This is a genomic window from Mediterraneibacter sp. HA8405 (assembly GCF_056148955.1).
In genome coordinates this window covers 691,072-748,742 of sequence record NZ_CM148758.1, presented here as the reverse complement: position 1 = coordinate 748,742, position 57,671 = coordinate 691,072, and the positions used below count along the sequence as shown (strand labels likewise).

Sequence of the window (57,671 nt, the reverse complement as noted above, 5' to 3'; positions counted from 1 at the left end):
CTGCTCTCCCGTTATCGTCTCATTCGGATTGATCCAGAACGACAATGTGAGATTTTCCGGCTGAAGTCTCTCATCCTTGCCCAGATTCACATAAGTACTTCCTGTCAGGCTCAGAGCCTGTCCGCCGTTTACGCCATCCACGTACTCATAGCCGTCGCCGCTGATCGAAATATCGGCTATGGTGTCCGTTCCATCTGTCAGTTCTCCCTCAAATTCCAGATCCAGCACCTGATTTTCCAGCGCGTCCCCGGCCCTGCCGGCGTCATCCGCCGCCGGAGCTGCCATTGCCGGCAAAACAGATGTCACCGTCATGGAAAAGACAGACAGGACAGCGATGAAGCTTAATTTGTTTTTCTTCATCCTTTTTCCTTCCTCCTCTACTACAATAATATACCATGTTATTTTATTATAGTAGGAAATATCCTGATCAGCCAGAAGGGAATTCCTGATTTGTAAAATTTTATCAATAATAAACAATACAAATTTTCATATTATATCCGAAATTTTAATATATTTTATTTTTTCAATTCCAAAACCGCGCATTTTGTTTGTATTTTTCTGATTTTATTTGTTTTTGATCAAAAAAAATCAACTTTTTCCATTCCGGTTTACCGAAAATATATCAAAATCCGGAATGGAAAAGTTGATTTTATTATATCATTTCTCACATTTTAAGCCGCACGCCCGTCAGGCGGCATGACAGAGACAGTTTTTTTACTTCAGGTATATAATATTACAGATATTTTTTCAATGTTTCCACTTTGTCCAGCTTCTCCCAGGGGAGATCAAGATCATTTCTTCCAAAATGTCCGTAAGCCGCTGTCTGTTTGTAAATCGGTCTTCTCAGATCAAGCATCTTTATAATTCCGGCCGGACGCAGGTCAAAGTTCTCCCTTATAATCTCAACCAGTCTGCTGTCCGATACTTTTCCTGTGCCGAATGTATCCACGGAAACAGAAGTAGGCTGAGCTACGCCGATGGCATAGGAAAGCTGAATCTCGCAGCGTTTTGCCAGTCCTGCCGCCACAATATTTTTCGCGGCATAACGTGCTGCGTAAGCGGCAGAGCGGTCAACCTTGGTGCAGTCCTTTCCGGAAAACGCGCCGCCGCCGTGGCGCGCCTTTCCGCCGTAGGTATCCACGATAATCTTTCTGCCTGTAAGTCCGCTGTCTCCGTGGGGTCCGCCGATTACAAAGCGTCCTGTCGGATTGATAAAGAATTTTGTTTCAGAATCTACCATGTTCTCCGGAATAATCGCATCAAAAACATACTTTTTAATATCTTCGTGGATCTGTTCCTGGCTCACGTCCGGATCATGCTGTGTAGAAAGTACGACCGCGTCCAGTCTTTTCGGAGTGCCGTTCTCGTCATACTCTACTGTCACCTGTGTTTTTCCGTCCGGGCGCAGATAAGGCAGCGTACCGTTTTTTCTCACCTCAGTAAGTCTGCGGGCAAGTTTATGCGCCATTGCGATAGGATAAGGCATATATTCCTCTGTCTCATCTGACGCATATCCGAACATCATGCCCTGATCGCCTGCACCGATAGCCTCAATATCGTCATCCGACATTTTATTTTCCTTCGCTTCCAGCGCTTTGTCAACACCGAGAGCAATATCTGCGGACTGCTCGTCAATAGTAGTGATCACTCCGCAGGTATCTGCGTCAAATCCATATTTTCCTCTTGTATACCCGATCTCACGCACGGTATCCCGCACAATCTTCGGAATATCAACATACGCTTTTGTTGTAATTTCTCCCATCACCATTACCAGTCCTGTTGTACAGCATGTCTCACATGCCACACGGCTCATGGGATCCTGCTCCATCAGCGCGTCCAGGATCGCATCGGATATCTGGTCGCACATCTTATCCGGATGTCCCTCTGTAACCGACTCTGAAGTAAATAATAATTTTTCCATACAATTCTCCTTTCTTTGCTTTCTCTTTCGGATTGTCCGTCCGGCCGGATCGACTGACGCAGGTCTGGTTCCGCTTTGCTCCATCTCACCCGCGGGCGTCCCGCCTATGCAGATATGCTCCTCTGGCCATTGGCACAGAGCGCCATGTCCGCTGAAGCTTATGCCCGCAGTCAATCCTGCCAAACGAAAACAGCCCGCGTAAGCGGACTGTTGATATTTCATAACAATCCTCTTATTGTTCGATTGCTCGCTCAGGTTGGCACCTTCCTTTACAGGGGTTGCCGCAGCTTCACAGATCCTTTGTATCTCCACTGCTCTGAATAAGAGAAAGTCTTATTTATTTGATTATTATCGTTCCAATATGAAACTGTACAATGAAACATGGGAAATGTCAATACTATTCTGCCCTTTCCTGATAAAACAAAACATTTTTCCGCATCAGAATCTCCTGCTGCAGAAAAATGTTTTATTATTTATCCGACCTTCAGTCTGAATTTCTGTATTTCTTTCTCACTGGACACCTTTTCAATCACTCCTCCGAGGCTTCTGAGTTTCTCCTCAAACCGCTCATATCCTCTCTGGATATATACGATGTCGTCTACAATTGTAATTCCTTCCGCCGCGAGCCCTGCAATACATAATGCAGCTCCTGCCCGGAGATCCGGCGCGCTTACGCGGGCTCCCGAAAATCGTTCCACCCCTTCAATGGTAGCAGAGTTGCCATCTACCTTTACTACCGCTCCCATACGGGCCAGCTCTCCGAGATATTTGAATCTGTTTTCAAAAATGCTCTCTGTAATGGTACTTGTTCCTTTGGCCAGTGCCAGAACAACGCCGATCTGAGGCTGCATGTCTGTAGGATATCCCGGATAGGGAAGTGTCTTTACCTGCGTGCTTCTCAGACGCCCCTTTGCCACAACTCTTACTGCATCATCAAATTCTTCCACCTCGCACCCGATATCCACCAGTTTTGATATGGTAGCATCCAGATGCTTCGGAATTACATTCATAACTGTCACATCGCCCTTGGTCGCAGCAGCGGCAAACATAAATGTGCCGGCTTCAATCTGATCCGGAATAATAGAATATTCCGACTTATGAAGACTTTTCACACCGCGGATCTTAATAACGTCCGTTCCTGCGCCGCGGATATTTGCGCCCATACTGTTAAGAAAATTGGCAACATCTACCACATGGGGTTCTTTCGCCACATTTTCCATAATTGTAAGTCCTTCTGCCATAGCCGCGGTCATCATAACGTTGATCGTCGCGCCTACAGAGACTACATCAAAGTACAGATGTGTGCCTCTTAAATGTTCTGCTTCGGCAACAATCTTCCCATGCTCAATATCCACGTCTGCGCCCAGAGCACGGAATCCTTTTAAATGCTGGTCGATCGGTCTGCTTCCGATATTACATCCTCCCGGAAGAGCTACTTCTGCCTTTTTGTACTTTCCCAGAAGAGCGCCCAGCAGATAATAGGATGCTCTTATCTTCTTGATATAATCGTACTCAATATTGAAATCTCCGATTGTACTGCCGTTAATCTTTACCGTATGCCTGTCAATTCTCTGAACCATTGCGCCAATCCCGCTGATCGCTTCAAGCATTACATTGACATCGTTAACATCCGGAAGATTATCAATTAAAACCGTCTCGTCTGTCATAATCGCTGCCGCCAGAATTGCAAGTGCCGCGTTTTTGGCTCCGCCAATTTCAACTTCCCCTACCAGCGGGTTACCGCCCTTAATTATATACTGCTCCATTTCGCACCTCGACTCCGAATTTGCTGCTGCATCCGTATTTTGCCTCTATCATTGTCGCCGGAAACTTTACCCGTCCCCTGTTCAATGTATCTTTGCATCTGTAATATTTCTGTAATATCTGTCGATATTATACCATAAAAAGAAAATTTGTAAAATTCTTTTTCCTTCCCGCACAAGACAGCGTTCCGTTCAGGCTTCGTACAGCTTTGCGGCAAATACCCCGGAAATATTCATTTCTCTATCTATAGCATGCCTGTGCCAAATACATATAATAGTCTTTTACCGGCACTTATGTCAAGTGTTTTTCTTATCCGAAGCCTTTCTGTATCCTGTCCCCGCCTGCTTTCTGTATTTTTTCTTTTTCCGTTTTTTCTGCTGTTTGCGATACTCTCCCACCGCGTTGATCACATTTTCTATTGTATCCTCAATCCGGCAGCCGTCCTCGCATACAGTAATATCCGCATATTTTTCAAAGTATGGAACCCTCTCGTTGTAGAGATCCCTGAAAGACTGGTCTTTCCTCAGAACAACGCCGCGTTTTTTCGGATTGTGAATTCTCTTTTTTATTGTTTGATAGGAAGCCTTTAAATATACAACCGTTCCGATTTCTTTGTAATGCTTCATGGCATCGCTGCAGTAAATTACGCTTCCGCCCGGCGAAATAACAGAATTCTCCGCTTCCAGATCTGCATTGACCTGATTTTCAATTTTCAGGAAACCATCTTGTCCAACTTCCGCAATGATTTCCCGCAGCAGTTTTTTCTCCTGCTCCTGAATCAGCAGATCCGTATCTATAAAATTCATTCCCAGGCGCTTTGCCACTACAATGCCCACTGTACTTTTCCCTACAGCAGGCATACCGATAAATATAAGATTACTTTTCATATGTCTCTCCCTTGCCGTTTTTCCATTCCGTATGTCAGAGTCTGAACGTCCCTGTGTTTTTGTCCGTTTTCCTCTGCGCCGGTTCCTCTTAACCGGCGCGTTTTTCTGATGATTATAACATGTTTCCTGTTGTCAGTAAAACTTACGCCTCATTCTTCTTCGTCCGCTCCTGCGCCGGTACAGTTCCTGATAAAGCATTACTTCCACCAGATCCCTGAGCCATCTGCCGCCATGGTCCGTATCGGAGGAAATTCCTGCCATGCTTTCACTGCGGAACAATTTTTTATTCCGTTTTATGTTCTCACAGATTCTGCCGCACATCATTCTGAGCTGCAGTTTATCCGGATACTGATCATAAATCATACTGCTTTCATATGCCATACGGTCGCATTCTTCTTCCACATAAGGCAGTACGTTTTTTGCGATTTCCGGATACATGCTTTTGAGATATTCAAAATCCATCCGTTCAATTCTTTCATCGTCATAGTCAAGCGTCATCGGATACGCCATATAATAAGGCAGTTTCTGATCCATTTTCTCACTCCCAGACAGACATTATATATATAATATATGCCGGAAATCCCGGGAAGTGAATTTTCCCGGAAAGATCCGGCATTGTAAACCATATATTATTCTGTCCCGAAACCAGCCGCTTCAATCGCTCTCCCGGAGTACCCGCTGCACTTCCAGCCTTATTCCTCCCACACCGATAATATCGTCCTTCTGCAGCGGCATGGGCTGCTCTACCCGCTGTCCGTTAAGAAATGTGCCGTTTCTTGAGCCCTCATCTTTCAGATAAAGCTGATCCCCTCTGCGCACAATCACGCAGTGCGCTTTCGATATCCTTTTATCCTCTGTAAGCGGAAGGTATTTTTCGTACATTTTCCCTTCCCGGGCTCTGCCGATACCTACGACGTCATAAAATACAAAGCTGTATTTTTCCCAGCTGTCAATATTCTCAAGAATAATTTTCCACTGTCTCTTTTTCTTTCTCTGGGGCCTGGAATCCTGAGGCGCCTGGTTCTGCCCCTGTTCCGGCCGGCGGACCGCTCTCCGCCTTGCTGTATCGTACTGATCTTCTTCATTCCCGCCATAGTTTGGCTGCCTGCGGCCCTTCCGGCGGGGCGCCGCATTTTCAGCCTTGCGTTTTTTTATGCTGATGAACGACCCTGCCAGCATCCCGGCACATCCGGCAGCAAGAAGAATCATTATAATCCAGTATGACATGCTACTCATGAAATTATCACTCCTTTAAATCCATATACTACTATACTTTTCCATTACGGGCAAGCACGAATGTATTTTTTATCAATCTTTGTCGACTGCTTCTCTATCCCGGTATGGCATATTCACTGCAATTATGTTAGAATAGCGTCAGTGTATCCCGGGTATATTTCCTGCAGACCGGCACGGAAAATGCAGCCCGGAAATATATACAGCAGCAAAAGGAGATTACTATGAGTACGATCCGTCCATTCCGGGCAGTCCGCCCGAAGGCAGAACTTGCCGCTTCCATAGCGGCACTGCCGTATGATGTATACAGTACTGCCGAGGCACGGGAAGTAATAGCGGAAGAACCGCTGTCATTCCTCAGAATCGACCGCCCGGAAACACAGTTTCCCGAAAACACAGATCCTTATTCTGATATTGTTTACAAAAAAGCCAGAGAAATTCTTGACGGAATGATTGCCGACGGCTCTTTTATACAGGATGAGAATCCCTGCTTCTATATATATGCGCTCACCATGGACGGCAGGACCCAGAACGGCATTGTAGGCTGCGCCTCTGTGGACGACTACCTGAATCATGTAATTTTAAGGCATGAAAACACACTGGAAGAGAAAGAAACAGACCGGATCCGTCATGTGAGCGCCTGCAGCGCCCAGACCGGACCGATCTTTCTCACATACCGGCCCCGGACAGAGCTTAAAAAAATCATAGCTTCCGTAAAGCGGTCACCGTGCCTCTATGATTTCACGGCCAGCGACCAGGTGCGCCATCAGGTATGGCGGATCGATCAGAAATCCGAAATCGAGAATATTTCTCATATTTTTTCAGATATATCCCGTCTTTATATCGCCGACGGGCATCACAGAGCTGCTTCGGCCGTAAAGGCAGGATTGCGGAAAAGAGCCGAAAATCCGGACTTTTCAGGAGATGAAGAATACAACTATTTTCTCTCGGTTCTGTTTCCGTCAGATGAACTGCATATATATGACTATAACCGGTGCGTGCTGGATATGAACGGCTATACAACTGAATCATTTCTTGATAAGATAAAGAATGAATTTGATATTGCCCTTTCAGGCCAGAAGCCGTTCAGACCTTCTCGGAAAGGTGAATTCGGTTTTTACTGCAGCGGCAGCTGGTACAGGCTGCGCGCCGAAAATGTTCCGGACGACGTCGGACCTGTCAAAAGTCTTGACGTATCCATTCTGCAGGACCGCATTCTTGACCCTGTATTTGGCATCAGGAATCCGAAATCCGATCCCCGCATCCGCTTTGTCGGGGGGATACGCGGACTGGAAGCGCTGGAAAAAATGGCTGACAGTTACGGCGGCGCCGCTTTTTCCATGTATCCTACTTCAATGGAAGAGCTGCTGGCGGTAGCCGATGCAGGAATGCTTATGCCGCCGAAATCCACCTGGTTTGAACCAAAGCTCCGAAGCGGTCTGTTTATTCATCGTTTCTGATACTGTACACATGTACATCAGACTGACAGGCATGCCGCAGCCAAAAAGAAGCGGCAATCATATTATTTTAGATTTAGAGGAGATGTAATTAAATGGAAAGAAATGAACTTTGCTGGTGCGGCAGTGGAAAGAAATATAAAAAATGCCACATGCCCATTGAAGAGAAAATGCTTATGCATGCTGAACGGGGGGAAATCGTCCCTTCAAAATCTCTGCTGAAAACCCCGGCGCAGATTGAAAAGATCAGAGAAAGTGCCGTACTTAACACTGCAGTACTGGACGAAGTTGCAAAGCATATCCGTATCGGGATGAGCACGGCGGAAATTGATGAAATTGTATATCGTTTCACCACAGAACACGGCGGCATTCCCGCGCCTCTGAATTATCAGGGCTTCCCGAAAAGTGTATGCACTTCTCTTAACAACGAAATCTGCCACGGCATTCCAGACGAAAATATTATTATCCAGGAAGGGGATATTATTAATGTGGATGTTTCCACTATCCTGGACGGCTATTTTTCCGATGCGTCGCGCATGTTTAAAATGGGAAAAGTCTCTGACCGCGCCGAAAGGCTGGTCCGCGTAACAGAAGAGTGTGTTGAACTTGGTCTGGCTGCCGCAAAGCCATGGGGACACCTGGGAGATATCGCGGATGCGATCAACACCCACGCAAAGGCAAACGGTTATTCTGTCGTAGAAGAAATCGGCGGGCACGGCATCGGCCTTGCTTTCCACGAAGATCCTTTTGTCAGCTACGTAACGCCAAAGGGCAGTGAAATGCTTCTCGTTCCGGGAATGATGTTTACCATCGAACCTATGATCAATGAAGGCAGCCCCGACTTTTTCGTAGACGAAGACAACGGCTGGACCGTCTACACCATCGACGACGGACTGTCCGCACAAATCGAATACATGGTGCTTGTAAAAGAAGACGGGATTGAAGTACTTACAAAGTAGATTCGGATTCAACAAAGTGGATTTCCGATACAAAAAGGAAAGCAGAAGACAAAAAATTTTTTGAAGACATATTCAGGAGAAACAGACAGGGGATTCTGCTTTTCTGTTTCTCAGTCCGAAAATCCTCTTTAAAAATCCTCCAGGTCTTCTCTCGGATGAAATACGCAGAAAAGGGGGCTGTAAGCCCCCTGAATATTTTCTGGTATTTCTTAATCCGAATTCATTTCAGCAAACCCAGGCCTGATATTTATGCGAAATGCCGCACTCTGAGTCCGATTCCCATGGATTCTGCCAGTTGACGGCTTGCCTTGATTTCTTCATCCGGAAGTACGTCTACCACTGTAAACCGTACTTCCAGTCCTTTTTCTCTGCATTCTGACGCAAAATCCAGCATTCCCTGAAATGCGTTTTCGAACTGCGGTCTTGTTACTTCCATATATTTCTTCTCATTCGGCGCGTTCAGACTTATGGATACTACATCCACAGCGTCCATGAGTTCCGGAACGATATCTTTTCCATTGTAGAGGTTTCCAAGGCCGTTGGTATTAATCCGCACTTTGATTCCATACTTTTCTTTTGCGTATTTTGCAGAGGCAACAAGATTTTCCAGCGCACAGGTAGGCTCACCATAGCCGCAGTACACCAGTTCCTGATATCCGGCAAAATCAAATGCGTCCATGGCCGCCGTCACTTCTTCAAGTGCAGGATCTTTTTTGTGCCAGAGTGTATCTGCATCTCCCACCCCGTCCTTATGACTGCGAATACAAAAGGTACAGCTGCAGTCGCATTTATTTGTCAGATTTACATAAACTTCATTTTTATACGTATATAATATGTCAGCCATTTTCTTCTCCTGCTTTCTGTTTATTTTAATCGCATCAGGCAGTTCACTGTTTCATGCCGTGCGAAACGTATCGCCAATATCCGCCTGATCTGAATTATGCCCCGCTGCTCAGATGCATCATCCGCTGTATTTTTCCTTTCACCCGTGCCCGGTCAAATGCCGCCCCTAAGGCGAAGAAAAATACAGCGCTCCCCCCTGACTGAATAAGACTTCCTGCCAGAGACGCGGCCGGAGTAATAAAAGATCCGAACAGAATTCCTTCCGCCAGATAATAGCCCGTGGCGGAAATCGCCGCCGCTGTAAAGGGCGCCGCCCAGTTTCTGATAGTCAGGATCTTTTCCTGTTTTCCCGAGAAAGGAAGTACGATCATCATTTTTATAATCACAGTAGCCGGAATCCACATAGGAGCTGTCAGCAGATCCGCCGCTCCTCCGCCAATTGCCGCCGCCGCAAGGGCATAAGGTCTGGGGAGAAATACCGCCGCCAGATAAATCAGCGCATCGCCAAAATGAATATAGCCGCCATTTGCTCCGTAGGGAATATGGCAGATATAAGCGGTCATAACCGCAATCATCGCCGCAAAGAGACCTGCAGCCGCCATTTTCACTGTCTTTTCCCTTTCTGTCGTTTTTCCCTGTATTCTGCTGTCTTTCTGCATTCTGCTCTATCCTCCTTTAAGCTTTTCCCTGTCCTGCGCCGGAGTTCTGCTTTGCCAGCATCCACAGATACTGTTCATAGTCAACTCCGTCATTTCTGGGAACGTCACGTTTTGCCGAATCCTGTATCGCCAGCTCTATAATTTTTCCGGCTAATTCCATTATATCTTCCAAAGCGTCTCCTCTGGCCCGGCCGCCGGCAATCATAGACGCAAACAGATCGCCTGTGCCGGAATAACTCTCCCCGATAAACGGAAAGGATGAAAACTCTGTCCGGCCGCCGGCAACCGCCAGATTGCCTACTTTGCGCACACCGTCTGTCTGATCTGTATAGCAGATTCCTGTCACTACTATTTCCGCCGGCCCGGCAGATGTTCTGCTTCCGGTCAGATCCCGGCACATCTGTCCGATTGCTTCCATAAGTTTTTTCTGCTCTCTGATCTCTTTCATCATTCGGTAGTCTGTGTCTGTAAGAAGGCACAGCTCCGTAAGATTCGGCGTAATAATGTCTGCTCTTCTGACCAGTTCCTTCATCATGGACAGGAGCTCCGGCGTAAACATATCGTATTTCCGCCCGTTGTCTCCCATCACCGGATCTGCCAGGAGAAAAGTATCTCCTGTATAAAAATCATCCAGAAAATCAAATACTTTTTCAATCTGACGGCCTCCGGCCATAAACCCGGTATAAATGCCGTCAAAAGATTCTCCCATTTTTTTCCATTCCTTCCGGAATTCATCCATTTTGTCTGTATAGTCATCACAAAAATAACTGGGATATCCGGTCTGCGCGCTCAGGATAGCTGTCGGAAGCGGACATGGCTGCACTCCCATCGACGCTATAACCGATATTGCCGCTGTCAGTGAACATTTCCCGAATCCCGATAAATCATTAATCACTGCTATTTTTTTCGTCATAATATCTCCTGTTTTCCAATTTCTTCTCCGGGAAATAATATCATACAACTGGCTTATTAAAAACGTCCAGTTCCGTACTTTTATACCAGTCCAGTTTGCGAAAATTCGGATTTGTCGAAGTGAACTTCCGGTATTGAAAAAGGAAAACAGAGGACGAAGAAGTTTTTATAAGACGGATTCAGAAGAGGGGGACAGGGAATTCTGTTTCCGTTCCATGAGTTAAGAAAAATAACGGAACCTGGAAATCAGCTAAAAACAGGATTTACAGCGGGCTAACTCGCATGCGCTCGGACAGAGCCCGCTGTAAATCCTGACGCTGATTCTCAGGTTCCTATTTTTCTAAACTCATTCCAGAGTCATCAGAATTCCCTGTCCCCCTCTTCTGAAAGGCGCATCCAAAAACTCTCCGGACTTCCGTTTTTCTGTTCCTCAGTCCGGAAATCCCTTCGCAGATCCTCATAAGACAAAAACAGCGGGGAGCTTTAACGGCGGAGACGGCAGGTGATCCAGGCAGTAGTGATGCTTTAGATCCGGGCAACTGCAGTCGGAACAGCCATCACTTCCGAATATCAGCACAGTGCAATATTTACCAGTAAAGTTCCCCTGATTCTTCCCTTTATGAGGAATTGCGAAAGGTACTTCTGCATTGGGAAAAAGCAGAAATATTCAGGAACTTCTTGCGGATAGAATACACAGGAGATACGGGATGCGGGATCCTTGTGACTCGGAGGAATCTGTCAGAAAAACAAAGGATCTGATGTCTGATGTTAAGGCCTGAGATGAATCTGCCCGAACGCAGTGAGTTTTCATCTCAGGCCTTGCTTTTAATCAGATTTCAGATCCTTTATTTTTCTCAGATTCCGGAGTGGAACAAGGATCCCGCATCCCGTATCTCCGTCCCGTTCTATCCAGGAAAGTCTGAATTTTTTTCGGTATTTCTTAATTCAAGTTCCCTTCGACAAATCCGAATTTCATCAACGGGAAAACGGATCTGTTGTTTTTACGGGTTTGAGTACGATTGCGGAGTGTCTGCCGATGTTCAGGATAATCTCACCGTTTTCCACAATGTATTCGCTGTAATCCACAGTATACCCTTCCTCATAGGAATAGATGAGCTGTTTCATTCTTCCTTCTTTCGGCACTCCGGCATACCAGACCGGAACTGTAATGTTCTGCATCAGTTCTTTACTGTTGTTCAGTATGACAACAATCTGTTCCCCGCCCTGAAATCTTGCGTAGGCAAGGAAATTTTTCTCTGCCTTAAGCAGCTTAATCGAACCTTTGCGAAGCGGTTTTTCTGTTTTATGGATGCGGATCATTTCTTTGTGAAATTCCAGGAGTTCTTTATTCTCCTTTCCCCAGGGATAGGTTCTTCTGTTATCCGGATCTGTAAAGCCGCATAATCCGGCTTCGTCTCCGTAATAAATAGTCGGAGATCCCACCCATGTCATCTGAACAGTCACGGCAATCCGCATTACCGCATGATTAATTCCTTCTTCTGCCGCTTTTACTCCCACCTGGTGAGCCCTCCCCACAATATGGTTTGTGCGGGTCAGGAACCGGGAGTGGTCATGATTTGAAAGCTGATTCATGGCAACCTGAAGAGACGGCGTCAGCATGCTTGCCATAAAATGGCGCATTGTTCCGACAAAATTATCCGGATTCCCCCACAGGTCTGTCCTTCGCTCATCACTGTGTTTCTCCATTCCGGTGAGGAACCAGGTCAGCGGCTCCATGAATGCGTCATAGTTCATTACACTGTCCCACTCGTCTCCCTGCAGCCATTCCACAGGATCTCCATAATGCTCTGCAAGAATCAGCACATCCGGATTGGCGCTTTTCACCTCTTTCCTGAAGCGCTTCCAGAACATATGATTGTACTCGTTACTGCATCCCAGGTCAGCCGCCACATCCAGCCGCCATCCGTCAACATTGTAAGGAGGAGAAACCCATTTCTTTCCTATGTTCATTATATATTGCTCAAGTTCCGGTGAATCTTCATAAGACAATTTCGGAAGCGTGTCATGTCCCCACCAGCCGTCATAGCTTTTGTTGTACGGCCAGGCCTCGTCTCTCTGATCAAAGAAATGAAAATAATCTCTGTACGGACTGTCCTTGCTGACATACGCTCCTTTTGGATATTCCGGCTGCTGTTCGTAGATTCTTTCCCTGTCCATCCATTTATTAAAAGAGCCGCAGTGATTGAATACTCCGTCTATAATCACCCGCATGCCCCGTTTATGCATCTCTGATACAAGATCCGCAAAAAGCTGATTGCTTGCCTCCAGGTTGCGGATATCTCCGGTACGCTTCTGATATTTTGTGGCGTTTATATTGTCTCTTGCACCTTCCGGAAGCACATCGCCGCCGTCCGCTACGATCTTTCCATAGTGCGGATCTATGTAATCGTAGTCCTGAATATCGTATTTATGATTGGACGGCGAGACAAACAGCGGATTAAAATAAATCACTTCAACGCCCAGATCCTGAAGGTAATCCAGCTTATCCATTACCCCCTGCAAATCTCCGCCGTAAAAATTGTGAATGTCCATTTCTGCCGGCGGCTGGTTCCAGTCTTTTATCTTTGTACTGGGCGAACCGATATATATGTATTCTCTGTCCTCTACATCATTGTCAGGATCGCCATTGTAAAAGCGGTCAACAAAAATCTGGTACATTACAGCACCCTTTGCCCACTCCGGTGTAGAGAACCCGGGGACGATTTTGAAAGCATAATAATTTTCTTCGCTTTCACATACGCCGCACCGGTTATAATAGCAGATCTGTTCTCCTTTTTTTATCTCAAACATGTATTCAAAAGGCTGGTTTCCCAGCTGACAGACAATTTCGTAATAGTCAAACTCTCCCCTGCAGTGCGTTTTCCACATGGCATAGCTTCTGCCGCCTGTCAGAATATTTACCTCTTCCACATCATTATGGGCTGTACGGAACCGCAGAAGAATTTTTTCATTTTCTTCCGGCTCCGGCGGGATCACATAATCCTTCGTGCCGTCACAAAACAGCGCCTCCCTGTTCATATATCTCAGCCTCCTCACTTTTAAGTTAAAACAACCTCTGCCGCATTTTGACGGCATAAGGAGCGGACGCTAATCCGCATCCGCTCCACAATTCCCGAACAGTGCCTCAAATTCACTTCTCGTTATTTTTTCTTTCTCCAGCAGAAGCTGTGCGCATGCATCCAGAACGTCGTGATATTCTTTCAGTATCGCACGTGCTTTTTCATAGCACTCATCTATGATCCGCTTCACTTCCTCATCAATTGTTCCGGCAACTTTTTCGCCGTATCCTCTCGATGTATGCCCGAAATCACGTCCGATAAATACCTCATCACTGTCATTATCATAATTAATCAGACCCAGTCTCTCAGACATACCGAATTTTGTAATCATGGACTTTGCAATGGCCGTCGCCTGCTTAATATCCTGAGAAGCCCCGGTAGTTATATCATCGAAAATCTCTTCTTCCGCAACACGTCCGCCCAGAGCCACCGTAATCTCCTGGAGCATATGTCCTTTAGTATTGAACATATCATCCTGCTCGGGAAGAGGCATTGTGTATCCTCCTGCTCCGCCTGTAGGTACAATGGACACACTGTATACCGGGCCCACATCAGGCAGTACATGGAAGAGAATCGCATGCCCTGACTCATGGTAAGCTGTAATCCGACGTTCCTTATCCGATACAATACGGCTTTTTTTCTCCGGTCCGATCCCTACTTTTACGAAAGCATGCCGGATATCCTGCTGCTGAATATAGATTCTGTTTTCCTTTGCCGCGATAATCGCCGCTTCATTAAGCAGATTCTCCAGATCCGCCCCGGTAAAACCGGCCGTGGTCTGCGCGATCTGTTTCAGATCCACATCGTCACCAAGCGGTTTATTCTTGGAGTGAACTTTAAGAATCTCCTCTCTTCCGCCTACATCCGGGCGTCCCACAATTACATTTCTGTCAAAACGTCCCGGGCGCAGAATAGCCGGATCAAGGATATCTTTCCTGTTTGTAGCAGCCATGACAATAATTCCCTCATTGACTCCAAACCCATCCATTTCCACAAGAAGCTGGTTCAAAGTCTGCTCTCGTTCATCATGTCCGCCGCCCAGACCGCTGCCTCTCCGTCTGGCTACCGCGTCAATTTCATCAATAAACACAATGCAGGGCGCATTTTTCTTTGCATCCTGGAACAGATCTCTTACACGGGATGCTCCTACGCCTACAAACATTTCCACAAAATCCGAACCGGAAATACTGAAAAACGGCACTCCCGCTTCTCCGGCTACCGCCTTGGCAAGCAGCGTCTTACCGGTTCCCGGAGGTCCCTCCAGCAGAACGCCTTTCGGAATCCTTGCTCCTACCTGTACATACTTTTTCGGAGACTTAAGAAAATCCACAATCTCCTCCAGTTCTTCCTTTTCTTCTTTCAGTCCGGCCACGTCCGCAAAAGTCACCTTAATCTCGTTCTGTCCGGACATCTTTGCGCGGCTCTTTCCAAAGTTCATGGCCTTTGCATTGGCTCCTCCGCCCTGACGGTTCATCAGGAAGAAGATCAGGGCAATTCCGCCCATTGTAATAAGTACAGGAAGCAGGACCGTACTTAAAACAGACTCCTGCGGAACCGGTTCCAGCCGGTATGACAGGCCATTTTCATCACAGAATGCCTCTACTTCCTCCACATTTGAAACATTCACTTTTCTTGTGGAATTATCGTCCTTAAGTTCAAGGGTAACAATACCGGTCGGCACAGCTCTGCTCTGCTCAATATATACGTCCGTCACATTGTCATCCTCTACTTCTGAGACAAACTCGCTCCATGTCATCTCCTGCTGATGCATCTGGAGCTGGCTTGCCATCCAGAGTACGGCGGCCACAATAACAATAAACATAATAATGGCCGGGCCGCTTGTGCCTCTGTATTTTCTGCTGTTATTCAATGCTGTTTAACTCCTTCCTATTCCACTCCTTCCACCACGCCGATGTAGGGAAGATTTCTATATTTCTGGGCATAGTCAAGTCCGTATCCCACTACAAACTCATCCGGTATCTCAAAGCCCAGGTAATCGGCTTTCACGTCTTTTACCCTGCGGTCCGGCTTATCAAGAAGCGTACACAGACGGATACTCGCAGGATTTCTCTTTCTAAGCACATCCATCAGATAATAAAGCGTATTGCCCGAATCAACAATATCTTCTACAATAAGCACTTCTTTATCCTCAATAGATTCATCCAGATCTTTTGCGATGCGCACCACTCCGCTGGACTTCGTCCCGTCGCCGTAGCTGCCCACGCACATAAAGTCCAGTGATACCGGAACCGTAATCCTCTTGGCCAGTTCGCACATGAAAAATACGCCGCCCTTAAGAATACAGATCATGTGAATCTGCCTGCCCGCATAATCTTCACTGATCTTTTTTCCCAGTTCTTCAATTCTCTGATCCACTTTCTCCTCGGGAATCAGAACTCTGATCGTCTCTGCCATTTTCTTTTTCCTCCGTTATCTTTATCTCAAGAATCCTCTTTGTCTCTTTGCTGATCTGATACCAGGCGCTCATCCTCATGCCCGGAATCCACATAACGTGACTTCCGTCCGCAATCAGAAATATCCGGTCGCGCTCCGGGCGGGGAACTTTTTCATTGATAAAGTAAGATTTCAGTTTCTGTCTGCCCCCGTTCCTGCTGATAATAAGATAATCTCCCGGACGCCTTTTTCTCACAAAAGCGGTATGTTTTATTATATCATAGTCAAAGCATTTCGTGTAACTTTTTTGCGGGATCCGGATCTCTCTGTCTTCCTCTCCGCCGTACGGCGCGGAATTATCCGGTCTGCGTTCATACACCCGGCAGCATATACGGAAAGGTGTTCCGGGAATTCTGGTCTCTCCCGGTATTTTCAGTTCTGTTTCTCCGACCCTCGTCTCTTCGATCTCTTTATCTTCTCCGCGTGAAGCCGGAGAGACTCTTCCCTCATCTCCCCGGGCAGACTCTTCTCCCCCTTTTTCCGGTATGTCCTTTTTCAGAAGCACACCCTCATAAGTTCGATATGCCGTTACTCCAAAAGGAAGGCTGATCCTTTTCCCTGCCTGTCTGTCAAACAGCTGCAGAACCGCCTCCACGTGGACTGCCTCCACATCTCTGTTTTTTCCCGCTGCTGTACAGATACATCTGTGAATAAGCTGTTTCTGAACAGCAGGCATCTCTGTCCGGAAAAATACTTCCCGTATCTCAGGAACCGGCTCTCCATCCGGAGGGAAGATCACACACCGCTTCCATGCATTCTCCACTCCCCATGAAATATAATCCCAGACTTCCTGCGCCTGCCGTGACAGTTCATTCAGATGCCGCACAGTCTCCGGATTGACCTGTGTCTGAAGAGACGGCAGAATATGGTGACGGATTCTGTTTCTTGTATAGATATCATCTTCATTGCTCATATCTCTGCGCCAGGAAATTCCTTCCTCTGACAGCGCAGATTCAATTTCCCCTCTGGAAACTCCCAGCAGCGGCCGGATCCATTTCCCGTATACCGGCCTTATGCCGCACAGGCCCCGGATTCCTGTTCCTCTCGCAAGATTCAGAAGTATTGTCTCCGCATTATCATCACAGTGATGAGCCGCTGCAATTCTGGTTCCTCCTTCCTCCCGGCACATAATCTCAAAAGCTTCCCGGCGGACCATACGCCCCGCCTCCTCAGGAGATTGTTTCCTTTTTCTGGCAATTAATTCCACATCTCTGTGAAAAACCCTGCAGGGAACATTTAACTTCCGGCACAGTTCTTTTACAAATTGTTCATCCGCATCCGCGTCCGCGCCTCTGAGACCATGATTCACATGGCAGACTCTGATCGAAAAATCATACTTTTCCTTCAATGCACAAAGCACAAAAAGCAGACATACCGAATCCGCACCACCCGATACGCCTGCAATGACCACATCATTTTCTTCTATCATATTATATTTCCGAATCAGAGCCTCTGCCTTTTCTTCTATATTTCTCATCATATGTAAACTATACCCAATTCATGCCAAAATGTAAAGCCCGCGTTCCTGTACAAAATGCAGCTGCAAAGCCGTTCTCCGGGGGCCCGGCTCCTTCCGGCGCATCAGCACTCCCATATTCCCACCGCCAGCACGGTCATATCATCAGCCGGTTCTTTTCCCGTCCAGGCAAGCACCTGTTCCAGAACATGGTGGGCCATTTCTTTTGGATTGGCAATTGTACTCCCCTGAATAATTGTTTCCAGGAGCAGATCCTGCTCGCCTACAGGCAGCGCGTCCAGTACTCCATCCGTCACCATAATCACAAAATCTCCGGCAGACAGTTTTCTTTTCACCGAATCTATTTCTATAGAATTCATCACCCCGATCGGCAGACTGGTGGAACTCAAATGCTCTACCTCATCTTTCTTTTTTATAAACGTAGATGATGCCCCGGCTTTGATAATCTCGCATTCTCCTGTATAAAGATCAAAAATTGTCATATCCACTGTAGAATAATGGATCTCTTCCCTCCCCATAACCAGTGTTGTATTGATCATCTGAATTGCCGTTTTCACCGGAAAACCGGCTTCCAGCAGCTCTTCCAGCAGTTCAATGACCAGGGTGCTCTCCCGGCACGCCTCTTCTCCTGAACCCATTCCATCTGAAAGCGCCGCCCCCTGCCTTCCTCCCGGCAGTTCCAGCATGGCAAAATTATCGCCGGATATCTGGCTGCATCCTTTCCCGATACGCGCCGCCCCCTGCATAGTATAATAAGCCGGCCCCTCCTGACATACCACCGTCATATAATGTTTCCCTATAACCTGGGCTGTGCCGCTCTGCAGAATCAGCCTTCGCCCCGCTGCGTCAGATACGGCCTTCGCAATTTCTTTCGTGGAAATCTTCTGATTTTTCATTGTTCTTGCCGTAACCTGAATCTCATACCTGCCTGCCTGTGTCATAAAAAAATTTGTATACAGCATCCGGATTCCTTTCTTCCGGAGTGCTGCGCCGATCTTTTTCTCCAGCCTCTCATCTGTAAAAATGCTGCTTTCCAGCTCTTTCGCCGTACTTTGTATCATATCCGCAAAAGTATCCATCTGTATGGCGCACCCCTCACGGCTTCTGACCATTCGGTTTACCCATATCATATTCTGCCGCGCGTCATGAAATCCCTCCAGCATCTCTCTTAAAAACCGCGGCGCCATAATACACCTCTGCATCAGCTTCCGTTTTGTCTCTGTATTCAGTTCATTTCCATAATGATCCACCGCAGAAAGAATTTCATATCCCATCTGGTACGTATGGACAAAATTTTCGCCCCAGCACCAGCCGCATTTTTCACATTTGCCGCACACTTTTTGACGAACGCGGGAAAACATGGCTTCTATTTCCTCGTCAGAAAATGCCTGCCGTTTTTCCTCAAGTCCGAGAAATGTCTGAGACAGCTGTTTCAGTGAATGTGCATATTTTTCAATCTGCTCCACATAGGGGCTGCTGTGGAGTGCCTGTCCATCGCTCATAACTCTATAGTCTCCCTTCAAAAACAGAAGACTCCAGGAGAACTTCTCCTGGAGTCTTCATTGGTAATTCTTATTTTTTCATACAAATTTCCGCACGGATCCGCATCTGTCATTCCGCCGGCTTAAAAATAATCTCGTTCGGATCAACAAGATCTAACTTTTCTTCAGCTGTTTCTTTGACATAGTCATCTGTCTTAACATATTCCCGAAATGCCGCCACTTCTTCCGAACGTTTCTTTTCATCGTCTATCTGAGACTGCAGTTCCTCCTCCTGCTCGATATACTCAGCATTCTTCGCCTGAAGTCTCAGAGAATTCACTGCAAGTACACCGGAAAGGAAAACGAGAACCGTACAGATCATCAGAACGCTTCTTTTGTACCGGCTGAATCCGGAACGTCTTTTCCTGCTCCGCTGCCGGCCTGTCCCTTTTCTTTTACTCATACAATTCACCCACTTATTAATCCCTTTTTTTGCTCCCCGTTAAAAAATATTCTATCTTCTTTTCCTGTACTTTTCAAGGCTTTTCTTAAACTTTACCTGTAATTTTCTCTCCAGACAAAGCAGGCCGAATCCCAGCGCCGCTCCTGATACAACACCAAGTATAAAATACCATCTTATACTCCCATATGTAGTGTCGTACATCTGCTTAAAAATAAATCCGCTGGCGCCGATCCAGAACAGAATATCCTCAAGCCCGGTTAAGGCTCTGCCATGTTTTATGATGCGCCGGAAGCAGATCAGAACACAGTACGCTGAAAACACTGCCATGCCTCCCAGCACCGCATATAGAAAAATCAATGCTTCACTGCCAATTCCAATCATGGAGTTCTCCTATTATTTAAACAGCCGGGAGAGGAAACTTTCACTCTGCCGTCCGGCCTGGTTTATACTGGAATAAGCGACACTGTCGATATTCCCCGACAGATCCACCTCCCCTTTCTCCACACTCAGCCGGTTAACGTGAAGATCAGTCCCCTTCACCATCAGCATTCCCTGCTCCGTCTCCAGAAGAATTTCATTCAGGTCAAAAGAAAGCACATCCAGAACCCCTGTAACTGTGCTTGTTTTCCGGTTATTTACCACAAGTTTATGTGTCTTTGCGATCCGCTGTTCCTCCATATACGCACCTCCCCCGGTACTTCTTGCAGCACCTGTTCTTATGTATATGAAAGGTTGTTTCAGCTTATGCCTGCTGACCGGAATCAGGATATCTTTCTGTTACAGATAACGAAACATGTCTTTTGCGTCTTCTTTTTTCGTTGTCTCCTGAATCTTCAGTACTTCTGCCTTAACCGCTTTATTTCCGAACTGAATTTCAATAATGTCGCCTTCTTTTACATTAACAGACGCCTTCGCCTGTTTGCCATTTACGCAGACACGCCCCGCATCACACGCCTCGTTTGCTACGGTTCTGCGTTTAATCAGCCTGGAGACCTTCAGATATTTATCCAGCCTCATCTTTTCACCTCCCGAAAAAACAGAGTCAGAAAAGGCACTTACAATGTCCTCTGCATCGTAAGTGCCTGTCCTCTCAATAAACAAAATGTCCGATTCATTTTCTCATGGAAAAAGCAGACTAGTTAATTGCATCCTTTAAAGCCTTTCCTGCTTTGAACTTCGGCGCCTTGCAGGCAGCGATCTTCATAGTCTTGCCTGTCTGCGGGTTTCTTCCTTCTCTTGCTGCTCTTTTGCTTACCTCGAAAGTACCAAATCCAACGAGCTGTACTTTATCATCAGCTTTCAGCTGCTCTGTTACAACATCGACGAACGCTTTCAGAGCCTTTTCAGAATCTTTCTTGGAAATTTCAGCTTTCTCTGCAACTGCTGCTACTAATTCTGTTTTGTTCATGAGTTAATTCCTCCTCTTTATTGTATCCACATACAATTTTATTCTGATATAAAGGGGCATGTAACTTCGTCCACATGTTTCCGCCTTTATGTACTGTTATAACGGTTCCTTACCTCTTTGTCAAGAATTTTCGGCGTTTTTCCGGCTTTTTGGCCGCACCCGTAAATCTGCCTGTTCCGAGGCAAAGCGGACTTCCGGAATCCGCTTTCCCCCTTTTTCATATATATCACCGGCAGCTCACTGAAGGTCCAGCAAAAAAACCCGCTTAAGAAAACCGTATTTTTCTTTCCACTGGTTCACAGCCGTCTCCAGTTTTTCCACATTTTTTTCCGGAAGCCATGCTTTATTTGAATGATAGTAACTTCCGGCAGTTTTCCAGAATTTCTCCGGGTATGCAAGGAACAGTCCGATATACAGCTTTTCTGTTTCTTCCAGTTTCCGTTCGCTTTCATAGGCATCCAGAATTATTTTTCCTATATTTTCTTTCCATTGAAACTTTTCCATTGCTTTTCTAATAAAATAATATAAATCATGAACTTGAATATCAATACACATATGTTCAAAATTCGTGACTCCCGTGCCCCCGGGAAGTATCAGAATATTATGATAATTGTAATCTCCGTGAGCCAGACATTCCCTGCTCACACTTTGTTCATACAGTTCCATACATCCGGAATTCTCCAGATGATCTGCCACCGTCTCGGCCATTCTGTACATCTTCTCAAAACTGTGGAGGAACAAATATTCAAATTCATTTTTAGCGACTCTGTTTCTGACAAAAGAACGGACTTTTTTCAGTTCTCTGTTGTGGCTTTTTATTTCCTCCAGCGGGTTTCTCCTGACCGGAATCCCGGTATATATTTCCCCGTATTCCTGGTCCTGAGCTGCCAGATTCATTTTCATATGAAGTACGGCAAGATTTCTGGCAGCACGGACAAGTTCGGATTCTTTTTTCAGATCGCACTCTCTTCCGCAGTACCATTTTTTCATTATATATTTTGTGCCGTCCCTCGATACGGATAATATATCCCCCTCCTTTGTGAAAACCGGCGTGTCAACCAGCATCCCGAGAGACTCCAGCCAGCTTTCCGTCCGATACAGAGAAAAAGCGCGCTTCTCTGAGATATTTGTCTCTTTCAGCAGCATTGCCCCTTCGTCAGTATCGCAAAAAAACGCACCCCTGATCCGCCGGGTGCTTTTCACTTCTAATGCATATCTCTCCAGTATTTCCTGTTCGTACTCTCTCATAGCTGCCCCCTGTCCCCGTATATTCTGGTCCTTTCTAATCTATGAAGGGGGCAGCCCAAGTATGCTTATAACCCAAGCTTTTCTTTTACATAATCACACAGAATCTCTTTGTCATTTCTCCGGGGATCATCTATCACATATTCCAGCAGCCTGCTTAACATGCTGCCCAGTTCTCTCCCCGGCTGCATTCCCAGATCCATAAGATCCCGGCCGCTTACCGCAAGCTGGCGCAGTGTGACACATTCTTCGTTTCGCAGTGCCTCCTGATACAGCTTCCTCATCGCCACAATATTTTCGATTTTTTCTCTCCTCCGGTAGGGGCTCTGCGCTTTTGCATCTGCCATTCTGACAGCCAGATAATAGGGAAAGAGATCGACGCCGATCCGGTTCATGGCCCGGCGTACATTTTCCGGTGTAGCTTCTGTTCTGTAATCATGGTAACATACAAGACGGGTTACTTTTTTTACCGTGTCATTATCAAATTTCAGTCTCCGCATAACTATCCGGGCTATCTCTTCACTGACAAGAGCATGCCCTTTGAAATGATCCCTTCCATTCTCATCCGTTGTTTTCACGGCCGGCTTTCCCATATCATGAAATAACATGGTAAGCCGCAATATTTTATCCCGCTTCACATATTTCATGGCACGTATAGTGTGTTCGGCCACATCATATTTATGATGGGGCGTGTTCTGTTCCACTCCTGTCATCGCATCCCACTCCGGAAGAATAACTTTTGTGATTCCAAGTTCATATGCATCACGGATACGTTCCGGATGAGGAGAAACAAGAAGCTTTACCAGTTCTGCCTGAATACGCTCCGCACTGATTTTCGCAAGTGTGGGAGCCAGTTCCTTTACCGCTTCTGCAGTATACGGCTCGATGGGGAAATTCAGCTGAGCAGAAAAGCGGACTGCCCTCAGAATACGCAGGGCATCTTCTGAAAAGCGTTCTTTCGGATCGCCAACACAGCGGATCAGATGATGATTCAGATCCCTCATACCGCCGAATACATCCACAAGGCGGACTTCATCATTGTACGCCATGGCATTGATCGTAAAATCCCGGCGCTGCAGGTCATCCTCCAGCCGACTGGTAAACCGCACTTCTGTCGGATGCCGGCTGTCTTCATATGCGCCGTCCACGCGGTAAGTAGTAACCTCAAAACTGTCTTTCCCTATTAAAACAGTGACAGTTCCATGCTCGATCCCCGTATCCACAGTTCTTCGGAACAGTTTCTTGATTTCCTCCGGCCGGGCGGATGTGGTAATATCCCAGTCTTCCGGGCGCCTGGCCAGAATGGAATCTCTTACGCAGCCGCCGACCGCAAAGGCTTCATATCCGTGAAGCTGGAGATTATTAATAATCATCAGCACTTTCCTTGGCAATGTTATCTTCATAACATATCTTCCTCCCCAAAGGGGACGGTTATTATAAAAAAGCCGTCCCTTTTCGTCAACTTCTTCAGAATTGTTTTAAAATTTCTTCCTCTCTTTTGTTGCAGGACAATATTATAACCTGTCTTTTCTGTCCTCTCAACCATTTTAATGCAGATTTCAGTCTTTTCTCATCGTAAAAAGCAAATGTATCGTCCAGAATTACAGGCATCGGCTCTTCCTGCAGAATATCCGCGGCAGCCATCCGGACTGAAAAATAAATCTGTTCCAGAGTTCCCCTGCTCAGACGTTCTGCCGGAATGCGCCGGATGCCGTCCCAGACAGATATCTGAAGTTTTTCCCCAATGTCCAGACGCTGATACTTTCCCTCTGTTACGGCCGCAAATATCTGCGATGCCTGTTCATTCAGATTTCCGGCTGTCTGCTTTCCCAGACTGTCTGCCGCCAGCCGCATCTGCTCCTCCGCGATCTGAAGAGCCCGGCAGCGTCCGGCCAGTTCCTTTTCTGCATCACCGGCTTCACTTTCAATCTCCGCGCAATGCTCTCTTAAATTACCGCAGCGGATCTCTTTTTCTTTCCATTCTGCCTGTATGCGTCCAATCTCCCACCGGACTCGCCGGATATCGCTCGCTTCTCCGGACTGCCCCTCTCTCTTCTGCCACCGTACATCATGCTCTTTTTCCGTTCGTTCCTGCGCATGCTTCTTCTCCAGATATGCATAACCTGCAGCCCCTGTCAGCAGAATGCCGGTTAAAAAGACAATAACAGAGAAAAATAAAAGCGCGCCGCCCGGACCGGGCATTTTCCATCCATTAAGAAACTGCGCCCAGACAAAACCAGTCACGCCGATGAACATCCCGGTCAGTCCGCCTGCAGCATAAACACCCGTTCTTCCGACAAATTCTCTTTCTTCCCGGCTGCCCGGATTCTCTGTCCGTCCCATACTTTCCAGCGCAGCTTTCTTTTCATTAAATTCAGCTGACAGAGCCGACATATCTTTCTCCAGATATGAACATTCCCTGAGCAGCTTCTGCCGCTTTTCCTCCCTGGCGCCTCTCTCTTTCTTCAGCGCTCTTTCCGCCTCTTTCCGCCTTTCTCTCAGGATTCGCAGCGCGCCATTTACATCAATGTCCCCTCCGCCTGCTTCGCAGAAATTAGCCGCATAATTCTCCAGCGCTCTTGAAAGTTCCTGCCCCGGCGCCGCTGCCAGCTGTCCGACCGAAACGGTACTGTCGTAGAGGGAAGCTGTCATATCTCCCAGCAGCATTTCCAGATCTCCGTCTTCAACCGACAGCTCTTCTCCGTCATCTTCGCAAATCAGAGAAGCGCGCTTCATATAACGGCTGAAATTCCGTTCCAGCCGGAACCGTTTTCCTCCGCAGCTGAACCAGAGAACCCCTGCGTATTTCTCCGGGTTCTCCCATGGCTCATAGCGGGTAAAGTCGTCTTTTGTCGCTGCCTTTCCCCGCCCCCGCTCCATTCCGAACAGCATGGCACGTATAAATGCATGAAGAGTGGACTTACCCGACTCATTTTCTCCATATATTATCTGCACGTCATCTGTAAAACGAATATGTCTGTCAGAGAGCATGCCAAAGTTTTTTATATAAATTTCTGTAATTATCATATTTCCCGCGTCCCGTTCTATCTGCGATTCTTCATTAACGCGTCTACACCTTCACACAAAGCCTGATACGTTTCACTGTCCCTGCCGCATCCCTCGAATCTTTCAATATACCGGCCGATAATATTTCCGGCATTTTCTCTGTACAGTCTTTCAAAATCATAGGGCGGACGCGTCTCGTCCAGAATTTCAAGAACATTTCCATCTGTATCCGTCCGCATCATATCAAAACAGACCTCCCTGTTTCTCACGCCTTGCAAAGTTATTTTGTAAATATTTTCATTTCCGTGTCCATTTATATATTCTCTTATTTTTTTCTTTACGCTGCCTGCGGTATCATCTTCGTCCACAGGAATCTCTGCATGGATGTATTCTCTGGAAGCGCAGGGGAACCACCGGACATGAACGCCTTTTTCCGTAATCTCCCCTTTTACATATCCGTGAGGTCCTGTATCATTGCGGTCTGTCGGCTCCGGCGCGCCGGCATAAAGGATCCGGTTTCTCCGCACAGCCTGAGGCTTATGTATATGACCAAAAGCAACATATGAATACCCGAGACAATCCAGACGTTCCCAGTCAACAGGAATATGCTTCTCATCTCCTCCATGGGCCAGCAGAAGTTCATACCTCTGCCTTCCTTCCGGCGTGGCTGTATTATATAACGGCTCCGTTATCTCCCTGCTGTGGTAACTCAGGCCATAAACAGCGGTCCGCAGCTCCTCAAACTCCACACATTCTATTTTACTGCCGAAAAGCGGCCGTACATTTTCGCTCCACGGAAATGTAGGGTAATAAGAATCTCTGCGTATATAATCATGATTTCCGGCAATCAGCACGACCTTTGTGTGTGTCAGAGCAGAGAAAAGATAGTTTACTTCTTTCAGTTCCCGAAGAAGGGGCTGTCTGTGGAACAGATCTCCGGCAATCAGAAGAAGATCCGTCTGTTCTTTCTGGCAGATCCCGATAATCCGTTCAAAGGTATCCCAGATTTCCTTCGGACGCTTCTCAGTATACGCTGTCCCGGCATCCGGGTGAACCCCCAGATGTACGTCGGCAATATGAATAAATTTCATTCTTTCCTCCTGTCTCTTTTTTCCGGCAAACTGTTTTAAATTACTTTTTCTTCCCGATGTTTTTCATCAGAAAAGGACGCTGCACCCCGCGCCGCGTCCTTTCGCATTTTATAATTCACAGTTATTGACTGTTCTTGGAAATGGAATTACATCACGAATGTTTCCCATTCCCGTCAGATACATAACACATCTTTCAAAACCGAGACCAAAACCGGCATGTCTGGTGGAACCATACTTTCTAAGATCCAGATAGAAGCTGTAATCTTCTTCCTTGAGTCCCAGCTCTTTCATCCGGTTCAGCAGCTTGCCGTAATCGTCCTCCCTCTGGCTTCCCCCGATAATTTCACCGATTCCCGGCACAAGACAATCAACGGCAGCAACCGTTTTTCCATCATCATTTTGTTTCATATAAAACGCTTTGATTTCTTTCGGGTAATCAGTAACAAATACCGGGCGCTTGTATACCTGCTCTGTAAGATAACGCTCATGCTCTGTCTGAAGGTCGCAGCCCCAGGATACCTTATATTCGAACTTATCGTTATTCTTTGCCAGAATATCAACAGCCTCCGTATAAGTCACACGGGCAAAGTCTGAATTTGCCACATTGTGAAGCCGGTCCAGCAGTCCCTTGTCCACGAATGAATTAAAGAAATTCATCTCGTCCGGCGCATTTTCCAGCACATAATTAATAATATATTTGAGCATATCTTCCGCCAGATCCATATCATCTTCCAGATCGGCAAACGCAATCTCCGGCTCAATCATCCAGAACTCTGCCGCATGTCTTGTAGTATTGGAATTCTCAGCCCGGAATGTAGGACCAAATGTATAAATGCTGCGGAATGCCTGCGCGTAAGTTTCTCCGTTAAGCTGTCCGCTTACAGTGAGGCTTGTCTCTTTTCCAAAGAAATCCTGGCTGTAATCTACCGTTCCGTCCGGATTTTTCGGAACATTTTCCAGATCCATCGTAGTCACATGGAACATCTCTCCCGCTCCTTCGCAGTCGCTTCCGGTAATCAGCGGAGTATGCACATATACGAAGCCTCTCTCCTGGAAAAACTTGTGAATAGCGTATGCCGCCAGAGATCTTACGCGGAATACAGCCTGAAATGTATTTGTCCTTGGTCTGAGGTGTGAAATAGTCCTTAAAAATTCAAAACTGTGGCGTTTTTTCTGAAGGGGATAATCCGGAGCGGACGCGCCTTCCACTTCCACGATATCTGCCTGAATTTCAAAGGGCTGTTTTGCCTGAGGTGTTGCCACAAGAGTACCTGTCACAATTACTGCCGCCCCCACGTTCAGTTTTGAGACTTCTGCGAAATTGTCCATTTTATCATGATAAACAACCTGAAGCGTCTGGAAGTAAGATCCGTCGCTCAACACGATAAAACCAAATGTCTTAGAATCCCGGATACTGCGGATCCAGCCCCCAACTGTCACCGTCCTGTCCAGATAATCCTCTCTGTTCTTAAATATTTCCCGAATTGTTGTCAGTTCCATACCAAAAAACTCCTTCAATCTTGTAATCAGTATGAACATTATAACACCGGAAATCAAAAGCGTAAATATATTACACAAAAGTTCCCTGCATATCCGCCACCATATCCCGGATTGTCAGACGCAGGTCTCTGGGGGAATATCCCAGCTCTTCCGTTGCTTTTTTGTGGGAAAACCTTTCTCCGCTTCCCAGTACATGAAGAGAATATGCCGTATACAGCGGCCGCTGCTTTTTACGTCTGGAATGAAGCTGCATAAACGGCGCGGCCAGTTTTGCCATCCAGAGCGGAAGCACCGGAAGTTTCTTTTTCCCGGAAACCTCTCCCGCAATATCCAGCACTTCCCGGATCTCACAGTATTTATCAGACAGGATATAGCACTCTCCTTTCCGGCCTTTTTCGGCGGCAAGCAGGCAGCCTGAAGCTACATCCCGTACATCCACAAAATCATATCCGCCTTTTACACATGCCGGAAGCGTTCCGCGCAGATATTCCGAAACCATCTGAACAAGATGATTGCCGGAGCGGTCATAAGGTCCCAGAATACCAGACGGATGGACAACCACCACATCCAGCCCTTCTTCTGCCGCTTTCAGTACAGCCCGGGTTGCCTCTGCCTTTGTCTTTGCATAACCTCCGGTCACGTAATCAGGAGAAAACATTTCCGTTTCTTTCGTAACTGTTCCGCGCTTCTGCCGGGGAATTGCATGCACTGAGCTTACATACACCAGCCGTTTTACCGGATATTCCCGGCACAAAGACAGGATATTCTTCGTACCGCCCACATTTACGTCATATACTCCCGAGGACACATGACTTGAGATATCTATAATTCCCGCCGTGTGTATAACATATGTCTCCATGTCTCCGCAGCCCGAAAACAGGGGCCGCAGAGAATCAACTTTTCGTATATCTCCCCGGTAATAGTGAACATTTCCCATGTCCTCCCGTTTTTCTTTCCCGTAAAGCAGTCCCCGCACCTGGACCGGCTCTTTCTGCAGCTGCCGGATAATCGTCCCGCCCAGATGTCCGCCGGCTCCTGTAACAATATAAAGTTTCTTCATTGTTGACGTCACCTCCGTTTCAACTTTGGATGATATCCCCCAAACACCAGACAGCATAATATTTATATCAACACTATGTTGAGTTTCATTTTCAATTGTATTATAATATCCGCAGTGTACATTATTCAATCGGCAGCTTGCCGCCAAACTGCCGGATATCGGGTATATCAGACATATTCTGTCTGTTTTGTACGGAAAGGAGTAAAATTATGGCCAGAACCGACCAGCGAACCAGACTTACACGGATGCTTATCCGCCAGGCATTTACCGGGCTGCTGCAGGAAAAACCCGTACAGAGCATTTCCATAAAGGAGCTCTGCGCCAGAGCCGGTATCAATCGGGGAACATTTTACGCGCATTACATAGATATTTACGACCTGATGGGACAGATAGAAGAAGAAATGCTGACCGATTTCCAGACAGCTCTTAAGCCTCTTCTGGATTCAGACAATACAGAACTCACTCCCCTTAAAATCACAACCGGAATTTTTAAATGTCTGAAAGAAAACGCAGATCTCTGCGCGGTTACACTGGGGAAATACGGAGACAAAAACTTTGCTACCCGGCTGCTGACAATCGGAAGAGAAAAATGTGTAGAAAGCTATTCCAAATATTTTGCCCATGCAACCCCAAAACAGATCGAATACTACTACTCCTTTGTCAGCGCCGGCTGCATCGGCCTTCTGGAAAAATGGCTGGCAGACGGAATGACAACCAGCGCCGAGGAAATCGCATCCGTTGCTGAAAACATCATGATGAAAGGGATTCACTTTCTCCAATAAATCAGATTCGGATTTGTCGGAGAGCTGTGAGTGGATAGGCGTCCGAAAACACCTGAATACCAGGAGATTGGATAATCGGATCTGGAAATGAGGGATGTGTGCTTTTGTTTCCGTTCCGCAGATAAAGAAAAACTAAAAAACCTGACGACAGGCTAAGAGCAAAATTTACAGCAGAAAACTCGCATTCGCTCAGACAATTCTGCTGTAAATTTTAACGCCTGCCGCCAGGTTTTCTGTTTTTCTAATATCTGCTCCAAAGTCACCAAAAGCACACATCCCTCATTTCCAGAAGCTGCATCCAATCGGCGGTATCCCGCTGTTTTCTGCGCACATCCAGTCAGCAGTATCCCCGACAATTCCGAATTTCATAAAACAGGAAAAAGCCGGAGCTGTTCCGACTGCAGCTGCCCGGATCTAAAGCATCACTACTGCCTGGATCACCTGCCGTCTCCGCCGTTAAAGCACCCCTTTCTTTTTTGGTTTATGAGGATCTGCGAAGGGAATTTCCGGACTGAGGAACAGAAAAACGGAAGTCCGGAGAGTTTTTGGATGCGCCTTTCAGAAGAGGGGGACAGGAAATTCTGATTCCGTTCCATGAGTTAAGATAAATCACGAAGACCGGGGATCAGCTAAAAGCAGGATTTGCGGCGGGCTAACTCGCATGCGCTCGGACAAAGCCCGCCGCAGATCCTGACGCTGATTCCCGGTCTTCTATTTATCTAAACTCATTTCAGAGTCATCAGAATTTCCTGTCCCCCTCTTCTGAATCCGTCTTATAAAAACTTCCTTCCCTTCCGGTTTGTGTCTGCTGTCCGGAAATTCCCTTCGACAAATCCGAATCTACTTCCCGAAAATCTCCGCTGCCTGTTTCATGTTTTCTATTATCGGCACTCCAAACGGGCATCTGGTCTGGCATGCGCCGCACTGGATGCACTCTCCTGCATGATGGGGCAGTACTTCATAATGCTCTCTGACTGTCTCCGGCACAGTTCCCTGGGCTTTTACAAGATTGAGGAATTTTGTGACTGAAGCCACATCAATTTTCTGAGGACAGGGTGCGCAGTGACTGCAGTACATACAGTGTCCCTTCCAGCTGATATTCGGAAAGGACGCGAAGGCAGGCGCATAGTCCCGTTCTTCTTCTGCGGCCTCCTCATAGGCAATACTCTCTTCAAGCTGCTCCACGCTGCGGGCTCCCGTCAGAACGGTTGCGACTCCCGGCCGCGTCAGAGCATAATGAATACACTGATTCACAGTCAGGGCCTTTCCGGCCGGTGAAAGTTTTTCATCCAGAAGATCTCCGCCTCCAAATGCTTTCATAACGGTGATCCCTATCCCCAGCCTCTGACAGGTTTCATACAGTTCCTGACGCTCCGGATTCATATTAATCAAATGTTCCTTATAGTTCTTCTCCGCCCACAGTTCTTCTACATCCTCACTTGCCGGCTGCAGGTCATAACACGGATTCACGCTGAACATCAGCACTTCAATGTCACCGCTTTTCACCGCTTCCAGCGCCACCTCCGGATTGTGGCTGCTCAGACCGATATGTCTGATTACGCCTTTTTCTTTCAATTCCTTTACATACGCGAGCACAGGTCCGCCCGCGACTGTATGCCAGTCTTTCACAGAGTCTACATAGTGGATCATGCCAACATCAATATAGTCTGTCTGAAGGAGAGAAAGCATCTCCTCCATGCCCGCTTTTACTTCATCAATATTTCTCGTCCTTTTATACTGTCCGTCTTTCCAGACCGAACAGACGTGAGACTGGATCATAAACTTTTCTCTTCTTCCCCTCAGCGCTTCTCCGACGCTCGCGCGTACCTTCGGGTCAGAAGCGTAAAGGTCAAAATAATTGATGCCCTGACTCTCTGCCTCGTCCAGCAGTCTCTTTGTATTGCGGCACTCATCCTCCGCAAAACCTTCACATCCTAATCCGATCTCACTGACCAGAAGCCCTGTGCTGCCCAATTTCCGATATTTCATCATTCTCCTCCATTCCTTCAGCGCCCATGCGGTCCATGTCCTCAGCACCGTACGCCTTTTCTGCTCCATATTCTGAAAGAAAGGATGCTTCAGATCCATCTTTGCGATAAATCTGAAGCACCCTGTTCTTATCTGTCAGACATCTCCATTTTCATCTTCAGCACGGCGATCATGGCAATGTCCGATTTTCCGCTTTTATTTTGCGGTTATTTTTCTATTTTTCTTTTCTTCCAGGCCACAAACAACAGTGCTGCTGCCATCAGCATTCCCGCTGCCGGCAGGAACAGGTTTGTAGTATCTCCTGTCTGTACCGCTTTGTCTGTCTGGTCTCCGTCCTGGCCGCCTGAAGGCTTCTGAGTATCTGACGGCTTCTGTCCCGGATCTGTCGGATCAGATGGATCTGTCGGCTGTTTACCTTCCTCTACTGTTACTGTAAAGGCAGCTGTTTTACCGCCGTAAGTTACCGTCACATTCTGTTCGCCTACTGTATTCGGATCATATCCGCTTACCGTGTAATCGCCGGCCTTGAGTTCAACTTTACTTCCATCGCTGTATACCGCTGTTACTGTCAGACCACTCAGATCAAGTTTCTCACCCTGAGTGTACACTGTCTTCACGTCACCACCAAGCTCGATCCTGTCAAGTGTCGGCTGAGGTTCTTCAGAAGCTTTTACTGTTACAGTAAAGACTGCTGATACGCCTTTGTATGTCACAGTTACTTCCTGCGTGCCTAACGCGTTCGGATCGTATCCTGTTACTTCGTATCCTTCTGCAATCTCTTCTGTTGTTCCGTCACTGTATACCGCGATTACGCCCAGATCGCTCAGATCCAGCTCTTCGCCCTGGATGTATTCTGTCTTGGACGGACCGGTAAGCTCGATTCTGTCAAGCGTCGGCTCCGGCTGCGGCTCATCTTTTGTAACGGTAACAGTAAATGTTGCTGTCTTTTCTGTATCACCGCTTGCAGCTGTTACAGAAACAGTCGCTTCACCTTCTGCTACAGCAGAAATTGTTACAGATGCTGTATCAGCCCCGTCTGTAATCTCAACAGCATTTCCGTCAACAGTCCATGCGTATGTCGGACTATCCATTCCTGCCGCAAGTGCGTTCAGGACAGTTGTATCGCCGATCACCAGCTGGCTGTCACCGCCGATCTTAACGCTCGCGCCGGATGTATTTGTCCAGATCAGCATCTGGCTGCAGTTATTCTGGCCTTCTACACCGTCGTTGCCGCGGTTGTTCCATGCATAGTACGGAATTGCCTGCAGTTTTGCATCAATGATCTCACCGTTGTTATTATATTTAACATCGCCGGTGATCTCTACTACGCCATTCAGAAGATCTTCATTGTAGGTAGCTGTCAGCTCAGCGTCTCTCGGGATTACAAAGTTCAGCGGGCTGAAGTTCGCGATATCAGAATTCAGCTGTGCGTTTCCTGCCATCTCAATGCTGTATACGATCGGTCCGCGCTGCAGAGCGATTCTTCCCTGGTTAGCTTCTACATTCGGGTCTGCCTCTGTCATTCTGATTTCCATCGGGATGGAAATTCTGACAACGTCGCCGGCATTCCATGTACGTGTAATTGCAACATAACCTTTTTCTGCCTCAGCTGTTACAGCTTCGCCGTTGACAGAAATTGTTACGTTCTGGTTTGCCTGTTCCTCTACCCAGCCCGGGATACGGATGTTCATTGTGAATTCCTTTTCCTCATCCGGGTTAACCGTCATCTTGATGTCGCCGTTCCACGGATATTCTGTTTCCTGGATCAGGCCAACATTTGTTCCGTCAACATTTACATTACCATCGCTTCCGATGTACATATTAACAAACAGTTTGTCGCCATGTACTGTGTACATATATTCGCTTAATTTCGCGATTGTACGCATCAGGTTCGGCGGGCAGCATGCGCATGCGAACCAGTCAGAACGCGGATCTCCGTTTCTTGCCTCAAGATATGTACTGTAGTAGAACTTATCTCCTGTCAGATTTGTTCCTACAAGAATTGCATTGTACAGGTTCTTCTCCACTACATCCGCGTATTTCGCGTCTTCGTGGATCAGGTTCATTCTCTGGTTCCAGTTTGCAAGCGCGATCGTCGCGCAGATCTCACAATAGGAGTCGTCATTCGGCAGTTCGTACGGATCACCGAAATCCTCGCCGTGGGAACGGACACCAATACCGCCGGTGATATATGTCTTTGTGTTTGCAACAGAATCCCAGATCGCGTCCATCGTATTCAGATAAGCCTCTCTGTCCGGATCATCTTCCGGAAGCAGTGTGGCAACATCTGTTACGCCCGCGTAGAAGTAGCATGCACGTACTGCATGTCCTACAGCTTCTGTGATTTCCTTGATGGATGCATTATCCTGTGAATATTCACCGCCCCAGTAACCGCTTTCACGTTCATCCATGTTCGTACCTCTGCGGTCAATCAGCGTTTTTGCTGTCTCTACATATTTATCGCCTGTGCCTTCGCCTTCATATTCCTCTACAAGTTTCGCGAATTTTACAAGCGCCAGCTCGATCTCTTCATGACCCGGAACTTCATGACGTGTTCCGTCCGGTCCGAACAGAGTTACAATCTCGTCCGCGAAACGTCTTCCGACTACATAAAGGCTGTAGTCCGGATCGCCGATTCCTTCTCTGTAACGTGTATAAGCTACAACACCCTCAAGGAAATGTCCAGCATTATACATCTCATGGTTGGAGAAGTCATGCCATCTGTGTGTTCCCGGTGAGCTTCCGCCTGCATGAGCTGTGCTTCTTAATGTAAAGTGTGTGTCGATATAACCGTCTGCGTACTGTACCTGCTCGATCAGTGAGATCCAGTAAGCCAGTTTCTCTTCCAGTACCGCCTTCTGAGCTACCATCTCCGGATCTGTATCATCATTGATTACAGACAGAGTATAGGAAATTGCCTCGATACTCTTGTAAATATCAGAATCCTGGAATACATATCCCTGGAATTCATCATAAGGCTCGCCGTTCAGCTTCGCAATTGCATTTACGAAGTTCGGCTCTCCGCCGGACGGCTGTTCGATCTGATAGATCGCTTTGTTCAGTGAATTTACAGCGTTTACTTTCTGTTTCGGATTCCAGAAGTTATCTGTCAGCTGTACATTTTCAAAGGTAACTGTGCTGTTGGCAACCGGTGTAACGACCGGCTCATTTACTGTTACTCTCGCAACCGCATCAAATGTATCATCTCCTGAAACAACTGTACCTTTTACTTCAAAGGTTGTTCCGACCTTATCTTCTGCATATAATTCCGGATCAACATCTTCCCACTCAACAGGAACAAGTTTGGAGTTAAATTTCTCGCCGAAATTAAAGCCGTTATTTCCCATCAGGTCAGGTGTCGGATCATCAAACGCGATACCATTTGCCACAACTGTCTTCGGAAGAATCGGCGCTCTTCCTGCCTCAGTTGCTGTTACATAATCGTCAATGCTTGTAATGGCATCAACTTTGATCTGCATGCTGGCTGTGCGTGATACAGTTTCTCCGTTCTGCTCACGGGATACTGTCAGATTCAGAGTACCATAACCGCTTTTGTTTGCCTGGATGGCTACCTGTGCTTCGTCAGCTGCGCCGTCGATAGACATGTACTCGCTGCCTTCTGTCAGTTCCCATTTATAGCTCAGGCCGTCAAGTCCTGTCGGAAGGCTTTCTGCTGTAAAGATTCCTGTCTCGCCTTTAAGAATTCTTTCTTTACCTGTGATCTGCGCGGAAACAAGTTCGTTCCACTCTGCAGTCATCTCTTCGCCGAATACTTCCCACTCGCCGATACCAACTCCGTTTGCGCCGGAACCGTTACGGTCAATGTTCAGACGAAGCTGTGTTGTCTTCACCGGTTCTTTGAATGTTACGACATTCCAGTAACGGTTGTTTCCATTCAGATAATTTCCCGGCTGATCGGATGCAGCGTCCGCGCTTCCGTATTTTACGCCGACAGTAGATACGTCTGCGCCCGACTCATCTGTCATATCTGTAATGGCCTGCCAGGATCCGGTCTCAAAATCATAATATTCTACGTCACAGCTCTTCGGGAATGTTACGTTTCCTGAAGCTGTCAGATTTCCGTTATCTGCCCAGTACATTACGCGCATGCCGTTCAGCACATAAGGCGCGTCCCATGTCAGCATAACCGTTGTCGGGTAAGTGCTGCTGTTCCATGTATTCCATGAAGTTCCCGCATTTGTTGCAAGCTGTCCGTTATTTACATTTGTAACCGGCGTATTCTGTGCGTCAGCGGAAGCAGTAGCCAGCGGAGCAACATTGTCGCCTGATGACTGGGCAACTTCTGTTCCGTATACTTCCACTTCACCGATACCGACGCCTGTTGAACCTTCACCATTGCGGTCGATCACAAGACGAAGTTTGCTTGTCTGAACAGACTCGTTCATGGCTACGCCGTTCCAGTAACGGTTATTTCCATTTGTATAATCCGCCGCATTTGCTCCGGCAGCATCTTTGGAGCCGAATTTCACCCCGACAGATGATGTGTCAGCGCCTGTCTCATCTACAAGCTCTGTGATGTCTGTCCATTCTTTGGACCGCTCATTGTACCACTGAAGTTTGCAGTCAGACGGGAACTGTACGCCGCCGTTATCTGACCACCACATTACACGTACACTGGAAATGTCATATGTAGTATTGCCCCAGTCAAGGTCCACAGTTACAGGATATTCAACATCCCCGCTCTGAGCCCAGGTGTTCCATGTTGTGTTGGAACCCTCTGCCATTTTTCCATCATTAATAGCAGCAACCGCGTTGTCCGGCAGCGTTGTATTTGTATATGAAGCAGTTATATCTGCCTCCCCTGCAACATTGGTGCCTGACGCGATCGTCGGATATCCGAATGCCTCCCACTCACTGATACCTACACCGTTAGTGCCGCTTCCGTTACGCTGGATCTTCATCTGAAGTTCTTTTGTAGTAATCGGCTCTGAGAATTTCACATAATTCCAGTATTTGTTGTTTCCGTTAATTCCGTTATTGGAGCTGGAATCAACTTCAGTACCAACCTCATCTGTCGCCATATCTTTCTCGTTTGTCATACCGGTAATCTGCTGTGCCTCTCCCTCTTCATCCACGTAATAAAGTGTGGCTGATTTCGGGAATGTCACATTTGCGTTGGACTCCAGCGTAGCGTTGTCCGCCCACCAGATTACCCGCATGCCGGTAATTACCTGCGCATTCTCCCATTCCAGGGATGTGATTACCGGATAGTGCTCGTCATCCGTGCCCCAGCTGTTCCAGCTCGAATACGGATCATCTGTCGCCAGTTCGCCGTCATTCATAGATGCCGGAGAGATACCGTATATGTTCGTATAAGACGCGTCCGCGGTAGCTTTCAGGGCAATATTATTGCCCGGGTTCTCAGCATCAACCTGAACTGCCGGCACTGAATTATCGCCGTCTTCCGGTGCCGCGCTGACCGGGCTCACGGGAGCCATTGTAAAGATCATCGCCGCGCTCAGAAGAACTGCTACAATTCTTTTTTTCATTTTCTCCTTCCTCCTGTAAATAAGATTTAATGATCCATCGACTCATTGCCGTTCTTGTTTCTTCTTTAATAATAGCGATCCGAATAACAGAAAAAATATACAGCATTTCTGCTGCTGTAATTTCCGTTCACTATGCAAGACACAGACCGGCTGATCATTCGTCAGGATCATACTCAGGGATAACGCATCTGCAAATGTGTCTGTGATTTGTAAACCTTTCTTTCGCCACAGCACCGGCTGCTGATACAACACGCTCTTTCCTCAGGCGTTAACAGCAGGCGCAGCTGCCGGGTCCGAAAGATTTTTCTGATAAAATGAATGCGCAACGTACTTATATTCTGCGCTGCGCTATAATTTTTTCAGGTTTTCACATCTTTATCAATTGCCATAGATGCCTTATCGCCCTATGATATAATCATACCACCGCATAAATCATCCCGCAATCTGAAAACAGCCTGTTTCTCAGGTTTATAAGTTATTTACAATACATTTTTGTGTTTTTCTTTTCGCTTTTTAATACAAATATATTTTTTGGTTCGTTTTTCTTTTTATAATTGTGATTTTTTTCAGCTTTTCCAGCTCTTTCAGTTATATACAGCACTCTGAAACTGTTTTTTCATTCAAAATATTAAACGATTTACATGGAAGTTTGTAAGAAATTCTATTTTTTTTATACATCTGACATTAAATTTCCGTCCTATCTGGCACATACTTCTTTTTTTGCCCGGCCGGCCGGAATCCATCGTGCCTGACTATGCGCACTGCCGCGCTGCGCTCACATCCTAAAACGGTATCCTTAAGAAACGTGCGCCGCCAGGCGCACATACAGCAAGACAGCCGCCCGGACGAACAAATTCGTCCGGGCGGCTGTCTTGCTGACTGTTATTTTAATAGTTATTTCCAGTCGTCAACATTCCGGATTATTCCGGTTGCCGCTCATTTTTTCTTTTCTTCCTTTTTTCGGATAATTACTGCTGCTGCAGCGGCACTTAATGCCATAACAGATACATAAACTCCCGGGTTTGCATTGTCTCCGGTCTTAACTGCAGCCTTGCCTCCTTCCTTATCCGAATCTTCTTTACTGCCTGACTGTTCCGGTTTCTTTCCCGGATCATTCTGTTTATCCGGCTCCTTCGGTCCGTCCGGTTTCTCCGGCTGTCCGGGATTTTCAGGATTTTCCGGTTTTTCAGGATCTTCCGGTTCTTCCGGTTCCTGAGTGATCTTATCGATATTGGTAATCCTGATTTCCGCTGTCACCGCATTACCTGCAGTATCTGTAAACACAGCTTTTTCTTCTGTGTTTTCCTGATATGTTTTCACAGCAATCAGACCGTTATCACTTAATATCCAGCCTTCCGGAAGATTTGTTCCGGCCAGAGGCTCATCAAAAGTAATCGTTACCACAACATCGCCATCTGTCGGTTCTTCTGTGGAATATGCCACCTCTGCAGTTGGAGCTGTCTGATCGAAATAGAAAGTATATGTCCTTTCTGTCGGATATACGCCTCCGGCAGGAGGAACACAGTCGCGGACAATCAGTGTGTTCTTTCCGTCCCCGCCGTTTCCTTCATTTAATACATCCTGTATTTCTTCAAACAGAACTCCGTCTTCTGTTCCGGCAAGCCGGAATTCTGTTCCATTCAGTACAAACTGAAGCAGCCTTCCATTATCTGTGAACTTAAGATCAAATGTTTCATTTAATAATGCGTTTTCTTCGATTGCAGTCTCTGTATTTCCGATAACAAACCATGCCGCCGGAGCTTCTGACTCAAATACAAGTTCATTATACCTGGATATAAGATCCTCTGCAGCTTTCCTTACATCTGCTCCTTCTGCATCCGGATTTTCATATACATCCTCTGCATGTTTGCAGGCTGTCAGGAAATCATCCCATGTATCATCATGCTGATAAATGTATTCCTTCCCGATTGCCTCTTCAGCAGTTTTCATTGCTTCTTCCAGAGCTGTTTTATCTACCACCAGTGCATCAACAGCATCATTCAGGGCTTTTGCCGCATCATCAGCCTGCGTCTGAGCTGCTTCCGGATCATCCATTACTTCTTTTGCCGCTTCCAGCTTCTCCTGCATTTCCGTCCAGGATTCCTCTGTGTAGTCTTCTTCTTTCAGATCTTCTACTGCATTGATCGCGGCCTCAAGTTCCGTCTTATCCGCTCTTTTGACAAGTGCGTCTATTGCGTCTCTAAGCGCCTGTGCCGCATCCGCAATTTCTGTATCCGAAGCCAGCGGGTCGTCCAGAACTGCCTTTGCTTCCTGAAGTTTCTCTTCCATTACACCCCAGGGATCTGTCAGATAGTCCTCTTTACTCAGCGCTTCTGCTTCGCTGACCACGGCCTCAAGGGCTGATTTATCCGCCTCTTCAAACTTCTGCACTCTATAATATCCCGGCATATAAGCGGTCCGGTAGAAATACAGGTTGACTGCGCTGTCCTGATCAACTGTGAAATATCCTTCAATTCCATTTTTAATATTTCCATCCAGCGGTCCCTGATAATCTACGCCTTTTGAGCCTGTTTCCGAAGGCGATTCATAGGCAACGCGGCAGCTTAAATCGCCCATATCACTCAGCGAGAACGGTTTCCCCTGTTCACCGCTGATCGGATCAATTCCATCATTTACAAATTTAAAAGAAACTTTTACACGGACCACTCCATCTTCGCCCACGACAAACTCCTGGCCTGTAATCTCAAAATGCCCGTAGTTGTCCGGATCCATAGCATCTGCGTTAAATCCGACTTCTGTGCCTCTCAGGTCACTTTCTGCTGTCTGGATCAGTTTTTCAGCATCAACAAATGCATTATAGCAGGTGAGTATCTTTTCTGTTGACGCGCCGCTGCTTACATTCGAGCCTTCCTGGAACGCCGCAACCACCGGCAAAATACTTTCCGTGAGTTTATCACTGTATATAAATCTGCCGTCTTCCCCTTCTTTATCCGGATTATAATATGCTACCTTGTCATTAAGCATATTCAGCCAGTAATATTTTTCCAGTGTATTATACGCAGTATCCACTTCTGACTGGAATGCCATTTCATCTTCCAGCACAGTCTGAGCCCTGTTCAGCGCGTTTGTAAACCTTTTATAATATGACTGGTAAGGATAGTCGAACTGCGCATCCTTTACTTCATCGTAAAGTTTCTGAAGCGCCGCCTTATCCGTGTCCGGCACAAGAGCTTCCATTGCGTTGTTCAGAGCATCCGCCGCATCATCTGCCTCTGTCTGCGTCGCGAGAACATTATCCAGCACATTCTTCGCTGTTTCCAGTTTCTCCTGCACTGCTGCCCAGGATTCCTCCGTATAATTTTCTTCGTCCAGAGCTTCCGCTGCGCTGATTGCGGTCTCAAGTTCCGTTTTGTCAGCTTCTGCAAACTTCTGTACTTTGAAAAAACCTGGCATAACAGAATCTTCCACCGTCAGACTGATTACGCTGTCCAGAGGTACTGTCACTTCGCCGATGAATCCGTTTCCATAAGACCCATTCAGTTTATCTTTGCCGCTGATGCTTTTCGAGCCTTTCTGAGACGGCGCCTCATAGGCCACCCTGCATCTGGCCTTCGTCATCTCGCTGACGCTGTAGTCGTCCCCTTCCTCTCCCGTAACCGGGCTGATTCCGTCATTCACAAATCTGATGAAAACTTTCACATTTACATTTCCGGCCGCATCAGATACAAACTCCTGGCCTGTAATCTCAAAATGTCCGTAATTGTTTGAATTTAATGCAGTCTCTGTATCGAAGTCATTCTCCGCATTAAAGCCGACTTCTACGCCTCTGAGATCCGGATCCGCTATCTCCGCCTCATGTTTTTCGGCCTCTGTAAATCCTTCATAATAGCCTTTAAGAATGTCTGGTTCTGTATTTACATTGGCGTATCTTGCCTCCTTAAACGCAGTTACAAGTGGAAGAATACTTTCCGTAATTTTATCACTGTATACAAATCTGCCGTCCTGGCCCGACTTATCCGGATTGTAATAAGAAACTTTATCATTAACCATATTCAGCCAGTAATATTTTTCCAGATAATAATAAGCAGAATCTACATCTTCCTGTATTGCCGCGTCATTTTCCAGTACATCTGCCGCGTCTGCCAGCGCGTCTGTGAATCTGTCGCAGAAGGTTGTATTCGGATATGTAAACACCGCATCCTTCACTTCATTATAAAGCTGCTGAAGTTCGGTTTTGTCTGCCGGCGGCACCTTATCCTCAAGAGCAGCCACCGCGTCGTTGAGCTCCTGCGCGGCTTCCGAGACTTCTGACGTTGTAGCAATGACATCATCCAGAACCTCTCTGGCCTCTTCCAGTTTCTGCTGCATCGCTGCCCAGGACTCTTCTGTATAATCATCTGCAGTCAGTCCTTCCGCCCCGGCGATTGCCTCTTCAAGAGCAGAACGGTCAATAACATTCACATTGTTAATCTGTATATTCCAGAAATATGCCGTTGTTCCGTGCCAGCTGATATACAGAGAATAATTTCCCGAAGCCGGCTTTCCCGTCTGGCTTTTAATCGGGAACTCCATCTCCGTCCGATCCGGGGAAACTACAGCGCCCGCATCAATCGCGCTTTCACCTACGCCTGTACGCTGACTCTCTGCCCCCCGCAGATCTACGCCGCTGACATGGACAACCGGTGCTGCCGTGAATTTCAGGCCGGCAATTTCAGTCTTATCTTCATTTTTGCTTAAATCGTATGTTTTTCCTCCCGCAGTAATTGTGGCAACCGGCCGGTTTCCATATTCCGTTGATACAGAACCTGCTCCGTCGTCAGAAAGATATACAAAACTCCAGGTTCCTTCTCCGTCTGTCCCATTCATATCATAAATGCAGACAGCCCGGTAGTTTTTTGTCTCTCCGGGTGCCAGAGCCGCTGTATCCCAGTTATCTGTATAAAGCAGATGTCTTCCGTCCCTGTATTCATAAGTCCATTTCATCTCACCGTCCGGGACATAATTCGTAGGGCCGTTGAGTTCAACTGTAACTCTTCCATTTTCACAGGATACAAAATCTGTCATGTAAATCGGCGAAATCAGTTCTGCAAGATTCTTCTCTGCCGTCTCCAGCGCAGACAAAGCTGCCGCTACGTCGTTTGCTGAAGCCCCCTCATTCTCATATACAGTCTGTGCATTGCTCAGAGCTGTTTCCAGCGCATTCCAGCTGCTGATTACGTAATCTTCTTCATTCAGCCCCGCCATTTTTTCCACAACACGGTCAATTGCTTCTTTCAGTCCTGTCTTATCTGCCGGATCAGGTTGTTCCGGATTTTCAATCAGTTTATACAGCTCTACTTCCCCCGTGCTGACTACTGTTTCATGAGCAGAATTTAATGTCAGTCTGACACTTTTTGCAGGAACTGCAGAAAAACTGATGTCCGTCCATGTCAGAGAATTATCAGTTACTGCCTGGTCTGCTGTCTGTATATAGCTGCTTCCGTCGGCGCTTACCTCCACCAGGCAACTGTTCGGCGCGCCATTTCCCACGCCTCCGCCTGCATTTCGCGGATGAATCCGTACTTTACACAGGTTCACCTGTTCCTCAAAGGTAAACGTATACACCTGAGGCTTTGAATTCGACGGATCGGTATAATTGCTGTTTGTGTAAGTGGTTGTGTCCCCGTCAAAACTTGCTTCCAGAGTATCGCCGTCATTTGTGGGGCCAAGAGTCTTTGCCGTCATGGACGCAATTTCATCCAGGCCGATTTTTACTTCCCGGGATTCATTCTGCCCTGTCCCTGTTCCGCCGGGATCCGGAACGCTCTGAGCATGAGCGACAGCAGGAAGTGCAGAAAAGTTCATGCTGAATACCATTGCAGCACTTAACACAGCAGCAGCACTTCGTTTCAAAACGCCCTTTCCTTTTCTCATCTTTTTCCTCCTTTTCCTACTAAATAACTTCCCGGAATCTTCTGCCCTGATTTTATAAGGCTTTCGGACCCTTCTCTCAAAAATTTCTTTTTCCGCACAATATTCAGTTGTCAAATTTCGGTTAGGATCTCACTCATCGAGATTCCAAGAAGTTATTTTTCCCGCTTTCGGGGTTTCCGTTATTTTTGCCATATTCATCAATGGCAGCTACTTATATATTAGCATTTTTCACAATGTTCAGCTTGCATATTTTATCTTTTCATTTATATTAATTAGTTATTTTTGGTTTATCTTCATTTTTTTGTTTATATTTCACACTCCCGATTATCTTCGCATATTTATGTCAGATATCCACAACGCAAAAGAACATCTCTGTTTTTTCTATATCCCCTGTTTCAAAAGTAACCCGGCTATATGATACACATCAGAAATAAACGGACAGACCACCCTCACGCCTGCAATATCCATCATATTTTCAGCCATTCCACTGATTGTAAACGGAACTTCCTGACGGATCGTTTTCTCTTTTATACTTTTCGGAAACTTTACCCTGCTGTTAATAGATTCAATAGGATTTCGGTCATTACAAGCCTCAAAAATAAAAAAATCCCGAAAAACATTGATTTTTCGGGATTTTTGAGAGGCGCAGACCGGATTTGAACCGGTGCATCAGGGTGTTGCAGACCCACGCCTTACCGCTTGGCTACTGCGCCTTACTATAAATATCTGTACATGATGCACTGTTATTATATTCATGCACTTAATGAAGTATACCAGAATTTCAGACAAACGTCAAATAAAAACCTGCCCTTCTCCCGAAATCAGCTGTTTCGGGAGAAGGGCGGATCACATTTCGTTATGTGTTCAGCTCAATGAGAAATATTCGTCATGACCCTTCTTTCAGACTAATCTCTCTCCTCGCTCCACTCAAGGATTGTTCCGGAATTCGCATCGATCTCGAAGTCATACTCGATACGATTGTAGAAAATTTCTCCTTCGTATTTGTACCTTCCGTCATCTCTGTCCAGCTCAATTTTTACATTCTGCGCAGTGGCTCCGGGCACACGGTCCAGCGCGATCTGCACTGCCTCATCCTGACTGATTGCCACGCCTGCTGATGAACCGGAATTTGCGCTGCTTTGATTCTGATCCTGCCCCGCCGTATTTTCAGTAACTGTCTGTCCCTGGGCATTTCCGCTGTCGGAAGCATCTGTCTGATCCTTTTCATTCTGAACAGAATTGCTGTTCTGTGTATCATCGTCCTGAATTCCTGCATTGTTTTCGATTGCCTCTACATCAGAGCTGACAATCGCTCCGTCAGACGCCTGGATTTCGTAATCGTATTCCTTTTCTGCCGCGTCAAAGCGTATTTCATATACTTTCCTTCCGTCATCTCTGTCTTCTGATACTCTAAGTCTTGTAGTGTCGGATTCGCTGACTCCGGCGTCATTAAGCGCCACCTCCAGAGCCGCGTCTCTTCCGATGTCACTGCTGTTTCCACATCCTGTAAATGCCCCTAATACTACTGCTGACGCCAGTGCCGCTGCTGCTAAAATCTTCTTCTTCATTTTTCATTTCTCCTTTCAGATATTATTTTCTATTTTTTATTCTTTGTTTTTGTTGATTTAAATATATATGAGAAAGATTAAAGCAACATTAAAGAACGCAGTTTTTTTAATTTTTGAGCATTTCTTTTTCTCTGTCATATTCTGTTTTCAAGTTCTGCTTCCTCATCGTCCGCCGGAATGGTAAAGGTAAACCTGCTTCCCTCTGCCGGACGGCTCTCGGCCTTCACAGACCCTCCGTGGGCCTGTGCAATCCATTTGACCATAGAAAGTCCCAGGCCGGAATGGTTTTCCCCCTGCCGGCCGGTTCTGGACGCATCCGCCCGGTAAAACCGTTCCCAGATATAAGGCAGGTGCTCCGGCTCAATCCCGATGCCGTCGTCTTCCACACATCCGATAATTTCCCTGCCGGAACGTTTCAGGGAAACAATAACATGTCCGTTCTCTTTGCTGTAAGTCACTGCATTTGAAATCAGGTTGATCAGCATGCGGATATAAAAAGTCTCATCCGCCCGGGCATAAAGATCCGGTTCAATCCGGGTTGCTACCGTCACGCCGCGCCCTTCTTCTTCCGCCAGAAGCTGCTGTTCCTCCGCTGCTATGCCGGTAAGTTCGCTGAGATTCAGATATTCTTTGTTCAGCGGCTGTCTGCCCTGATCTGCTCTGGAAAGGAACAGCAGATGAGAAATAATATCCGACATGTCCCGGGCCTTTTTCTGAATCAGCATAATCTGCTCTCGCTGCTTTGCGGAAAGTGTTTCGTCCTCCAGGCATGCGCTGCACTGAGCCAGAATCACGCTCACCGGCGTACGCAATTCGTGCGACACATCCGATGTAAACTGTTTTTCTCGCTGAAACACTTCCTCCAGTTCCGAAAGCATTTCGTCAAACGTATCCGCCAGCGTGTAGATTTCATCCCCCCGTGTTCTGCCGCCGCCTGTAATGCCGATACGTTGGGACAGATCTGCATCTGTCCGGATTTTTCTCACCGTATCTGTAATTTTTTTTACCGGCATCAGCGTGCGTCTGGTAAAACGGTATCCGATAAACGCCGTTGCGACAACCAGCGCCGGCAGCAGAATAAGCGCGAACCGGATGGTAACCGTGAAGCTGGCCTCCGCATCTGTAACTGATGTAATTCCCCGTATATATACGGTATAGTCTTCTGTCAGGCGGAAGGACATATCATAAACATACCATTCTGTATTTCCTTCGGTAATACTCCTTACCTGTCCATCCGCGAAATCCGGCTGAGAATCAAATCCATAAGGAATTCTGCCATAAAGAAAATACATATCTTCATCATAAAGGGAAAGATATACATCCTGTGTCACAGAATAAAAATCAGAATCCAGCTGCAGTTCTCCGTTCCTGAGCCATACATCATCCGCGCTGTCCTGCACTCTTCTTTCCAGTCGGGACTGTGTGGATGACAATACTTCTCTCGTACTCAGCGAAAAAAGGATCGCAAGAGCCGCGCAGGTCACAAGAACCATAAAAAATGTATATAGAACGGTCAGTTTTAGTTTTAATGACAATCGTTTCATTTCTGCACCTTCAAAACATACCCGGAGCCCCGCACCGTATGAATCAGTTTTACATCGCATCCCTCGTCAATTTTCCTTCTCAGATAACGGATATAGACGTCAATTACGTTCGAGCCTCCGGCATAGTCAAAATTCCACAAATGCTGCTCCAGCCTGTCCCTGGAAAGTACGATTCCCTGATTCTGTATCATATACCTGAGAAGGGAAAACTCCTTGCCTGACAGTCGGATCTCCCTGCCCGCCCGCATCACTTTGTGAGTATCCGTGTGCACCTCCAGATCCGCCAGCCGATAGCATGCTGTCGGCGCATCCGCCGGTTTTCTCAGAAGCACCCGGATCCTGGCCAGCAGCTCCTCAAATGCAAAAGGCTTAACCAGATAATCGTTTGCTCCTGCGTCCAGCCCGGTCACCCGGTCCTCAATGCTGTCCCGCGCCGTCAGAAGAAGTACCGGAGTGGCGTCCCCGCGGCCACGCATCTTCTTCAGCACCTTCAGGCCGTCCGCCTTCGGCATCATAATATCCAGCACCACTGCGTCATACCCTGCGCTTTCCAGATACTCCAGTGCCTCTTCTCCGTCAAAGCAGGAATCCACACTGTAGTGTTCCTGCGACAGACGGGAACTGATAATCCGGTTCAGATCCTTTTCATCCTCCGCAATCAAAATCCGCATAACCACACCTCCTCTGTTTTTCCCATTGTTATCATACAGTATACCCTTGCATTTCCGCCATTGTAAAGGGAAGAACGACCGAAGATAAGAGAACATTTTTCTTGACATGGAAGAATTGGAATTATATTCTGAAAATATCATTAACAGGGGTCAGACCCTTTTGAAAAAGGGTACGTCCCCTTTAAGGAGAGTTTTCACTATGAACCACACAATTTCCAAAGAGCTTATTCATTTTATCGAATCCAGTCCTTCTTGTTTCCATGCGGTGAAATTTACAGAAGATTTGCTTTTAAAGGATCATTTTACGCAATTACAGGAAAATGAAAAATGGCAGATTCAAAGGGGCGGGCGTTATTTTGTTGCACGTAATGGGTCTGCACTCATTGCTTTTACTGTTCCGGAGCAGAGCTTTTCGGGCATGCGCATTATTGCAGGCCACAGTGATTCTCCCTCCTTCAAGATCAAGGAGAATCCTGAACTGGAAACAGAGAAGCATTATATACGCCTGAACGTGGAGGGATACGGCGGCATGTTGTGCGCCCCCTGGTTTGACCGCCCGCTGTCTGTGGCCGGAAGAGTAATTATTAAGAATAAAAAGACCGGAAAGTTTGAATCCCGGCTTGTAAATATTGACCGGGATCTTGTTATGATTCCCAGTCTCGCCATCCACATGAACCGTGATGCAAACAAGGGATATTCCTACAATATCCAGAAGGACATGCTTCCTCTTTACGGCGATATTTCTGCAAAAGGAACATTTCTGAAAATCACTGCTGACGCTGCCGGTGTAAAGGAAAACGAGATTCTGGGGCATGATCTGTTTCTGTATAACCGGCAAAAAGGCTGCATCTGGGGTGCTTCTCAGGAGTATATTTCCAGTCCCAGACTGGATGACCTGCAATGTGCCTTTGCTTCTTTGAAAGGCTTTTTGTCCGCTCCCAGAAAATCTTACCTTGCTGTTTACTGTATCCTGGACAATGAGGAAACCGGAAGCAATACAAAACAGGGAGCCGCATCCACCTTCCTGTACGACACCCTGACCAGAGCATATCGTGGTCTGGGAATGACAGAAGAGGATTATCTGGTGCACCTTGCGGACAGCTTTATGATTTCGGCTGATAATGCCCATGCCGTCCATCCCAATTATACCGATAAGGCCGATCCGTCCAACCGGCCGTTTCTGAATGAAGGAATTGTAATCAAATTCAACGCCGGGCAGAAATACTGTACCGACGCACTTTCCGCCGCCATGTTCCGGGATATATGCCGGGAAGCCGGAGTACCGGTTCAGACTTTCGCAAACCGTTCCGACATGGCCGGAGGTTCCACTCTGGGAAATATCTCAAACACACGGGTAGCGCTGAACACTGTTGACATCGGCCTGCCTCAGCTTGCCATGCACTCCCCGTATGAAACTGCCGGAACAAAAGACACCGGATATCTGATAAAAGCAGCAGAGAAATTCTTCCTATAGGGAGAATTTCTCTGCTGCTCTTTTTCTTTCCTTTATTTTTTTGCTTTTACGTTCCTTTTCTCCACTTCAGCCTGAAACTGCACGGCAAGATTCTGCCATTCCTGATAGCCTTCTTCTCCTCTGTGATCAGGCAGGGTATAATTTTCTTTTAAATATTTTCCCATATATGCAGTAACTTTCTGTGCGCCGTGGAGATTCAGATGATCTCCTTTGTCATAACTGTCTTTTTTCCAGTCGATTCCGATTTCTTTTGTCTTCATATTCAGATCAATATATGGAAGTGCGTTTTCTTTGGCATACGCTTCAATCGCATTATGTTTTTTATAGTTGTAATTATGCGGAGACGGCGCGCTCATAAGCAGAAGATCCGCGCCATTCTCTCTGCACATTTTCTTTATGTCTTCCATATAGTAATAAACAAATTCCGGAATCTGCTGCACATCTTTTGTTTCTTTCATATAGTGGTCGCTTCCTTCATAAGGAACCACTTTATCCCGTATTTCAAATCCTTTGAATACAGTACGTCCTGTGTACTTTTTCCCGTCAATAATCTGCTTCCACAGATTATGATAACGGAATATAGGGAAATAATACCGGACAGGTTCTATAATTGACATTGAGACATTAGTAAGAAATCCCGGATCACGAAACATCGCATTTGTCTCAAGAATAACCAATTTAGGCGACTGTGTTTTAAACGCCTCTTTCAGCAGAAAACAAGTCTCCTGGATCCTTTGTCCCGGCTGACCACAGTCAAATGACGTAATCCCCGTCTGATTCCACAGATCCATCGGAGACATCGAAGTATAACTTTCACTGTCTCCAATCACCAGAATGTCAATTGTATTTTCCGGTTCTGCGCCAACCGACGCAAAGGAACGGCTTCTCCCTATAATACCGTCTTTCATGCTGACAGCCACTTTCTGTATGCCAAAAGAAAGCACTCCCAGCAGCATTACAAATATTAAAACAAATAAAATAATTCTTTTTTTCGCTTTCAAACTTTCCTCCTCGGTATACTGAAAATACTCCCTTAGAATCCTGCGTATATGAGATCAACTTTCTGATATCCGTCCCCGTACGCCGCAAATATAACCACCGCCAGAATCAGCGCATAGTACGCGCACCAGCGCAGCGGAAGCCGGCATTCCGAGAGCCTTTCCCTCACACATATTCCCCGTTCTTTTATCATACCGACTACTGCCACCACAATGCACCCGGCCACAACCGCTACAATATCAGACTTCTGCAGTCCCAGGTTAAGAAGAGTTCCGTCCCACAACTGCCGGATCTGGAAATCCTCAAATATACTTCGGAACATATGGAGGCCCGCCCGGAATCCATCTGCCCGGAAAAACAGCTCTCCCACAAAAATAATGATCCATGTTTTTGTAATCTGTACTCTTCGCCATGCCCGGGAATCCTCGCGGATATGGAAGACGTTCAATGCCCGGTCCCTTACAGGCTGCACGGCAATGCCCAGCAGGATCAGGGTAAAATAATACAATCCATAGAAAATATAACTCCACCTTGCGCCATGCCACAAACCGTTGCAGATCCATACCGGCAGAAGCGCCATAGCAGAAGTTCCCAGCATGGTTACATACTTGCCCAGATGTTTTCTGCCGTACTGGTTCCATTTCTTTACAATCCCGGACATAGAAACCGGATAGAAAATATATGTCTTAAACCATACTCCCAGTGTAATATGCCATCTTCTCCAGAACTCCGCAGCATTTCTTGCGCAGAAAGGCTGACGGAAGTTTTCCGGAAGACGAACTCCGAAAAGTTCACCGCTTCCGATTATCATATCCATACATCCTGAAAATTCCATATAAAGCTGTACGGTATAGGCTACTGCTGATACGGCAACAATGAGACCGCTGTAAGATGTATAGTGCTCAAACACCATTCCTACCGCAACCGCCAGCCGGTCAGCCACAATCTTTTTCTTAAAAAGCCCCCATATAATCCGGATATATCCGTTTTGCAGATTCCGAAGTTCCAACGGCTTCTCTGAGAAAAGGGTATCAGATACATCGGAATATCTGCTGATTGGTCCTTCCATAATCTGGGGAAAAAACGCAAGGAAAAGCGCTGTATTTTCCAGATTCGTCTCCGCTTTTATCTTTCCCCAATACACATCGGCCATATAGCCAATAGCCTGCAGGGTATAAAAGGATATGCCGATAGGCATAATAAGAGACTTCTGCTCCAGCGAAAAAGGAAGATGACACATCTCTATCACGCCGGATATATTACTGGCAAAGAAATTATAGTACTTCAGATACGCCAGCACACCCAGCAAAAGCACAACTCCAAGCAGAAGCACCCGTCTGCTCTGCTTCTGGTATGCCGCTTTTACCGCCTTCCGCCCGCTCCCCGAAACTTTGGCGGCCGCTGCTTTTTCCTCCGATTTCAGCCATGCCAGCCATATACCGATACAGTGGACAAGCAGTGTGGTCGCGAGAAGATATACCAGCAGCTTTCCGCTGAACAGATAGAAAAACACATAGCCGCATGCCAGCAGCACCCGCCTGCGCCAGCCTTTCGGCGCAAGCTGGTAAACTGCCAGACATACAGGGAGGAACAAAAGCACATATAATAATGAATCGTAAGACATTGTTTAATTCTCCTGCAGTCTGCAAACCATTTTGTAAATCGCTCCGGCGGAATTAAAATTCTCCGGAATCATTTCAGATGCCTCAATCTCTATATCAAAAGCCTCCTCAAGTTCTGCTACAAGGGTGATCACTCCGAATGAATCCAGCAGCCTGTCATCAATCAGCGCCTGTTCCTTCTCATAATCAATACTGTCATCAATCTCCCGTAAAATATTCATTAAAGTTTCCATCCTGATAAACCTCCTGCAATCTCTGTTATTTCTTCTGCCGCGCGGCGTTTTCCGCCGTCACTTCCGTCCTCCGGCATATTCCATAAATATGTATCCCTCTGTTTTCTCAGCAGCTGCCAGCCTTCGTCCTGCTGATATGTCACAATCGACGGCAACGGGTGACTCAAAAACAGGGACATTCCTTCCATCGCCGAATACGCGCCTGTCCGTTCAAAAGCAAGAATTTTTCCGCTCTGCACGCCCGTCAGCTTCACATCTCTGCACAATACGTCATTTACCGTACAGAGCGCGCCGCATATCGTCCACGCTTTCTCTCTGCCCTGCTGTTCTCCCGGAAGCACCTGGAGATGCGGTTCATACATCCCGCGGATCTGTCCGTCATAATTGATCTGGTGATTTCCTCCGTCCACAATACAGTATTCCGTATCTCCGTTTTTCTTTATATCCCGGATCTGGGTCAGGTAATATCCGCACTCAGCCGCGATGGCCCGCCCCAGTTCAATTGTCACATGCCCCTTCCACTGCATGGAATCTATGGCCTCCCTGAGAGCTGTCAACCCTTCATCTTTGTATGTCTGCACGTCCTTGCCCTGAAAATACGGGACTGCAATACCAGGACCATATTCCAGACATGGAATGGACACTTTCCACTCGTCCCGAATCCGGATCAGAAGATCATCCAGCATGGAGATCTCTTTTTCCAGCTGCTTTAGCGAACGTTTCTGCGTTCCTGAGAAGTAATGGATCCCTTCTATTTCAAGGTACGGACTCATATTTACCACATTGAATACACTATGGAGCATATCTTCATCCATTCCAAACTGATTACCGCTTGTAAGTCTTGGGTACAGTCTGAGCTTCACCATATGGGCATCACTCCACTCCACAAAATAGTGAAGCTGTTTTACGGATTCCACGGTATACGCGCACCGCCCCTGACAGAATTCCAGAATCCGGAATATATCTTCCTTCTTTTTAAGTACTCCGGATATAAACAGTTTTTCAGGCGGGATCCGAAGTTTTCTGCAGATCTCAAATTCGCCCATGGAACACACTTCAATCCGATCCGCTTCCTCCGCCATGTGGGCAGTCAGAAAGGGATTTGCCTTCATTGCATAACACAGACCCACATCTTTCCCGAAAGCATTCCGGAGCCGCATGGTCTGGGCGGTCAGCCGGTCAAGATCAAAAACATACAATGGTGTTCCATAACGCGCCGCCGCGTATTCCAGTTTTTCTTTATTCAACTCTCCTACCTTCCTTTCCCGGCCGCTACTTTTTTCAGATAATCCCGGTCCGTTTTTCCGTTTTTATTCAATGGCATGACGCTCATCTGCACCAGACGTGGAGGCACCATATAAAGCGGAAGCTTTTCCTTCAAAGTTCTGCGTACTTCCGAAGACTCCACATCTCCCATATAAAATCCCACAATACGATTTCTCTCCCGGTCAAATATGCAGCAGCTTTTCTGAATATTGTCCACGCTGTTCATAGCGCTTTCAATTTCCTCCAGCTCAATCCGGTGTCCCATGTGTTTGATCTGAAAATCTTTGCGTCCGGCAAATACCAGCTCTCCGGTTTCATCAAAACATCCCATATCACCGGTTTTATATATTCTTGTCTTTTCTTTCCCATTTACAGGATACAGAACAAACCGCTGCGCCGTCTGCTCCGGATTGCGGTAATATCCTTCCGCCAGTGATTCTCCTGCCACGCAGATCTCTCCCTGTTGTCCCGGCGCAGTTATCTGCTGTCCGTCTTCACCCAGAAGAAATACAACTCTTCCGGGGAAGGCGCGCCCTGCAGGGATTTTTTCTTTGTCATCATACCGGCGCTTCACCCGGTAAAATGTACAGTTGCATGTAATTTCCGTAGGACCATACAGATTCACGAATTCGGCGTCAGGAAGGGCATCCTGCCAGATCCGAAGCTGTTTCGGAGGCATTGCCTCCCCGCTGAACATAACTTTGTTCACATACTCCGGCACCCGGTAAGCCAGTCCTTTCAGCGAGGATACAAGCGTCAGCGCGGACACGGCCCAGGTCAGTGTGGTTACTTTCCGATCACACAGATCATCCAGCAGTCTGGGCGGCGTTGAAAAGTATTCTTTCGGAATCAGCGCCAGTTCCGCTCCTGTCATTACTGCCGAATAGATGTCTTTTACCGATACGTCAAAATCAAAAGGCGCCTGGTTGCCAATTACATCAGCCTCTGTTATATGGAAGCACTCCGTAAAATGTCCGATAAACTGAAGTACTGATCTGTGGCTTACGATCACTGCTTTCGGATTCCCTGTCGAACCGGATGTAAACAGTCCGTATAAGGGATCCGCCCTGCGCCCTGCAGAACGAAGCTGTGCAAGCTTTCCCGCGTCCATTTCTGATTTCAGAAGATCTTCTGCCAGAACCGGCTTCAGTTTACCGTCCGCCAGAAGTCCCGTTGTCTCCAGCAGATTTTTTCCGTTTTCATCCACGACAACAGTCTCCGCTTCCAGCGTCCCGAAAATCTTTTGCAGCCGGTCTCCCGGATTGTCGGGATTAACAGGAACGTAAAAGCATCCTGCATACACGGTACCGAACATAGCGGCCAGCGTAACTGCGCTCTTTTCCATGAGAATAGGCACCGGCCGTCCCGCCGGAACCAGACCGGCAAGTCCGCTCCCGATTTTTCGGGCCATTACAGCCAGTTCATGCCATGTCAGCGACATTCTGGTATCAGACACAGCAGTTTTATATTTATACTTCTCTTCTGCCTGCTCAAGGCAGTCAAGAATGCTGTCATATTCTTTTTGTGTGTCATTTTTATTCAAAGTCATTTATTATCACCCCTTACGTCTTTGTTGGATTTAATTGTAAGGGACAGATATTAACATGTCCTGTATAGATTCTTAAGATGATATGTATACATTCTTAAGGTAATATGTATCCGGATTTGTATGATTGAGAAGGGACGCCGGAAGAGACCGGTGGGGTTCCGGAGACCACACTTGCGTTCGGACCGCAGACGAAGCCGGTACGTAAGAGCGCAAAGATTTGAACTGTCAGAAATATAAATGTTTTGAATTTATAGTCACACAGGCCTGTACAAAAACCACAGCAAATTCAATTGTCCCTGGTGTCTCCTGATATGATAAACTGTACTGTAAGAATATATTTATCCAGGCAGCCGGAAATTCCTGCCCCGGCCGCCTGCGTCCTGACAGGAGGGAAATATTATGAATCTTAATATCGGAATTATCGGAACGAATTTTATCAGCAGTGACTTCTGTGAAGCGGCCGCTTCTGTGCCGGAAGCAGAGCTGTATGCCGTTTACTCCCGGAAACAGGAAACCGGTGACAGATTTGCCAAAAAACACGGAATTCCCCGGGTATACACGGATTATGACGCCTTTCTTGATTCCGGCCTGAACGCGGTCTATGTGGCGTCTCCCAACTTTGTTCACTGCGAACAGACTCTGAAGGCGCTGAGGCGCGGAAAGCATGTGCTCTGTGAAAAAGTTATGGCAGTGAATGAAACCCAGGTGCAGTCCATGATTAACTGCGCCCGGGAAAACGGTCTGATCCTTCTGGAAGCCATGCGCCCGGATTTTGATCCGGCATATGATCTGATTGAACAGACTCTGTCCCGGCTGGGCCGGCTGTCCCGCGCCACATTTGAATTCTGCCAGTATTCCAGCCGGTACGACCGTTTTCTTAGCGGAGAAACCGTAAATGCCTTTAACCCGGAACTGTGCAATGCCGCCGTTATGGACATCGGCGTATACTGCATTCACTCTCTGGTGCGTCTGTTCGGAATGCCGGAACAGATCAAAGCCTTTTCCACAAAACTGTCAAACGGATTTGAGGGAAGCGGCACAGTACTGATGCAGTATGACGGCATGACGGCAGAAGCCATTTATTCCAAAACTGCAGTTTCTGTCACGCCCAGTGTAATCCAGGGAGAAAAGGGCTCCCTTCTCATCGACTATGTCAGCCGCCCTGAGACCCTGGAGCTGCGTCTCAGGAAAGGATCCCGGGATCCACTGTCAGGAGGGAGTACAGAAATGCTGCCCTATACACCGGCAGATAACAATATGATTTATGAAATAAGGGAATTTATAAGACTGATTAAAAATAAGGAAGTGAACCATAAGTATCTGCAATATTCTCTGGATACCATTCGGATTATTGACGAAGTAAGACGACAGAACGGGATTGTTTTCCCCGGAGCAAATGAAAAATAACCGGCCGGTTTACAGGAAAAACAAACAGTTAAAAAGGGATGGTTTAAAATATACACACCGAATTTTTGGCAGCTAAAACTTTCTCCATAAAATTCAAATTCCCTGCAGCAGGGAGCAGAATTTCAAAAACCTGCTCTCCGCTGCGGGGAATTTATGATCTCTTTTCCTATTTCTGTCCGCATGGTCTATTCCATCCCCAGTTTGATCTCCAGAATCCTTCTTACCGACTCGTCAATCCGCTCTTCGGTCAGTTCTCCATTTTCCAGAGCAGCCATAACGCCGTCATACGCCGCCTGAAAATCCGCCGGCATGAGAAGCATATCCACCCCCGCGTTCAAAGCCGCCACCGCAGCCTCCCCGGAGGAATACTGTTCCGTTATGGCGCCCATATTCAGAGCGTCTGTTATTACCAGCCCGTCAAAGCCCATATCCTCCCTGAGGAGGTCTGTAACCAACTGCCGGGACAAAGTAGCCGGTGTATTATCCCCGGTCACTTCCGGGCAGGCGATATGGCTGACCATAATGACCCGCAGTCCGTTGTCCGCCCCGTCCTGAAAGGGAACCAGAGCTCCGCTTTTCAGCTCCTCCAGGTTTTCCTCCACATAAACATAGCCCTCATGGGAATCTGCCGTAGTGCCTCCATGTCCGGGAAAATGCTTGTACATGCCGATAATCCCCTGGTCATTCAGCCCTTTCAGCTCTGCCGCCGCCATCCGGGATACCAGCTCCGGATCTGAGCCGAAAGAACGGTATTTCACCACCTCATTTGCCGGATTGGTCAGCACGTCCGCGTCCGGCGCCGCGTCCATATTAAAGCCCAGATCTTTCAGATAGGCTCCGATGATGCTGCCGGTCTCATATGCCTCCTGCGTATTGCCGCCGGCGCCTACTTCACTCATGTTGCCGATCTCCGGCACGCCGAAGGCAGGATTGCTTCCCACTCTTGCTACCTGTCCGCCTTCTTCGTCCACGGACAGGAAAATGGGAAATCCGCTCCGGGCAGACGCGTACTCCTGGGTGTTTTCAAGCATGGTCCGGGTCTGGTCCGGATCCTTCAGATTCTGGGCAAAATAAATCAGACCTCCCACCGGATGTTCTTCCAGAGCCTCTCTGGTACCGTCCCCGGCCTGGATCACTGTCCCCACCCCGGTCAGCGCCTCCGGAGTAATCATAAAAAGCTGGTTTACCTTTTCTTCCAGAGTCATGGAATCCAGTACGCGGTCAATCTTCATTTCCTGCCAGGCCGCTTCCGCCTCCGGGCCGGCCCCCGATACCTCCGCAGCCGCCTGAACACCGGCTTTTGCAAAAGGCACTCCCAGGGGAAGGGGGCCGAAACTCTCTGCCCCGTTCTTCCCGGCCGGACCGGCCAGGAACCAGAATGCGCCTGCTCCCAGAAGAATGCACAGCAGCACTGCCGGAACAGTCCACAGGATCCATCTGCCGCCCTTCTTTTTCTGCTTATTTGCTCTGCCGTATCCGCTGTTTTTTCCGGAATTGTACTGTCTGCGTCTGTAATGCATGTTATTTTTCGGTCCTTTCTTTCTGTCTTTCCTGTTTTTCTTTCTGTCTGCGGTACGCCTGGTATATTCTGGAGCCGGTTATGCCCTTCAGCACATTTGCCGCGCACCGTCTCAGATCTTCTCTTTTAACGGCTCCGCTCTTTACTGCATTTTTCAGCCCGCGGACTGCGCTTCTGCCGCCCGGCATGATCAGATCATTTCCGGACGCCACAGCCCGCGCATGGCTTCCAAGTCCCTTGCCTGTGGCAAGCCAGTCCGTCATCACAAGCCCGTCAAATCCCCATTCGCACCGGAGCACTCCATCCAGCAGCACTTTGCTGTTATTTACATAAGTGCCGTTCACCTTATTATAGCTGGACATGACAGCGCCCGGCCTTCCTTCTTCAACCGCGATCCGGAACGCTCTCAGGTAAATCTCCCGCAGAGCCCGCTCATTCACATTCGCGTTGGTCCGGTTCCGGTTTTCCTCCTGATTGTTACAGCAGAAATGCTTTATGGTGGCAAAGCAGCCCCTTCGGGACTGAACGCCTCTTGTCACTGCCGCGGCTGTCTTTCCCGCAAGCAGCGGATCTTCAGAATAGTATTCAAAATTCCGTCCGCACAGAGGATTCCGGTGTATATTGAGAGCCGGAGCCAGCCAGTATGTCACTCCATAAGCCTCCATCTCTTTTCCCACTGCTTCCCCCACAGTTTCCGCGAGAGGCAGATTCCAGGACTGAGCCAGAGACAGCCCTGCCGGAAATGAGGTGGCAAACTGATAAAT

43 protein-coding genes, 1 tRNA gene, 1 pseudogene and 1 riboswitch (2 of these 46 only partly in view) are annotated in these 57,671 nt (G+C 47.2%); of the genes and pseudogenes, 5 read left to right on the top strand and 40 right to left on the bottom strand.

What is annotated here, in order from left to right:
* From AC0QUU_RS03475 to AC0QUU_RS03450, 6 genes and pseudogenes are all read right to left on the bottom strand, one after another.
* Positions 1-360, bottom strand: the beginning of a protein-coding gene (locus AC0QUU_RS03475) for a beta-L-arabinofuranosidase domain-containing protein (RefSeq protein WP_474544604.1). Its footprint begins 4,872 nt before the window's first position; the window shows 360 of its 5,232 coding nt (coding positions 1-360); the start codon lies at positions 358-360; the stop codon falls past the left edge of the window.
* Positions 361-733: 373 nt separating this feature from the next.
* On the bottom strand, positions 734-1,921 hold the full coding sequence (gene metK, locus AC0QUU_RS03470; protein WP_474544603.1) for a methionine adenosyltransferase: 1,188 nt from the start codon (positions 1,919-1,921) through the stop codon (positions 734-736).
* Between the two features lie 229 nt (positions 1,922-2,150).
* A riboswitch (SAM riboswitch) is annotated at positions 2,151-2,248 on the bottom strand.
* A 146-nt stretch (positions 2,249-2,394) separates the two neighbouring features.
* On the bottom strand, positions 2,395-3,687 hold the full coding sequence (locus tag AC0QUU_RS03465) for a UDP-N-acetylglucosamine 1-carboxyvinyltransferase (protein ID WP_474544602.1): 1,293 nt from the start codon (positions 3,685-3,687) through the stop codon (positions 2,395-2,397).
* A 393-nt stretch (positions 3,688-4,080) separates the two neighbouring features.
* Positions 4,081-4,572, bottom strand: a pseudogene (locus AC0QUU_RS03460) (shikimate kinase); the annotation flags it as partial.
* A gap of 132 nt (positions 4,573-4,704) precedes the next feature.
* Positions 4,705-5,106, bottom strand: coding sequence for a hypothetical protein (locus AC0QUU_RS03455; RefSeq protein WP_474544601.1), 402 nt, complete (start codon positions 5,104-5,106; stop codon positions 4,705-4,707).
* A gap of 120 nt (positions 5,107-5,226) precedes the next feature.
* Positions 5,227-5,808, bottom strand: coding sequence for an FHA domain-containing protein (locus tag AC0QUU_RS03450; protein ID WP_474544600.1), 582 nt, complete (start codon positions 5,806-5,808; stop codon positions 5,227-5,229).
* Between the two features lie 221 nt (positions 5,809-6,029).
* Here AC0QUU_RS03450 and AC0QUU_RS03445 point away from each other — a divergent pair, with 221 nt between their 5' ends.
* On the top strand, positions 6,030-7,265 hold the full coding sequence (locus AC0QUU_RS03445) for a DUF1015 domain-containing protein (protein WP_474544599.1): 1,236 nt from the start codon (positions 6,030-6,032) through the stop codon (positions 7,263-7,265).
* Between the two features lie 92 nt (positions 7,266-7,357).
* Entirely contained in the window at positions 7,358-8,221 is an 864-nt protein-coding gene (locus AC0QUU_RS03440) for a methionyl aminopeptidase (RefSeq protein WP_474544598.1), read from the top strand.
* Positions 8,222-8,468: 247 nt separating this feature from the next.
* Here the strand turns inward: AC0QUU_RS03440 and AC0QUU_RS03435 are convergent, their stop codons facing one another.
* The 19 genes from AC0QUU_RS03435 to AC0QUU_RS03345 form a co-directional block, all read right to left on the bottom strand.
* Positions 8,469-9,065, bottom strand: coding sequence for a TIGR04100 family radical SAM protein (locus AC0QUU_RS03435; RefSeq protein ID WP_474544597.1), 597 nt, complete (start codon positions 9,063-9,065; stop codon positions 8,469-8,471).
* 94 nt (positions 9,066-9,159) lie between these two features.
* Positions 9,160-9,723 carry a TIGR04002 family protein gene (locus AC0QUU_RS03430; protein WP_474544596.1) on the bottom strand — a complete coding sequence of 188 codons (564 nt, stop codon included), beginning with the start codon at positions 9,721-9,723 and terminating at the stop codon, positions 9,160-9,162.
* Positions 9,724-9,739: 16 nt separating this feature from the next.
* Positions 9,740-10,636, bottom strand: coding sequence for a pyridoxamine kinase (locus tag AC0QUU_RS03425; RefSeq protein WP_474544595.1), 897 nt, complete (start codon positions 10,634-10,636; stop codon positions 9,740-9,742).
* A gap of 974 nt (positions 10,637-11,610) precedes the next feature.
* A complete protein-coding gene (locus tag AC0QUU_RS03420) occupies positions 11,611-13,674 on the bottom strand; it encodes a glycoside hydrolase family 13 protein (protein WP_474544594.1) in 2,064 nt (687 codons plus the stop codon).
* A gap of 69 nt (positions 13,675-13,743) precedes the next feature.
* A complete protein-coding gene (gene ftsH, locus AC0QUU_RS03415; protein WP_474545511.1) occupies positions 13,744-15,537 on the bottom strand; it encodes an ATP-dependent zinc metalloprotease FtsH in 1,794 nt (597 codons plus the stop codon).
* Positions 15,538-15,602: 65 nt separating this feature from the next.
* Positions 15,603-16,130, bottom strand: coding sequence for a hypoxanthine phosphoribosyltransferase (hpt, locus tag AC0QUU_RS03410; RefSeq protein WP_474544593.1), 528 nt, complete (start codon positions 16,128-16,130; stop codon positions 15,603-15,605).
* Positions 16,075-17,649: a tRNA lysidine(34) synthetase TilS gene (gene tilS / locus AC0QUU_RS03405; RefSeq protein WP_474544592.1), complete on the bottom strand. Its 1,575-nt coding sequence runs from the start codon at positions 17,647-17,649 to the stop codon at positions 16,075-16,077. Before tilS ends, hpt begins: the two co-directional genes overlap by 56 nt.
* Before the next feature lie 101 nt (positions 17,650-17,750).
* A complete protein-coding gene (locus AC0QUU_RS03400; protein ID WP_474544591.1) occupies positions 17,751-19,148 on the bottom strand; it encodes a SpoIIE family protein phosphatase in 1,398 nt (465 codons plus the stop codon).
* A 109-nt stretch (positions 19,149-19,257) separates the two neighbouring features.
* Entirely contained in the window at positions 19,258-19,590 is a 333-nt protein-coding gene (locus AC0QUU_RS03395) for an FtsB family cell division protein (RefSeq protein WP_474544590.1), read from the bottom strand.
* A gap of 51 nt (positions 19,591-19,641) precedes the next feature.
* Positions 19,642-19,971 carry a spore cortex biosynthesis protein YabQ gene (gene yabQ, locus AC0QUU_RS03390; protein ID WP_474544589.1) on the bottom strand — a complete coding sequence of 110 codons (330 nt, stop codon included), beginning with the start codon at positions 19,969-19,971 and terminating at the stop codon, positions 19,642-19,644.
* A gap of 12 nt (positions 19,972-19,983) precedes the next feature.
* The gene (yabP, locus tag AC0QUU_RS03385; protein ID WP_474544588.1) at positions 19,984-20,268 is read right to left on the bottom strand and encodes a sporulation protein YabP; all 285 of its coding nucleotides are present in this window, start codon (positions 20,266-20,268) and stop codon (positions 19,984-19,986) included.
* A gap of 99 nt (positions 20,269-20,367) precedes the next feature.
* Positions 20,368-20,607 (bottom strand): RNA-binding S4 domain-containing protein, encoded by a 240-nt coding sequence (locus AC0QUU_RS03380; protein WP_474544587.1) that lies wholly within the window; start codon positions 20,605-20,607, stop codon positions 20,368-20,370.
* Positions 20,608-20,725: 118 nt separating this feature from the next.
* Entirely contained in the window at positions 20,726-20,998 is a 273-nt protein-coding gene (locus AC0QUU_RS03375; RefSeq protein ID WP_474544586.1) for an HU family DNA-binding protein, read from the bottom strand.
* A 237-nt stretch (positions 20,999-21,235) separates the two neighbouring features.
* Complete coding sequence (locus AC0QUU_RS03370) at positions 21,236-22,246, bottom strand: CotS family spore coat protein (protein ID WP_474544585.1); 1,011 nt, start codon at positions 22,244-22,246, stop codon at positions 21,236-21,238.
* Between the two features lie 65 nt (positions 22,247-22,311).
* Positions 22,312-23,646 carry a CCA tRNA nucleotidyltransferase gene (locus tag AC0QUU_RS03365; protein WP_474544584.1) on the bottom strand — a complete coding sequence of 445 codons (1,335 nt, stop codon included), beginning with the start codon at positions 23,644-23,646 and terminating at the stop codon, positions 22,312-22,314.
* 64 nt (positions 23,647-23,710) lie between these two features.
* Entirely contained in the window at positions 23,711-25,270 is a 1,560-nt protein-coding gene (locus AC0QUU_RS03360; RefSeq protein WP_474544583.1) for an ATP-binding protein, read from the bottom strand.
* Between the two features lie 17 nt (positions 25,271-25,287).
* The gene (locus AC0QUU_RS03355; protein WP_474544582.1) at positions 25,288-26,340 is read right to left on the bottom strand and encodes a metallophosphoesterase family protein; all 1,053 of its coding nucleotides are present in this window, start codon (positions 26,338-26,340) and stop codon (positions 25,288-25,290) included.
* A 108-nt stretch (positions 26,341-26,448) separates the two neighbouring features.
* Positions 26,449-27,840 (bottom strand): asparagine--tRNA ligase, encoded by a 1,392-nt coding sequence (gene asnS / locus AC0QUU_RS03350; protein ID WP_474544581.1) that lies wholly within the window; start codon positions 27,838-27,840, stop codon positions 26,449-26,451.
* 70 nt (positions 27,841-27,910) lie between these two features.
* Entirely contained in the window at positions 27,911-28,900 is a 990-nt protein-coding gene (locus AC0QUU_RS03345) for an NAD-dependent epimerase/dehydratase family protein (protein WP_474544580.1), read from the bottom strand.
* Positions 28,901-29,109: 209 nt separating this feature from the next.
* On the opposite strand from AC0QUU_RS03345, the gene AC0QUU_RS03340 reads away from it, so the two are divergent.
* Entirely contained in the window at positions 29,110-29,682 is a 573-nt protein-coding gene (locus AC0QUU_RS03340; protein ID WP_474544579.1) for a TetR/AcrR family transcriptional regulator, read from the top strand.
* Positions 29,683-30,522: 840 nt separating this feature from the next.
* On the opposite strand, the gene AC0QUU_RS03335 is transcribed toward AC0QUU_RS03340, so the two are convergent.
* From AC0QUU_RS03335 to AC0QUU_RS03300, 8 genes are all read right to left on the bottom strand, one after another.
* Complete coding sequence (locus AC0QUU_RS03335) at positions 30,523-31,740, bottom strand: aldo/keto reductase (protein ID WP_474544578.1); 1,218 nt, start codon at positions 31,738-31,740, stop codon at positions 30,523-30,525.
* A 137-nt stretch (positions 31,741-31,877) separates the two neighbouring features.
* On the bottom strand, positions 31,878-37,181 hold the full coding sequence (locus AC0QUU_RS03330; RefSeq protein ID WP_474544577.1) for a beta-L-arabinofuranosidase domain-containing protein: 5,304 nt from the start codon (positions 37,179-37,181) through the stop codon (positions 31,878-31,880).
* Between the two features lie 936 nt (positions 37,182-38,117).
* Positions 38,118-43,055, bottom strand: a complete 4,938-nt coding sequence (locus tag AC0QUU_RS03325; protein WP_474544576.1) for an FIVAR domain-containing protein — start codon at positions 43,053-43,055, stop codon at positions 38,118-38,120.
* Positions 43,056-43,436: 381 nt separating this feature from the next.
* Complete coding sequence (locus tag AC0QUU_RS03320) at positions 43,437-43,616, bottom strand: hypothetical protein (RefSeq protein ID WP_474545510.1); 180 nt, start codon at positions 43,614-43,616, stop codon at positions 43,437-43,439.
* Between the two features lie 80 nt (positions 43,617-43,696).
* Positions 43,697-43,768 (bottom strand) — tRNA-Cys (locus tag AC0QUU_RS03315).
* 192 nt (positions 43,769-43,960) lie between these two features.
* The gene (locus AC0QUU_RS03310) at positions 43,961-44,623 is read right to left on the bottom strand and encodes a PepSY domain-containing protein (RefSeq protein ID WP_474544575.1); all 663 of its coding nucleotides are present in this window, start codon (positions 44,621-44,623) and stop codon (positions 43,961-43,963) included.
* A gap of 134 nt (positions 44,624-44,757) precedes the next feature.
* On the bottom strand, positions 44,758-46,167 hold the full coding sequence (locus tag AC0QUU_RS03305; RefSeq protein WP_474544574.1) for a sensor histidine kinase: 1,410 nt from the start codon (positions 46,165-46,167) through the stop codon (positions 44,758-44,760).
* Complete coding sequence (locus AC0QUU_RS03300; protein WP_474544573.1) at positions 46,164-46,838, bottom strand: response regulator transcription factor; 675 nt, start codon at positions 46,836-46,838, stop codon at positions 46,164-46,166. The genes AC0QUU_RS03305 and AC0QUU_RS03300 overlap by 4 nt, the downstream gene beginning before the upstream one ends.
* Before the next feature lie 199 nt (positions 46,839-47,037).
* Here AC0QUU_RS03300 and AC0QUU_RS03295 point away from each other — a divergent pair, with 199 nt between their 5' ends.
* Entirely contained in the window at positions 47,038-48,312 is a 1,275-nt protein-coding gene (locus AC0QUU_RS03295) for a M18 family aminopeptidase (protein ID WP_474544572.1), read from the top strand.
* A 32-nt stretch (positions 48,313-48,344) separates the two neighbouring features.
* Here AC0QUU_RS03295 and AC0QUU_RS03290 read toward each other — a convergent pair whose 3' ends face one another.
* Genes AC0QUU_RS03290 through AC0QUU_RS03270 form a run of 5 tightly spaced genes read right to left on the bottom strand, consistent with a single transcriptional unit; the run spans position 48,345 to position 53,981 of the window.
* The gene (locus AC0QUU_RS03290; protein ID WP_474544571.1) at positions 48,345-49,313 is read right to left on the bottom strand and encodes an SGNH/GDSL hydrolase family protein; all 969 of its coding nucleotides are present in this window, start codon (positions 49,311-49,313) and stop codon (positions 48,345-48,347) included.
* 32 nt (positions 49,314-49,345) lie between these two features.
* On the bottom strand, positions 49,346-50,935 hold the full coding sequence (locus AC0QUU_RS03285) for an MBOAT family O-acyltransferase (RefSeq protein ID WP_474544570.1): 1,590 nt from the start codon (positions 50,933-50,935) through the stop codon (positions 49,346-49,348).
* 3 nt (positions 50,936-50,938) lie between these two features.
* On the bottom strand, positions 50,939-51,166 hold the full coding sequence (locus tag AC0QUU_RS03280) for a phosphopantetheine-binding protein (protein ID WP_474544569.1): 228 nt from the start codon (positions 51,164-51,166) through the stop codon (positions 50,939-50,941).
* A complete protein-coding gene (locus AC0QUU_RS03275; RefSeq protein WP_474544568.1) occupies positions 51,154-52,413 on the bottom strand; it encodes a diaminopimelate decarboxylase family protein in 1,260 nt (419 codons plus the stop codon). The genes AC0QUU_RS03280 and AC0QUU_RS03275 overlap by 13 nt, the downstream gene beginning before the upstream one ends.
* A 5-nt stretch (positions 52,414-52,418) precedes the next feature.
* Positions 52,419-53,981, bottom strand: coding sequence for an amino acid adenylation domain-containing protein (locus AC0QUU_RS03270; protein WP_474544567.1), 1,563 nt, complete (start codon positions 53,979-53,981; stop codon positions 52,419-52,421).
* 399 nt (positions 53,982-54,380) lie between these two features.
* Here AC0QUU_RS03270 and AC0QUU_RS03265 point away from each other — a divergent pair, with 399 nt between their 5' ends.
* The gene (locus tag AC0QUU_RS03265; RefSeq protein ID WP_474544566.1) at positions 54,381-55,388 is read left to right on the top strand and encodes a Gfo/Idh/MocA family protein; all 1,008 of its coding nucleotides are present in this window, start codon (positions 54,381-54,383) and stop codon (positions 55,386-55,388) included.
* Between the two features lie 185 nt (positions 55,389-55,573).
* On the opposite strand, the gene AC0QUU_RS03260 is transcribed toward AC0QUU_RS03265, so the two are convergent.
* Positions 55,574-56,908 (bottom strand): glycoside hydrolase family 3 protein, encoded by a 1,335-nt coding sequence (locus tag AC0QUU_RS03260; RefSeq protein ID WP_474544565.1) that lies wholly within the window; start codon positions 56,906-56,908, stop codon positions 55,574-55,576.
* A 1-nt stretch (position 56,909) separates the two neighbouring features.
* Positions 56,910-57,671, bottom strand: the final stretch of a protein-coding gene (locus AC0QUU_RS03255; RefSeq protein ID WP_474544564.1) for a glycoside hydrolase family 3 protein. The gene runs 1,779 nt beyond the window's last position; the window shows 762 of its 2,541 coding nt (coding positions 1,780-2,541); the start codon falls outside the window, past its right edge — the gene reads right to left on this strand; the stop codon is at positions 56,910-56,912.

Coding starts and splice junctions, on each gene's coding strand:
- metK (WP_474544603.1), bottom strand. CDS start 1,921: ATGGAAAAATTATTATTTACTTCAGAGTCGGTTACAGAGGGACATCCG.
- AC0QUU_RS03465 (WP_474544602.1), bottom strand. CDS start 3,687: ATGGAGCAGTATATAATTAAGGGCGGTAACCCGCTGGTAGGGGAAGTT.
- AC0QUU_RS03455 (WP_474544601.1), bottom strand. CDS start 5,106: ATGGATCAGAAACTGCCTTATTATATGGCGTATCCGATGACGCTTGAC.
- AC0QUU_RS03450 (WP_474544600.1), bottom strand. CDS start 5,808: ATGAGTAGCATGTCATACTGGATTATAATGATTCTTCTTGCTGCCGGA.
- AC0QUU_RS03445 (WP_474544599.1), top strand. CDS start 6,030: ATGAGTACGATCCGTCCATTCCGGGCAGTCCGCCCGAAGGCAGAACTT.
- AC0QUU_RS03440 (WP_474544598.1), top strand. CDS start 7,358: ATGGAAAGAAATGAACTTTGCTGGTGCGGCAGTGGAAAGAAATATAAA.
- AC0QUU_RS03435 (WP_474544597.1), bottom strand. CDS start 9,065: ATGGCTGACATATTATATACGTATAAAAATGAAGTTTATGTAAATCTG.
- AC0QUU_RS03430 (WP_474544596.1), bottom strand. CDS start 9,723: ATGCAGAAAGACAGCAGAATACAGGGAAAAACGACAGAAAGGGAAAAG.
- AC0QUU_RS03425 (WP_474544595.1), bottom strand. CDS start 10,636: ATGACGAAAAAAATAGCAGTGATTAATGATTTATCGGGATTCGGGAAA.
- AC0QUU_RS03420 (WP_474544594.1), bottom strand. CDS start 13,674: ATGAACAGGGAGGCGCTGTTTTGTGACGGCACGAAGGATTATGTGATC.
- ftsH (WP_474545511.1), bottom strand. CDS start 15,537: ATGTTTATTGTTATTGTGGCCGCCGTACTCTGGATGGCAAGCCAGCTC.
- hpt (WP_474544593.1), bottom strand. CDS start 16,130: ATGGCAGAGACGATCAGAGTTCTGATTCCCGAGGAGAAAGTGGATCAG.
- tilS (WP_474544592.1), bottom strand. CDS start 17,649: ATGATGAGAAATATAGAAGAAAAGGCAGAGGCTCTGATTCGGAAATAT.
- AC0QUU_RS03400 (WP_474544591.1), bottom strand. CDS start 19,148: ATGAGCGATGGACAGGCACTCCACAGCAGCCCCTATGTGGAGCAGATT.
- AC0QUU_RS03395 (WP_474544590.1), bottom strand. CDS start 19,590: ATGAGTAAAAGAAAAGGGACAGGCCGGCAGCGGAGCAGGAAAAGACGT.
- yabQ (WP_474544589.1), bottom strand. CDS start 19,971: ATGATTGGAATTGGCAGTGAAGCATTGATTTTTCTATATGCGGTGCTG.
- yabP (WP_474544588.1), bottom strand. CDS start 20,268: ATGGAGGAACAGCGGATCGCAAAGACACATAAACTTGTGGTAAATAAC.
- AC0QUU_RS03380 (WP_474544587.1), bottom strand. CDS start 20,607: ATGAGGCTGGATAAATATCTGAAGGTCTCCAGGCTGATTAAACGCAGA.
- AC0QUU_RS03375 (WP_474544586.1), bottom strand. CDS start 20,998: ATGAACAAAACAGAATTAGTAGCAGCAGTTGCAGAGAAAGCTGAAATT.
- AC0QUU_RS03370 (WP_474544585.1), bottom strand. CDS start 22,246: ATGAGAGAGTACGAACAGGAAATACTGGAGAGATATGCATTAGAAGTG.
- AC0QUU_RS03365 (WP_474544584.1), bottom strand. CDS start 23,646: ATGAAGATAACATTGCCAAGGAAAGTGCTGATGATTATTAATAATCTC.
- AC0QUU_RS03360 (WP_474544583.1), bottom strand. CDS start 25,270: ATGATAATTACAGAAATTTATATAAAAAACTTTGGCATGCTCTCTGAC.
- AC0QUU_RS03355 (WP_474544582.1), bottom strand. CDS start 26,340: ATGAAATTTATTCATATTGCCGACGTACATCTGGGGGTTCACCCGGAT.
- asnS (WP_474544581.1), bottom strand. CDS start 27,840: ATGGAACTGACAACAATTCGGGAAATATTTAAGAACAGAGAGGATTAT.
- AC0QUU_RS03345 (WP_474544580.1), bottom strand. CDS start 28,900: ATGAAGAAACTTTATATTGTTACAGGAGCCGGCGGACATCTGGGCGGG.
- AC0QUU_RS03340 (WP_474544579.1), top strand. CDS start 29,110: ATGGCCAGAACCGACCAGCGAACCAGACTTACACGGATGCTTATCCGC.
- AC0QUU_RS03335 (WP_474544578.1), bottom strand. CDS start 31,740: ATGGAGCAGAAAAGGCGTACGGTGCTGAGGACATGGACCGCATGGGCG.
- AC0QUU_RS03330 (WP_474544577.1), bottom strand. CDS start 37,181: ATGAAAAAAAGAATTGTAGCAGTTCTTCTGAGCGCGGCGATGATCTTT.
- AC0QUU_RS03325 (WP_474544576.1), bottom strand. CDS start 43,055: ATGAGAAAAGGAAAGGGCGTTTTGAAACGAAGTGCTGCTGCTGTGTTA.
- AC0QUU_RS03310 (WP_474544575.1), bottom strand. CDS start 44,623: ATGAAGAAGAAGATTTTAGCAGCAGCGGCACTGGCGTCAGCAGTAGTA.
- AC0QUU_RS03305 (WP_474544574.1), bottom strand. CDS start 46,167: ATGAAACGATTGTCATTAAAACTAAAACTGACCGTTCTATATACATTT.
- AC0QUU_RS03300 (WP_474544573.1), bottom strand. CDS start 46,838: ATGCGGATTTTGATTGCGGAGGATGAAAAGGATCTGAACCGGATTATC.
- AC0QUU_RS03295 (WP_474544572.1), top strand. CDS start 47,038: ATGAACCACACAATTTCCAAAGAGCTTATTCATTTTATCGAATCCAGT.
- AC0QUU_RS03285 (WP_474544570.1), bottom strand. CDS start 50,935: ATGTCTTACGATTCATTATTATATGTGCTTTTGTTCCTCCCTGTATGT.
- AC0QUU_RS03280 (WP_474544569.1), bottom strand. CDS start 51,166: ATGGAAACTTTAATGAATATTTTACGGGAGATTGATGACAGTATTGAT.
- AC0QUU_RS03270 (WP_474544567.1), bottom strand. CDS start 53,981: ATGACTTTGAATAAAAATGACACACAAAAAGAATATGACAGCATTCTT.
- AC0QUU_RS03265 (WP_474544566.1), top strand. CDS start 54,381: ATGAATCTTAATATCGGAATTATCGGAACGAATTTTATCAGCAGTGAC.
- AC0QUU_RS03260 (WP_474544565.1), bottom strand. CDS start 56,908: ATGCATTACAGACGCAGACAGTACAATTCCGGAAAAAACAGCGGATAC.